General features: G+C 74.1%; 54 protein-coding genes and 1 rRNA gene (1 of these 55 only partly in view). 35 read left to right on the forward strand and 20 right to left on the reverse strand.

The window, feature by feature from the left end; translation table 11 throughout:
• Positions 1-70: ribosomal RNA gene (rrf, locus tag BLS67_RS25010) — 5S ribosomal RNA — on the forward strand; the annotation flags it as partial.
• Positions 71-137: 67 nt separating this feature from the next.
• Here rrf and BLS67_RS18760 read toward each other — a convergent pair.
• Positions 138-803: a DUF2461 domain-containing protein gene (locus tag BLS67_RS18760; protein WP_091248165.1), complete on the reverse strand. Its 666-nt coding sequence runs from the start codon at positions 801-803 to the stop codon at positions 138-140.
• On the reverse strand, positions 800-1,372 hold the full coding sequence (locus BLS67_RS18765; RefSeq protein ID WP_091248167.1) for a GNAT family N-acetyltransferase: 573 nt from the start codon (positions 1,370-1,372) through the stop codon (positions 800-802). Before BLS67_RS18765 ends, BLS67_RS18760 begins: the two co-directional genes overlap by 4 nt.
• Before the next feature lie 53 nt (positions 1,373-1,425).
• Between BLS67_RS18765 and BLS67_RS18770 the strand changes: the two genes are divergently transcribed.
• Positions 1,426-2,640: a winged helix-turn-helix domain-containing protein gene (locus BLS67_RS18770; protein ID WP_242654198.1), complete on the forward strand. Its 1,215-nt coding sequence runs from the start codon at positions 1,426-1,428 to the stop codon at positions 2,638-2,640.
• Here the strand turns inward: BLS67_RS18770 and BLS67_RS18775 are convergent, their stop codons facing one another.
• The 3 genes from BLS67_RS18775 to BLS67_RS23915 are packed head-to-tail and all read right to left on the reverse strand — an operon-like array spanning position 2,641 to position 4,100.
• Positions 2,641-3,435 carry a DUF4097 family beta strand repeat-containing protein gene (locus BLS67_RS18775; RefSeq protein ID WP_165617663.1) on the reverse strand — a complete coding sequence of 265 codons (795 nt, stop codon included), beginning with the start codon at positions 3,433-3,435 and terminating at the stop codon, positions 2,641-2,643. It lies immediately after the preceding gene.
• A 23-nt stretch (positions 3,436-3,458) separates the two neighbouring features.
• Positions 3,459-3,938 carry a toxin-antitoxin system HicB family antitoxin gene (locus tag BLS67_RS18780; RefSeq protein WP_091248179.1) on the reverse strand — a complete coding sequence of 160 codons (480 nt, stop codon included), beginning with the start codon at positions 3,936-3,938 and terminating at the stop codon, positions 3,459-3,461.
• Positions 3,939-3,959: 21 nt separating this feature from the next.
• Entirely contained in the window at positions 3,960-4,100 is a 141-nt protein-coding gene (locus tag BLS67_RS23915; protein ID WP_165617664.1) for a hypothetical protein, read from the reverse strand.
• A gap of 111 nt (positions 4,101-4,211) precedes the next feature.
• Between BLS67_RS23915 and thyX the strand changes: the two genes are divergently transcribed.
• A complete protein-coding gene (gene thyX / locus BLS67_RS18785) occupies positions 4,212-4,964 on the forward strand; it encodes an FAD-dependent thymidylate synthase (protein WP_207500735.1) in 753 nt (250 codons plus the stop codon).
• 1 nt (position 4,965) lies between these two features.
• Here thyX and BLS67_RS18790 read toward each other — a convergent pair whose 3' ends face one another.
• On the reverse strand, positions 4,966-5,493 hold the full coding sequence (locus tag BLS67_RS18790) for a hypothetical protein (protein ID WP_091248188.1): 528 nt from the start codon (positions 5,491-5,493) through the stop codon (positions 4,966-4,968).
• Positions 5,494-5,568: 75 nt separating this feature from the next.
• Here BLS67_RS18790 and dapA point away from each other — a divergent pair, with 75 nt between their 5' ends.
• Together dapA and BLS67_RS18800 are read left to right on the forward strand one after the other, a co-directional pair.
• A complete protein-coding gene (gene dapA / locus BLS67_RS18795; protein WP_091248565.1) occupies positions 5,569-6,465 on the forward strand; it encodes a 4-hydroxy-tetrahydrodipicolinate synthase in 897 nt (298 codons plus the stop codon).
• The gene (locus tag BLS67_RS18800; protein ID WP_091248191.1) at positions 6,462-8,141 is read left to right on the forward strand and encodes a ribonuclease J; all 1,680 of its coding nucleotides are present in this window, start codon (positions 6,462-6,464) and stop codon (positions 8,139-8,141) included. The genes dapA and BLS67_RS18800 overlap by 4 nt, the downstream gene beginning before the upstream one ends.
• A gap of 117 nt (positions 8,142-8,258) precedes the next feature.
• Here BLS67_RS18800 and BLS67_RS18805 read toward each other — a convergent pair whose 3' ends face one another.
• Entirely contained in the window at positions 8,259-10,199 is a 1,941-nt protein-coding gene (locus BLS67_RS18805) for an alpha/beta hydrolase family protein (RefSeq protein ID WP_091248194.1), read from the reverse strand.
• Positions 10,200-10,281: 82 nt separating this feature from the next.
• On the opposite strand from BLS67_RS18805, the gene BLS67_RS18810 reads away from it, so the two are divergent.
• The 4 genes from BLS67_RS18810 to BLS67_RS18825 all read left to right on the forward strand — a co-directional run bounded on the left by BLS67_RS18810 (position 10,282) and on the right by BLS67_RS18825 (position 15,488).
• Positions 10,282-12,861: a DNA translocase FtsK gene (locus tag BLS67_RS18810; protein ID WP_091248196.1), complete on the forward strand. Its 2,580-nt coding sequence runs from the start codon at positions 10,282-10,284 to the stop codon at positions 12,859-12,861.
• 23 nt (positions 12,862-12,884) lie between these two features.
• A complete protein-coding gene (gene rimO, locus BLS67_RS18815) occupies positions 12,885-14,324 on the forward strand; it encodes a 30S ribosomal protein S12 methylthiotransferase RimO (RefSeq protein ID WP_242654199.1) in 1,440 nt (479 codons plus the stop codon).
• A complete protein-coding gene (gene pgsA / locus BLS67_RS18820; RefSeq protein WP_091248203.1) occupies positions 14,321-14,998 on the forward strand; it encodes a CDP-diacylglycerol--glycerol-3-phosphate 3-phosphatidyltransferase in 678 nt (225 codons plus the stop codon). The genes rimO and pgsA overlap by 4 nt, the downstream gene beginning before the upstream one ends.
• A gap of 136 nt (positions 14,999-15,134) precedes the next feature.
• On the forward strand, positions 15,135-15,488 hold the full coding sequence (locus tag BLS67_RS18825; RefSeq protein ID WP_091248207.1) for a helix-turn-helix domain-containing protein: 354 nt from the start codon (positions 15,135-15,137) through the stop codon (positions 15,486-15,488).
• Here BLS67_RS18825 and BLS67_RS18830 read toward each other — a convergent pair.
• Positions 15,485-16,480 (reverse strand): glycoside hydrolase family 6 protein, encoded by a 996-nt coding sequence (locus tag BLS67_RS18830; RefSeq protein WP_165617665.1) that lies wholly within the window; start codon positions 16,478-16,480, stop codon positions 15,485-15,487. The two genes, BLS67_RS18825 and BLS67_RS18830, sit on opposite strands and share 4 nt — an antisense overlap.
• 175 nt (positions 16,481-16,655) lie before the next feature.
• Between BLS67_RS18830 and BLS67_RS18835 the strand changes: the two genes are divergently transcribed.
• The 7 genes from BLS67_RS18835 (at position 16,656) to BLS67_RS18865 (ending at position 24,740) form a co-directional block, all read left to right on the forward strand.
• A complete protein-coding gene (locus BLS67_RS18835) occupies positions 16,656-17,321 on the forward strand; it encodes a TetR family transcriptional regulator (RefSeq protein WP_242654200.1) in 666 nt (221 codons plus the stop codon).
• Between the two features lie 22 nt (positions 17,322-17,343).
• Positions 17,344-18,585 carry a DUF4032 domain-containing protein gene (locus BLS67_RS18840; RefSeq protein ID WP_091248213.1) on the forward strand — a complete coding sequence of 414 codons (1,242 nt, stop codon included), beginning with the start codon at positions 17,344-17,346 and terminating at the stop codon, positions 18,583-18,585.
• 149 nt (positions 18,586-18,734) lie between these two features.
• Positions 18,735-20,066, forward strand: coding sequence for an extracellular solute-binding protein (locus BLS67_RS18845; RefSeq protein ID WP_207500737.1), 1,332 nt, complete (start codon positions 18,735-18,737; stop codon positions 20,064-20,066).
• Positions 20,063-21,025, forward strand: coding sequence for a carbohydrate ABC transporter permease (locus BLS67_RS18850; protein WP_091248217.1), 963 nt, complete (start codon positions 20,063-20,065; stop codon positions 21,023-21,025). The genes BLS67_RS18845 and BLS67_RS18850 overlap by 4 nt, the downstream gene beginning before the upstream one ends.
• The gene (locus BLS67_RS18855) at positions 21,025-21,858 is read left to right on the forward strand and encodes a carbohydrate ABC transporter permease (RefSeq protein ID WP_091248220.1); all 834 of its coding nucleotides are present in this window, start codon (positions 21,025-21,027) and stop codon (positions 21,856-21,858) included. The genes BLS67_RS18850 and BLS67_RS18855 overlap by 1 nt, the downstream gene beginning before the upstream one ends.
• Positions 21,859-21,891: 33 nt before the next feature.
• Positions 21,892-23,157, forward strand: coding sequence for an ABC transporter ATP-binding protein (locus BLS67_RS18860; protein ID WP_091248223.1), 1,266 nt, complete (start codon positions 21,892-21,894; stop codon positions 23,155-23,157).
• Entirely contained in the window at positions 23,154-24,740 is a 1,587-nt protein-coding gene (locus BLS67_RS18865) for an alpha-amylase family glycosyl hydrolase (RefSeq protein WP_091248231.1), read from the forward strand. The genes BLS67_RS18860 and BLS67_RS18865 overlap by 4 nt, the downstream gene beginning before the upstream one ends.
• Positions 24,741-24,755: 15 nt before the next feature.
• Here BLS67_RS18865 and BLS67_RS18870 read toward each other — a convergent pair whose 3' ends face one another.
• Positions 24,756-25,736: a PfkB family carbohydrate kinase gene (locus BLS67_RS18870; RefSeq protein WP_091248234.1), complete on the reverse strand. Its 981-nt coding sequence runs from the start codon at positions 25,734-25,736 to the stop codon at positions 24,756-24,758.
• Between the two features lie 141 nt (positions 25,737-25,877).
• Between BLS67_RS18870 and BLS67_RS18875 the strand changes: the two genes are divergently transcribed.
• The gene (locus tag BLS67_RS18875) at positions 25,878-26,723 is read left to right on the forward strand and encodes a PspA/IM30 family protein (RefSeq protein WP_091248238.1); all 846 of its coding nucleotides are present in this window, start codon (positions 25,878-25,880) and stop codon (positions 26,721-26,723) included.
• Between the two features lie 50 nt (positions 26,724-26,773).
• On the opposite strand, the gene BLS67_RS18880 is transcribed toward BLS67_RS18875, so the two are convergent.
• Positions 26,774-27,625, reverse strand: coding sequence for a DNA-formamidopyrimidine glycosylase family protein (locus tag BLS67_RS18880; RefSeq protein WP_091248241.1), 852 nt, complete (start codon positions 27,623-27,625; stop codon positions 26,774-26,776).
• A gap of 96 nt (positions 27,626-27,721) precedes the next feature.
• On the opposite strand from BLS67_RS18880, the gene BLS67_RS18885 reads away from it, so the two are divergent.
• The 3 genes from BLS67_RS18885 to BLS67_RS18895 are packed head-to-tail and all read left to right on the forward strand — an operon-like array spanning position 27,722 to position 29,819.
• Positions 27,722-28,285 (forward strand): antibiotic biosynthesis monooxygenase, encoded by a 564-nt coding sequence (locus tag BLS67_RS18885; RefSeq protein ID WP_091248244.1) that lies wholly within the window; start codon positions 27,722-27,724, stop codon positions 28,283-28,285.
• Between the two features lie 15 nt (positions 28,286-28,300).
• Positions 28,301-28,894: an antibiotic biosynthesis monooxygenase gene (locus BLS67_RS18890; protein ID WP_242654201.1), complete on the forward strand. Its 594-nt coding sequence runs from the start codon at positions 28,301-28,303 to the stop codon at positions 28,892-28,894.
• A 34-nt stretch (positions 28,895-28,928) separates the two neighbouring features.
• Positions 28,929-29,819 carry a DNA-3-methyladenine glycosylase family protein gene (locus tag BLS67_RS18895; RefSeq protein ID WP_091248246.1) on the forward strand — a complete coding sequence of 297 codons (891 nt, stop codon included), beginning with the start codon at positions 28,929-28,931 and terminating at the stop codon, positions 29,817-29,819.
• Positions 29,820-29,871: 52 nt separating this feature from the next.
• Here BLS67_RS18895 and BLS67_RS18900 read toward each other — a convergent pair whose 3' ends face one another.
• Entirely contained in the window at positions 29,872-34,521 is a 4,650-nt protein-coding gene (locus BLS67_RS18900; protein WP_091248249.1) for an ATP-dependent helicase, read from the reverse strand.
• Between the two features lie 77 nt (positions 34,522-34,598).
• Here BLS67_RS18900 and BLS67_RS18905 point away from each other — a divergent pair, with 77 nt between their 5' ends.
• Together BLS67_RS18905 and BLS67_RS18910 are read left to right on the forward strand one after the other, a co-directional pair.
• A complete protein-coding gene (locus BLS67_RS18905; RefSeq protein ID WP_091248255.1) occupies positions 34,599-35,744 on the forward strand; it encodes an acyl-CoA dehydrogenase family protein in 1,146 nt (381 codons plus the stop codon).
• A gap of 27 nt (positions 35,745-35,771) precedes the next feature.
• Positions 35,772-36,467 (forward strand): maleylpyruvate isomerase family mycothiol-dependent enzyme, encoded by a 696-nt coding sequence (locus BLS67_RS18910; protein ID WP_091248258.1) that lies wholly within the window; start codon positions 35,772-35,774, stop codon positions 36,465-36,467.
• Here the strand turns inward: BLS67_RS18910 and BLS67_RS23525 are convergent.
• Entirely contained in the window at positions 36,436-36,537 is a 102-nt protein-coding gene (locus BLS67_RS23525; protein ID WP_131801789.1) for an LPXTG cell wall anchor domain-containing protein, read from the reverse strand. The two genes, BLS67_RS18910 and BLS67_RS23525, sit on opposite strands and share 32 nt — an antisense overlap.
• Before the next feature lie 33 nt (positions 36,538-36,570).
• Between BLS67_RS23525 and BLS67_RS18915 the strand changes: the two genes are divergently transcribed.
• The gene (locus BLS67_RS18915) at positions 36,571-36,765 is read left to right on the forward strand and encodes a DUF3046 domain-containing protein (RefSeq protein ID WP_091248261.1); all 195 of its coding nucleotides are present in this window, start codon (positions 36,571-36,573) and stop codon (positions 36,763-36,765) included.
• Between the two features lie 22 nt (positions 36,766-36,787).
• On the opposite strand, the gene BLS67_RS18920 is transcribed toward BLS67_RS18915, so the two are convergent.
• Positions 36,788-37,645, reverse strand: a complete 858-nt coding sequence (locus BLS67_RS18920; RefSeq protein ID WP_091248264.1) for an NAD(P)H-binding protein — start codon at positions 37,643-37,645, stop codon at positions 36,788-36,790.
• Between the two features lie 91 nt (positions 37,646-37,736).
• Here BLS67_RS18920 and BLS67_RS18925 point away from each other — a divergent pair, with 91 nt between their 5' ends.
• The 3 genes from BLS67_RS18925 (at position 37,737) to BLS67_RS23300 (ending at position 41,107) form a co-directional block, all read left to right on the forward strand.
• Positions 37,737-38,135 carry a winged helix-turn-helix transcriptional regulator gene (locus tag BLS67_RS18925; protein WP_091248267.1) on the forward strand — a complete coding sequence of 133 codons (399 nt, stop codon included), beginning with the start codon at positions 37,737-37,739 and terminating at the stop codon, positions 38,133-38,135.
• Positions 38,136-38,329: 194 nt separating this feature from the next.
• Positions 38,330-39,364 (forward strand): recombinase RecA, encoded by a 1,035-nt coding sequence (gene recA / locus BLS67_RS18930; protein WP_091248578.1) that lies wholly within the window; start codon positions 38,330-38,332, stop codon positions 39,362-39,364.
• A gap of 33 nt (positions 39,365-39,397) precedes the next feature.
• Positions 39,398-41,107 (forward strand): regulatory protein RecX, encoded by a 1,710-nt coding sequence (locus BLS67_RS23300; RefSeq protein WP_109504766.1) that lies wholly within the window; start codon positions 39,398-39,400, stop codon positions 41,105-41,107.
• Between the two features lie 72 nt (positions 41,108-41,179).
• On the opposite strand, the gene BLS67_RS18940 is transcribed toward BLS67_RS23300, so the two are convergent.
• From BLS67_RS18940 to BLS67_RS18960, 5 genes are all read right to left on the reverse strand, one after another.
• Positions 41,180-41,620, reverse strand: coding sequence for a hypothetical protein (locus tag BLS67_RS18940; RefSeq protein WP_091248270.1), 441 nt, complete (start codon positions 41,618-41,620; stop codon positions 41,180-41,182).
• A gap of 54 nt (positions 41,621-41,674) precedes the next feature.
• The gene (locus tag BLS67_RS18945; RefSeq protein ID WP_091248273.1) at positions 41,675-42,580 is read right to left on the reverse strand and encodes an amino acid ABC transporter permease; all 906 of its coding nucleotides are present in this window, start codon (positions 42,578-42,580) and stop codon (positions 41,675-41,677) included.
• Complete coding sequence (locus BLS67_RS18950) at positions 42,577-43,224, reverse strand: amino acid ABC transporter permease (protein ID WP_091248276.1); 648 nt, start codon at positions 43,222-43,224, stop codon at positions 42,577-42,579. The genes BLS67_RS18945 and BLS67_RS18950 overlap by 4 nt, the downstream gene beginning before the upstream one ends.
• A gap of 87 nt (positions 43,225-43,311) precedes the next feature.
• A complete protein-coding gene (locus tag BLS67_RS18955; RefSeq protein WP_091248279.1) occupies positions 43,312-44,214 on the reverse strand; it encodes a glutamate ABC transporter substrate-binding protein in 903 nt (300 codons plus the stop codon).
• A gap of 29 nt (positions 44,215-44,243) precedes the next feature.
• Positions 44,244-44,999 carry an amino acid ABC transporter ATP-binding protein gene (locus BLS67_RS18960; protein WP_091248283.1) on the reverse strand — a complete coding sequence of 252 codons (756 nt, stop codon included), beginning with the start codon at positions 44,997-44,999 and terminating at the stop codon, positions 44,244-44,246.
• A gap of 141 nt (positions 45,000-45,140) precedes the next feature.
• On the opposite strand from BLS67_RS18960, the gene miaB reads away from it, so the two are divergent.
• Positions 45,141-46,610, forward strand: a complete 1,470-nt coding sequence (gene miaB / locus BLS67_RS18965; RefSeq protein WP_091248286.1) for a tRNA (N6-isopentenyl adenosine(37)-C2)-methylthiotransferase MiaB — start codon at positions 45,141-45,143, stop codon at positions 46,608-46,610.
• A gap of 82 nt (positions 46,611-46,692) precedes the next feature.
• Positions 46,693-47,850 carry a DUF4192 domain-containing protein gene (locus BLS67_RS18970; protein ID WP_091248290.1) on the forward strand — a complete coding sequence of 386 codons (1,158 nt, stop codon included), beginning with the start codon at positions 46,693-46,695 and terminating at the stop codon, positions 47,848-47,850.
• 1 nt (position 47,851) lies between these two features.
• Here the strand turns inward: BLS67_RS18970 and BLS67_RS18975 are convergent, their stop codons facing one another.
• Entirely contained in the window at positions 47,852-49,519 is a 1,668-nt protein-coding gene (locus BLS67_RS18975) for a DUF349 domain-containing protein (RefSeq protein ID WP_091248293.1), read from the reverse strand.
• Positions 49,520-49,560: 41 nt separating this feature from the next.
• Between BLS67_RS18975 and BLS67_RS18980 the strand changes: the two genes are divergently transcribed.
• The 3 genes from BLS67_RS18980 to dapF are packed head-to-tail and all read left to right on the forward strand — an operon-like array spanning position 49,561 to position 52,090.
• The gene (locus tag BLS67_RS18980) at positions 49,561-50,298 is read left to right on the forward strand and encodes a class III extradiol ring-cleavage dioxygenase family protein (protein WP_109504767.1); all 738 of its coding nucleotides are present in this window, start codon (positions 49,561-49,563) and stop codon (positions 50,296-50,298) included.
• On the forward strand, positions 50,295-51,200 hold the full coding sequence (gene miaA / locus BLS67_RS18985) for a tRNA (adenosine(37)-N6)-dimethylallyltransferase MiaA (protein ID WP_091248300.1): 906 nt from the start codon (positions 50,295-50,297) through the stop codon (positions 51,198-51,200). The genes BLS67_RS18980 and miaA overlap by 4 nt, the downstream gene beginning before the upstream one ends.
• The gene (gene dapF / locus BLS67_RS18990) at positions 51,197-52,090 is read left to right on the forward strand and encodes a diaminopimelate epimerase (protein WP_091248304.1); all 894 of its coding nucleotides are present in this window, start codon (positions 51,197-51,199) and stop codon (positions 52,088-52,090) included. Before miaA ends, dapF begins: the two co-directional genes overlap by 4 nt.
• On the opposite strand, the gene BLS67_RS18995 is transcribed toward dapF, so the two are convergent.
• Positions 52,068-53,330 (reverse strand): MFS transporter, encoded by a 1,263-nt coding sequence (locus BLS67_RS18995; protein WP_091248307.1) that lies wholly within the window; start codon positions 53,328-53,330, stop codon positions 52,068-52,070. The genes dapF and BLS67_RS18995 overlap by 23 nt on opposite strands.
• A 57-nt stretch (positions 53,331-53,387) precedes the next feature.
• Between BLS67_RS18995 and BLS67_RS19000 the strand changes: the two genes are divergently transcribed.
• The 4 genes from BLS67_RS19000 to BLS67_RS19015 all read left to right on the forward strand — a co-directional run.
• The gene (locus tag BLS67_RS19000; protein WP_091248310.1) at positions 53,388-53,903 is read left to right on the forward strand and encodes an ArsR/SmtB family transcription factor; all 516 of its coding nucleotides are present in this window, start codon (positions 53,388-53,390) and stop codon (positions 53,901-53,903) included.
• 76 nt (positions 53,904-53,979) lie between these two features.
• Positions 53,980-55,476 (forward strand): GTPase HflX, encoded by a 1,497-nt coding sequence (gene hflX / locus BLS67_RS19005; protein WP_091248313.1) that lies wholly within the window; start codon positions 53,980-53,982, stop codon positions 55,474-55,476.
• Between the two features lie 52 nt (positions 55,477-55,528).
• On the forward strand, positions 55,529-56,248 hold the full coding sequence (locus BLS67_RS19010) for a phosphatase PAP2 family protein (RefSeq protein WP_091248317.1): 720 nt from the start codon (positions 55,529-55,531) through the stop codon (positions 56,246-56,248).
• On the forward strand, positions 56,220-56,262 hold the beginning of the coding sequence (locus tag BLS67_RS19015; protein WP_242654202.1) for an SMP-30/gluconolactonase/LRE family protein. It continues 1,082 nt past the right edge of the window; only the first 43 of its 1,125 coding nucleotides appear in the window; the start codon lies at positions 56,220-56,222; its stop codon lies beyond the right edge, outside the window. Before BLS67_RS19010 ends, BLS67_RS19015 begins: the two co-directional genes overlap by 29 nt.

Raw genomic sequence — 56,262 nt, forward strand, 5'->3', positions numbered from 1 at the left:
GGAAGCTAAGCCTCTCAGCGCCGATGGTACTGCCCGGGGGACCGGGTGGGAGAGTAGGACGCCGCCGGACACCATTCCCGAAACGGGCCACAGCATCTGCTGTGGCCCGTTTCGTGCATCCCGGGTCATTATCCGCGTCAGCGGCGGCGATCGGGTGGGGCAGTGGTGGCGCCGACGTTGTCGGCGAGCCAGTCGTTCAGGGGCTTCAGGGCCCGCCAGGTCTTCCGCACGCGGTCGACGACCTCACGGCTGTCCAACCAGTCCTCCGGCGTCCAGTGCCGGCCGCCGTGGATGCTCTTGTGACGCAGCAGCTCGATCCTCGGGTGATCCGGGTCGTAGCCCCGCGGGGCGCGCTTGAGCTGCTCGCCGTCGACCGAGAGTCCGGCGCGGCGGATCTTCGCGACGAGCTGCTCCAGCTGTCCGCCGGGCAGGTCGCCGTCGACGGCGCGGCGGTAGCGCTCGACCTGGTCGGGCTGCATGCGCCAGCTGCCGCCCCGCGCGGCCAGACCGTCCGCGGAGACCTCGACGTACCAGGCGCCCGGGCCCGCGCCCTCGGGGTGCAGCACGGCACCCTGGTGGGTCTTGTAGGGGGTCTTGTCCTTGCTGAAGCGGACGTCCCGGTAGGGGCGGAACAGCTTGTGCGCGCCGAACTCGGCCGTCAGCTCCTCGACCAGGGCCAGCATCGGCGCCCGGACGTGCTCGTCGTAGGCCGCCTTGTGCTGGGTCCAGTAGGACTTGCTGTTGTCGGCCTCGAGGCCCTCGTAGAAGACCAGACCCTCGTCGGGGAACCCGGTGAAGCTCATGCCAGCCCTTCGTCGTCGACCAGCAGGGCGTGCCACCGCTGCTCGTGGATGGTGGTGGCACCGGCGTCCAGCGACCGGGTCCACCCGTCAGCTGCCCATCCGGCCGACTCGAGGAAACCCGCGGTGACGTGGTCGGCGTCGGGCACCCACGTCTGCAGCCGGCGCACCCCGGTGGGGACCAGGACGTCGACGGCGGCGGCCAGCAGCCGGCTGCCGTGCCCGCGCCGGCCCCACCGCGGTTCGACGAGCAGTGCGTGGACCTCGCTGGTCGGGCCGTCGGCCGAGGGGGTCTCGCCGGGCGGCAGCTCCGCCGGGCCGTGCACCAGGTAGCCGACGACCACCCCGTTCTCGGTGGCGACCAGCACCCCGTGGCTCGGGGTCGGCGGGTTCTGGACCGAGTCGGCCCACCGGGCGGTCACGGCGGCGTCGTCCCACTCGTCGAGGACGACGGCCGGCAGCAGGTCGCGGTAGGCGGTGCGCCAGGTGACCCGCTGCACCCGAGCGATCTCCGGTGCGTCCGGCGGCGTGGCCGGTCGGACGGAGTAGTCGGCGCGTCCGGTGAGCTGCACCCCCGCACCCTAGGCGGCGCGGCATGTCGTACCGGCGGGGCAGGATCGGGCCCGTGCACCAGCTGCCCCCCGTCGAACGGCTCCCCGCCCCGCTGGCCCGGCGCATCGCGCTGGCCGCCCAGGGGCTGGTCGACGAGCGCCCGACGACCCAGCCGGGCACCCGTCAGCTCGGCGCGCTGGTCGACCGGCTGGCCGTCGTCCAGATCGACTCGGTGAACGTGCTGTCCCGGTCGCACTACCTCCCCGCCTTCAGCCGGCTGGGCGGTTACCGGCGCGAGCTGTTGGACCGGCTGCACCACCCGCGGCACGACGTGTTCGAGTACTGGGCGCACGAGGCGTCCTACCTCCCGGTGCGGCTGCAGCCCTACGTCCGCTGGCGCATGGCGGCCGCCGAGCAGCACGCGTGGGGTTCGATGCTCCGGGTGCAGCGGGAACGTCCCGAGTACGTCGCCGAGCTGCTCGCGCGGGTCACCGAGGGTGGGCCGCTCCGGGCCGGCGAACTGGGGGAGCAGCGACCGAGCACCCCCGGGCAGATGTGGAACTGGCACCCCGGCAAGGCGGCGCTGGAGTACCTGTTCTACGTGGGGGCGCTGACCGCGCGGTCCCGCACGGCGGGCTTCGAGCGGGTCTACGACCTGACCGAGCGGGTGCTGCCGGCCGACGTCCTCGCCGTCCCCACGCCGCCGCGGGCCGACGCCGTCCGCGAACTCGTGCGCACCGCGTCCCGGGCGCTCGGCGTGGCCACCGAGACCGACCTGCGCGACTACTTCCGGCTGCCCGTGGCCGACGCCCGCACCGCGGTGGCCGAGCTCGCCGAGGCCGGTGAGCTGCTCCCCGTCGAGGTGCACGGGTGGGGGCGACCGGCCTGGTTGGACCCCGCTGCACGCCGGTCGCGGTGGGCGCGGGCCCGGGCGCTGCTGTCGCCCTTCGACTCGCTGGTCTGGGAGCGGCCCCGCATCGAGCGGCTGTTCGGCTTCCGCTACCGGCTGGAGATCTACACCCCGGCGGCCCAGCGGGTGCACGGCTACTACGTGCTGCCCTTCCTGCTCGGCGACCAGCTCGTGGCCCGGGTGGACCTCAAGGCCGACCGGGCCGTCGGCGTCCTGCGGGTGCAGGCCGCCCACGTCGAGGCGCACCACCCCGACCCGGTCCCGGTCGCCGCCGAGCTCGCCGCCGAGCTGCGGCTCATGGCCGACTGGCTCGAGCTGGAGCGGGTCGAGGTGCAGCCCCGCGGTGACCTCGCCGGTCAGCTGGCGCGGGCGGTGTGATCAGCCCGCGCGGCGCAGGCGGAGGTCGCCGGACACCGAGCGCATCCGCACCACGAGGGCCGCGGCGTCGCCGGTGTCGTCGTCCCCGCTGAGCTGCGAGTCCAGCCGCCCGCTGATGCTCTGCAGGTCCAACCACAGCCGCAGCCCGGGCGCGACGGCGACGGTGGCGTCGCCCGAGACCGTGCGCAGGGCGACCTCGCCGCTGGTCGCCCGACCGACCGTCACGTCGGCGGAGGCGGTGGAGGCGTCGACGTCCCCGCCGACGGTGCCCAGGCGGACCTCGCCGGAGGCGGTCGACACCGTGACCGAGCCCGCGACGTCGTCCAGGCGCACGTCGCCCGAGGCCGAGCGGACGACGACGTCTCCGCGCACGACCGCGGCGTGGACGTCGCCGCTGGCCGCACGCACCTGCAGGCCGGTGCAGGACTCCACCCGCACATCGGCGCTGGCGCCGGTGACCTCCACCGCGGCCAGCGGTCCACGCAGCGTGCAGTCCGCCGACGCCACCGTCGCGGTGACCGGGCAGCCGGCCGGCACCCGGACCGCGACGGCGAACCGTGGGCTGGACAGCAGCCGTGCCGTCGGGACGGCGACCACCAGGCGGGCGGGCGCCGGCAGGAGCTCGACCGCCACCTGGTCGAGCAGCCGCTCGGCGGAGCCGTTGAGCGGGTCGACGTCGACGGTGATGTCGGTCAGCCCGTCGACGGCGGTCACGGTGATCGTGCCGGCGGGGTTGCGGACCTCGACGGCGGGGACGGCGCCGTCGGCGCGGAAGGACTCTCGACGGATCGGCACGGGGGGCTCCTGGTGAGGGGGGCTCAGCTGCGGGCGAAGCCGGTGAACCGGCGGCCCGGGCCCGAGCGCTGGGTGGTGGAGGTGGGGGACTGCAGGCCGCCCGCGACGGCGCGCACCAGCCAGGTGTTCAGGGAGACGCCGGCCTCGGCGGCGGCGGCCTCGGCGCGGCCCTTGAGCGACTCCGGCAGCCGCAGGCTGATCCGGGCGACCGAGCCGTCGTCGTCCCCCGCGGGGGCCTCCGGTGCCGCTGCGGCGGCGGGGGCCTCCTGGGTGACGACGACCTCGGGGTCGCGGCCGCGGATCAGCACGTCGACGGAGGCGCCGTCCAGGGCCGCGGTGACCTCGGCGGCCATCGCGGCCAGGGCATCGGTGACCGCGAGGCGGACGGCGGGTTCCAGGGTGTCGGCGAGCAGCCGGGCGGTCGCCTGGGTCTGCTCGGTGCCGGCCGCGGCCGTGGTGCGCAGGTGGGCGCCGAGCGCGTCGACGTACTGGCTGAGGTCCATGGGGCGATCCTCGCGGACCCGTCAGCGGACCCGGAGGACGCCGAGCCCGCGGTTGCGGCGCCAGGGGGAGAGGAGCCGCGCGACGTCGCGGTCGTGGGAGCGGTCGGGACGGCGTCGGCCGAGCTGGCTGCGCAGCTCCTCGACGTAGGGGTCGTGGGTCATGGCGTCAGCATGGCACCGCCATGACGTCATTGCAATGCCATGACGACGTCGTGGGTCGCTGCAGCCACTGCACCGGGGCGATCGGCGTCCTCCGCCGTAGGGTCGGCTGCCGTGCCCGACATCGCGCCGCCGACGGTCCAGGTCGTCGCCCAGACCCAGTTCACCCCGCCGCCCGACGTGCCGTGGGAGACCGACGCCGACGGCGGTCAGGCGCTGGCCGAGTTCGCCGGGCGGGCCTGCTACCAGTCCTGGGGCAAGCCCAACCCGCAGACGGCCACCAACGCCGGCTACCTGCGGCACATCCTCGAGGTGGGGCACCTGTCGGTCCTCGAGCACGGCAGCGTGTCGATGTACCTCACCGGCGTCTCCCGGTCGCTGACCCACGAGCTGGTCCGCCACCGGCACTTCTCGTTCAGCCAGCTGTCCCAGCGCTACGTCCCCGAGGGCGACGCCGCGTTCGTCGAGCCCGCCGCGATCGCCGAGGACCCGCAGCTGCACCAGCTGTTCGCCGACGCCGTCGAGCGCTCGCGGCAGGCCTACGAGGAGCTGCTGGCCGGTCTGGAGACCCGCTTCGCCGACGTCCCCAACGCCACCCTGCGCCGCAAGCAGGCCCGGCAAGCCGCCCGGGCGGTGCTGCCCAACGCCACCGAGACCCGCATCGTGGTCACCGGCAACTACCGGACGTGGCGGCACTTCGTGGCCATGCGGGCCAGCGAGCACGCCGACGTCGAGATCCGCGACCTCGCCGTGCGCTGCCTGCGCGAGCTGCAGCGGGTGGCCGGCAACGTGTTCGACGACTTCCGGATCAGCACGCTGGCCGACGGGTCGGAGGTGGCGGCCAGCCCCCTGGTGGGGGAGGGATGAGTCAGGCGGTCGGGGTCGCCGTGCCGGCCGCTGCCCACAGCCGCTCGACCGCGGCCACCACGGCCGGCAGCGCCGCGGTCGCGTCGACCTCGGCGTCCACCTCGCGGACCGCCGCGTTCTCGGCGTGCAGCGCCTCGAGCTCCGGTCCGGTCAGGGGGCTGGCGGCCGCCCGGGCGCGGACGACCTCCAGCGGCGCCCGCAGTGCCACCACGAAGGGCGCCGCGGTCGACGTCCGGTAGACCTCGCCGACCTGGCCGCGCACCACGTCGCAGAGCACCACCTCGACCCCGGCCGCGGTGAAGGAGGCGGCCAGCAACCCGGCCTGCACGGCGGCCAACCGGTGGAGGTCCTCCCCGGCGCCGGGCCGCCACGGCTGCACCGCGCCCGACCGCACCAGCCCGCGCACGTCGGCGACGTCCACCGCGGCGCACAGCTCCCGGGCGGCGACCAGCGCGCCGGCGACCGAGGTCAGGCCGACCGACGGGGGGCCCGAGAGCAGCAGGGGACGGCGGAGGGGGAGCGGCGGCATGGTCGCCCATCCTGCCGGGAGGGACGGCGCCCTGCTCGACAGCGCCGCCCGACCGCGCTGGGTAGCGTGACGGGCATGCCAGACCCCGCGCGCCCCTTCGGCCGTGTGCTCACGGCCATGGTCACCCCGTTCACCGAGGACGGGTCGGTCGACCTCGCCGGGGCGCAGGAGCTCGCCGCCCACCTCGTCGACCGGGGGGCGCACGACGGCCTCGTCGTCAACGGCACGACGGGGGAGTCGCCGACGGTCTCCGACGCCGAGCAGACCACCCTGCTGGAGGCCGTGCTCGACGCCGTGGGCGACCGTGCGGTCGTCGTGGCGGGGGCCGGCACCAACGACACCGGGCACTCCATCGACAAGGCGCGGGCCGCCGAGCGGGTCGGGGCGCACGGCCTGCTGGTCGTGACGCCGTACTACAACCGGCCGACCCAGCGCGGCCTGCTGGCGCACTTCGGGGCCGTGGCCGACGCCACCGACCTGCCGGTGATGCTCTACGACATCCCGCCGCGGTCGCAGGTGCCGATCGCCGTCGACACGCTCGTCCGGCTGGCCGAGCACCCGCGGATCGTGGCGGTCAAGGACGCCAAGGGGAACCTCAACGACGTCTCCTGGACCCTCGCCCGCACCGACCTGGCCTACTACAGCGGCGACGACGTCCTGAACCTCGCGCTGCTGGCCGTGGGCGCCGTCGGCGTGGTGAGCGTGGTCGGCCACGTGGTGGGTCCGCGGCTGGCCGAGTTGGTGGCCGCGGTCGAGGCCGGCGACCTGGTGCGTGCCCGTGCGGTGAACGACTCGTTGCTGCCGGTGTACGCCGGGATCATGGGCGGGGGCCAGGGCGCGATGATGGTCAAGGCCGCGCTGCACGCGCTGGGGCTGCCGGCCGGCCCGACCCGGCCCCCGCTGGTCGACGCCACGCCCGAGGAGGTCACCCAGCTGCGGCGGGACCTCGTCGCCGGGGGGATCCCGCTGTGACCGCGCCGCGGGTCGCCCCGCCGCCGCTGGCCGAGGGAGGTCTGCGGGTGCTCGCGCTGGGCGGGCTGGGCGAGATCGGCCGCAACATGGCCGTGCTGGAGTTCGCCGGGCGGTTGCTGGTGATCGACTGCGGCGTGCTGTTCCCCGAGGCCGAGCAGCCCGGCGTGGACCTGATCCTGCCCGACTTCTCCGTCGTCGAGGACCGGCTGGACGACGTCGAGGCCGTCGTCCTCACGCACGGGCACGAGGACCACATCGGCGCCGTGCCCTACCTGCTGCGGCTGCGACCGGACATCCCCCTCGTGGGCTCGCGGTTCACCCTGGCGCTCGTGGCGGCCAAGCTGCGCGAGCACCGGATCGTGCCGCAGCTGGTCGAGGTCGCGGCCGGTGACCACCACCGGGCCGGGCCCTTCGACACCGAGTACGTCTGCGTCAACCACTCGATCCCCGACGCGCTCGCCGTCGCCGTGCACACCCCGGCCGGCACGCTGGTGCACACCGGGGACTTCAAGATGGACCAGCTGCCGCTGGACGGGAAGCTCACCGACCTGGGCGCCTTCGCCCGGCTCGGCGCGGCCGGCATCGACCTGCTGCTCAGCGACTCCACGAACGCCGAGGTGCCCGGGTTCGTCACCAGCGAGCGCTCGATCGGGCCGGTGCTGGACACCGTGTTCGCCGGTGCGCGGCAGCGGCTGGTGGTGTCGAGCTTCGCCAGCCACGTGCACCGCATCCAGCAGGTGCTCGACTGCGCTGCCCGGCACGGCCGCCGGGTGGCGCTGGTCGGGCGCTCGATGGTCCGCAACATGGGGGTCGCCCAGGAGCTGGGTCTGCTGCACGTGCCCGCGGGGCTGCTGGTGCCCGTCGACGAGGCCACCGCGCTGCCGCCGCACCAGGTCGTGCTGGTCAGCACCGGCTCGCAGGGTGAACCGCTCAGCGCCCTGGGGCGCATGGCGGCCGGCACCCACGCCCAGGTCACCATCCAGCCCGGCGACACCGTGGTGCTGGCCAGCTCGCTGGTGCCGGGCAACGAGACCGCCGTCTACAAGGTGATCAACGGGCTGGCCCGGCTGGGCGCGACCGTGGTGCACAAGGAGACCGCCCGCGTGCACGTCTCCGGGCACGCCCCGGCCGGGGAGCTGCGCCTGCTGCTGCAGGTCGCGAAGCCGGCGCACCTGCTGCCGGTGCACGGCGAGTGGCGGCACCTGCGTGCCCACGCGGCGATCGCCGCCGAGGTCGGCCTGCGGCCCGAGCAGGTGCTGCTCGCCGAGGACGGCGTCGTGGTCGACCTGGTCGACGGCGTCGCGTCGGTCGTGGGCGCGGTGCCGGTCGGCAACGTCTACGTGGACGGGCTGGCCGTCGGCGACGTGGGGGAGGAGTCGCTGCAGGCCCGCCGGATCCTCGGCGACGAGGGGTTCGTGGCGCTGACCGTCGTCGTCGAGCCGGGCACCGGGACCGTGGTGGCCCCGGTGCACCTGTCCTCGCGCGGCTTCTCCGACGACCCCGCCGTGTTCGCCCCGGTGCTCGAGCTGGTCGAGGAGGCGCTGCGGCGGACCCTGGCCGACGGCCCGGTCGACAGCCACCGGCTGGCCCAGGTGGTGCGCCGCACGGTGGGCACCTGGGTGTCCCAGACCCACCGCCGCCGCCCCATGATCATCCCGACGGTCCTGGAGGTCTGAGCACACTGTCGCGCTCCGCGCTCCAACCGCGGCCACGTAGTCGCTCGCTCTGCGACGAGCGCGTCCGTGCATCCGCGGCGGGAGGACTCCGTCCCCCGCGCCGCAGATGCACCGTGCCTACGGGCGGACCACCTCGATGGGCGTGATGCCTTCGGCATCGGGCAACCCGAACCCCAGCATCTGGGCGTAGAAGGACAGCTCGCCGTCCAGCGCGGCGCGGATGTTCTCGGCGCGCCGGAAGCCGTGCTGCTCGCCGGGGAACAGCAGGTAGGCGTGCGGCACGCCCTTCTCGCGCAGGGCGGCGACCATCATCTCGGCCTGCTCGGGCGGCACCACCCGGTCCTCCGAGCCCTGGAAGACCGCCAACGGGGTGGCCAGGGCGTCGACGTGGTGGATGGGGGAGCGCTCGGCGTAGACCGCCTCGCCCGCCGGCCACGGCGCGATGAGCTCGTCGAGGTAGCGGGACTCGAAGGAGTGCGTGTCGGCGGCGAGCGCGGCGAGGTCGGCGACGCCGTAGTGGCTGGCCCCGGCGGCGAACACCCCGGGCCGGAAGGTGAGCGCGGCCAGCGTCGTGTACCCACCGGCCGACCCGCCGCGGATCACCGCCCGCGCCGGGTCCACCCGCAGGTGCGCCGGTGCGTCGTCGGAGGACAGGTACCGGACGACGGCCACGACGTCGTCCAGGTCGGCGATGCCCCAGCGGCCCTGCAGCGCGTCGCGGTAGGCCCGGCCGTAGCCGGTCGAGCCGCGGTAGTCGACGTCGGCGACGGCGAACCCGCGGGAGGTCCAGTACTGCACGGCCAGGGTCAGGACCGGGGACGCCGCGGCGGTGGGCCCGCCGTGCACGACGACCACCAGCGGGGGCAGCTCGCCGTCCGGGGCGGTGACGTCGGGGTTGGTGGGCGGGTAGACCAGCGCGTGCGCCTCGGTGATGTCGTCGAGGTCGGTCGTCGGGAAGGCGACGTGCTCGGGCCGCGAGAACCAGGCCTCGTCGACGTCCTGCGGCGCCGGCCGCAGCACCTCGACCTCCCCGCCGGCGACGTCGACCCGGACCACCTCGGCCTTCGAGGTGGGTCCGCCGGCCACGCACACGACCGCGGTGCCGGCGGCGCGCAGCTGGGCGAAGGACCCGTACCGGGTGTCGAGCTCCCGGGGGCCGCCGGGCTCGAGGACGGCGAGCCGGTCGGCGCCGTCGCGGCCGTGGGCCACCACGAGCCGACCGTCGGGCAGCTCGGCGTACCGGCTCGCCCCGAAGACCCACTGCGGGCCGGCCATGTCCGACCCCGGGTCCAGCAGCAGCTCGGGGGAACCGCCGGGGCGCCAGCGGTACAGCGCCCAGACCCCGGTGCGGTCGGCGAAGAACAGCAGGGAGCCGTCCGCCGACCACGAGGGCTGGACGACGGACTCGCCGCCACCGCCGGCCACCACGGTCTCGGCGCCTTCGGCACCCCGCACCACCAGCTGGGCGGCGTCCCAGGGCATGTCCGGGTGCTGCCACTGCAACCAGCACAGCGACCCGTCGGGGCCCAGGCGCGGGTCGGAGACGAAGTCCGGTCCGCCCACCAGCACCTCGACCGCGCCGTCGGGGGCCACGGCGACCACCTCGTGCACCACCTCGGCGGCGTCGCCGGAGACCGTGTGGGTCTCCCGCACGCACAGCACCTGACCACCCGGGGTCACCGACAGGTCGGCGTAGCGCACACCCGCCGTGATCTCCGGGGCCGTGGTCAGCGGCTCCGGGTCGGCGCCGGGGACCACCCGGTACAGGCGCTGGTCGGCGAAGTCGGTGAAGAACACCGCGCCGCCGCCCACCGTCCACGCGCCGCCGCCGTACTCGTGCACCCGGGTGCGGGCGTTCCACGGCGCGGGGAGCAGGTCGGTGGTCGTGCCGTCGGGCGCCCGGCGCACCAGCACGGTCCGGCCGCCCTCGGACGCCCGGGACTCGGCCCACCAGACGACGTCGCCGTCGACGACGACCTCGCCCAGCCGGGCCGCCGCCGCGACGACGAGCTCGGAGGTGATCGGGGTGGGCCAGGAACCGAACGGCAGCGTCTCCATGCCCTGTGACGCTAGTGCGGTGGTGCAGACACGCACTCCCGCCTGCCACACGGGCACCACGCACGCGATTACCGTCGGCGACATGCCTGCGCGCTCGTCCACCTCGAACCGACGGCCGGCGGCCGGCGGGTCGTCGCGCAGCCGGCCGGCCACCACGTCGGCCCGCACCCCCGCCAAGAAGAAGGCGCCCGCCAAGCGGGCGCCGGCCAAGCGCGGCACCACCACCGCGGCCCGCCGTCCGGCGGCGAAGCGGCGCTCGGTCGGGGCCGGGCTGTGGTCGGCGGCCAGCGGCACCTGGTCGCTGCTGGCCCGCGGCGCGGGTGGGCTGGCCCGCTCGGTCGCCCGCCCCGACGAGACCGAGCCCCTGGCCCCCGAGCACCGCCGCGACGGCGTCGGCCTCGCCGTCCTCGGGCTGGCGATCGTCCTGGGGGTCACCGCCTACGTCGGCGACGTCGGGCCGGTCGGCTCGGGCATCGTCGGCGCCTTCCGCTGGGCCTTCGGTGCGCTGACCTACCTGCTGCCCGTCGTCCTGCTGCTGGCCGCGCTGCGCCTGCTGCGGCACGGGCCGCGCCCCGAGGCCCGCGGTCGGCTGATCATCGGCTGGATCTGCATCGTGCTCCCGGTGCTGGGGATCGCCCACCTGGTCACCGGCTCGCCCACCGGCACCGACCGGGACGCCGGCGGCGGGACCGTCGGCTGGGCGATCGGCAACCCGGTCGGCGCCGGCGTGGGCACCGCCGTCGGCGTGGCGCTGTTCCTGCTCGTGGTGTTCTTCGGCGTCCTGGTCGTCACCGCGACCCCCGTGCACCAGGTGCCCGAGCGGCTGCGCGGGTTCCTCGACCGCATCACCGGCCGCGGCGACGACGAGTACGACGACGAGGAGTACGACGACGCCGAGGACGACGAGTTCGTCCCCGACCTCGGCCACGACGCCGACCCGCCGCAGCCGCGCAGCACCCGCCGCAGCCGCGCCCAGGCGGCCATGGAGGCGCTCCAGTCCGCCGCCGACACCACCGGCACCGGGGTCATCGACCTCGGGGACGTCGAGGGCGCCGGCGACGCGGTGGCGGTGGAACCCACCGCGTCGAGCGCGCTGCGCCGCCCGGTCGAGGACCGCACCCGGCGCGTCGAGCCGGAACTGCCGCCGATCACCGAGCCCGAGCAGATGGTCATCCAGCCCGTCGAGGGCGACTACGTCCTGCCGTCGCTGAACTCGCTGCGCCCCGGTGACCCGCCCAAGGCCCGCTCGAAGTCCAACGACATCGCCATCGAGGCGATCACCGGCGTGCTCGAGCAGTTCAACGTCGACGCCGCCGTCACCGGGTTCACCCGCGGCCCGACGGTGACCCGCTACGAGGTCGAGCTGGGCCCGGCGGTCAAGGTCGAGAAGATCACCGCGCTGACCCGCAACCTGGCCTACGCCGTCGCCAACGACAACATCCGCATCCTGGCGCCGATCCCCGGCAAGTCCGCCGTCGGCATCGAGGTGCCCAACCTCGACCGCGAGAAGGTCAGCCTCGGCGACGTCCTCCGGTCGGGTGCGGCCAAGCAGGACCCCCACCCGATGCTCGTCGGCCTGGGCAAGGACATCGAGGGCGGCTTCGTCTGCGCCAACCTGGCGAAGATGCCGCACCTGCTGGTCGCCGGTGCCACCGGTGCGGGCAAGTCCTCGTGCGTGAACTCGCTGCTCACGTCGCTGCTGCTGCGGGCCACCCCGGACCAGCTGCGCATGATCCTCATCGACCCCAAGATGGTGGAGCTCACGCCCTACGACGGCATCCCGCACCTGATCACGCCGATCATCACCGACCCCAAGAAGGCCGCCACCGCGCTGGCCTGGCTGGTCGAGGAGATGGAGCAGCGCTACCAGGACATGCGCGCCACCGGGGTGCGGCACGTCGACGACTTCAACCGCAAGGTCGAGCGCGGCGAGGTCGTGGCCCCGCCCGGCAGCGAGCGCGTCTACCGCCACTACCCCTACATCCTGGCGATCGTCGACGAGCTGGCCGACCTGATGATGGTCGCCGCCCGCGACGTCGAGGAGTCGATCGTCCGCATCACGCAGAAGGCGCGTGCGGCCGGGATCCACCTGGTGCTGGCCACCCAGCGGCCCTCGGTCGACGTGGTCACCGGGCTGATCAAGGCCAACGTGCCCTCCCGGCTGGCCTTCTCGACCTCCAGCCTCACCGACAGCCGGGTCATCCTCGACCAGCCCGGCGCGGAGAAGCTGATCGGCATGGGCGACGCCCTCTTCCTGCCGATCGGCGCGGGCAAGCCGCTGCGCGTGCAGGGCGCCTACGTCTCGGACGCCGAAATCGAGGCGGTCGTCGAGTTCACCAAGCGGCAGGCCGAGCCCGAGTACCGGGAAGAGGTCTTCACCGCCGCGGCCGGTGAGAAGAAGGAGATCGACGAGGACATCGGCGGTGACCTGGACCTGCTCGTCCAGGCCGTCGAGCTGGTCGTGACCAGCCAGTTCGGGTCGACGTCGATGCTGCAGCGCAAGCTGCGGGTCGGGTTCGCCAAGGCCGGCCGGCTCATGGACCTCATGGAGAGCCGCGGGATCGTGGGTCCCTCCGAGGGCTCGAAGGCCCGCGACGTCCTGCTCAAGCCCGACGAGCTCGACGCCACCCTCTTCCTCCTCCGCGGCGGCGGCGAGGCCTGACAGCGGGCGCCTAAGCTGGCGTGGTGACCGCTGTACCCGCACTTCCCCTCACCGACCTCCCCTCCGGCGCCACCAAGGTGGCGATGGTGACGCTGGGCTGCGCCCGGAACGAGGTCGACTCCGAGGAGCTCGCGGGTCGGCTGGCCGCCGACGGCTACGAGCTGGTGGCCGACGCCGCCGACGCCGACGCCGTGCTGGTCAACACCTGCGGGTTCATCGAGACGGCGAAGAAGGACTCCGTCGACGCCATCCTCGAGGCCGGCGACGGCGGCGCGCAGGTCATCGCCGTGGGCTGCATGGCCGAGCGGTACGGCAGCGAACTGGCCACCGCGCTGCCCGAGGCCACCGTGCTGGGGTTCGACGACTACGGCGCGATCGGCGACCGCCTCGACGACGTCCTCGCCGGGCGTCCCCTGGTCCCGCACACCCCGCGCGACCGGCGCACCCTGCTGCCGATCAGCCCGGCCGACCGCACCCGTGCCGCCGTCGCGCCGAGCGCGCCGGCCATCCCCGGGCACGGCTGGCTCAAGCGCACCCGGCTCACCACCGGGCCGGTCGCCTCGCTCAAGCTCGCCTCGGGCTGCGACCGGCGGTGCGCGTTCTGCGCCATCCCCTCCTTCCGCGGGGCGTTCGTCTCCCGCCCGGTCGAGGAGGTGCTCGGCGAGGCGGTCTGGCTGGCCGGCCAGGGCGTGACCGAGCTGGTGCTGGTCAGCGAGAACTCCACCTCCTACGGCAAGGACCTCGGCGACCTCCGCACGCTGGAGAAGCTGCTGCCGCAGCTGGCCGGCATCGCGGGCCTGGCCCGCATCCGGGTCGCCTACCTGCAGCCGGCCGAGCTGCGGCCCGGGCTGCTCGAGGTGATCGCCTCGACCCCGGGCGTCGCGCCGTACTTCGACCTCTCCTTCCAGCACAGCTCGCCGACCCTGCTGCGCCGCATGCGCCGGTTCGGCGGCACCGAGGACTTCCTCGGCCTCGTCGAGCGGGCCCGCGCGCTGGCCCCGGAGGCCGGGTTCCGCACCAACGTGATCCTCGGTTTCCCCGGCGAGACCGAGGCCGACGTCGCCGAGCTCGAGCGCTTCCTCACCGCCGCCCGGCTCGATGCGGTCGGCGTGTTCGGCTACTCCGACGAGGACGGCACCGAGGCCGCCCGCCTCGACGGCCACCTGCCCCAGCACGAGGTCGACGCCCGCGTCGCCCGCGTCACCGACCTGGTCGAGGAGCTCACCGCCCAGCGGGCCGAGGAACGCGTCGGGTCCACCGTCCAGGTGCTGCTGACCGAGCTGCAGGCCGACGGCACCTGGGCCGGGCACGCCGAGCACCAGGACCCCGACGCCGACGGCACGACCGCGGTGGCCGACGTCCCCGCCGGCGCCGTCCCCGGCCAGGTGGTGGCCGCCCGGGTGACCGGCACCGAGGGCATCGACCTGGTCGCGTCCTGCCTGGTCGGTGCCGGGGTCGTATGAGCAGCACCCTGCCCGACCCGGCTGCCACCCCGCCCCAGTCGGTGCGGTTGGTGAACCTCCCCAACGCGCTCACCGTGCTCCGGCTGGCGGTGGTGCCGCTGTTCGCGTGGCTGCTGCTGGCCGACGGCGGCATGGACGACGGCCGGCGCTGGTGGGCCACGCTGTTCTTCGCCGGGGCGATCATCACCGACCGGTACGACGGCATGATCGCCCGGCGCACCAACCAGGTCACCGAGTTCGGCAAGATGGCCGACCCGATCGCCGACAAGGCGCTCACCGGGTCCGCGCTGATCGGGCTCTCCGCCCTGGGGCTCCTGGCTTGGTGGGTGACCCTCGCGATCCTGGTCCGCGAGCTGGGGGTCACGCTGCTGCGGTTCTGGGTGATCCGGCACGGGGTCATCGCCGCCAGCCGCGGGGGCAAGGCCAAGACCGTCGTCCAGGCCCTGGCGATCGGGCTCTACCTCATGCCCCTCACCGGGGTGCTGGCGTCGGTCCGCTGGTGGTTCATGGGCGTGGCGCTGCTGCTGACCCTCGTCACCGGCATGGACTACGTGGTGCGGGCACTGCGGTTGCGGCGCACCAGCGCGCGGGCCATGCGCAACGCAGCCGCGCGGCGGGCCGCGGCCGACCACGGCACGGACGGCACCGGTCACCGCACCGACACCGCGGCATGAGGGGGAGCGGCACGGGGGGAACGAGCCGGGGTCCGGCAGCGTTCTGCCCAGAGCGGACGCGGCCCGTCCGGCCGGTCGGGAGCGGCCACCGGGCGTACCGTGACGGCACGACCACCGATCGGGACAGGAGACGGCGATGACGCTGCTGCGCACCCAGCTCGGCACCACCCTGCGCGGCCACCGGCTGCAGCAGCGACGGACGCTGCGCGACGTCTCCGGCGCTGCCCGGGTCAGCCTGGGCTACCTCTCCGAGGTCGAGCGGGGCCAGAAGGAGGCCTCCTCGGAGCTGCTGGCCTCGATCTGCGACGCCCTCGACGTCGAGCTGGCCGACCTCCTGGCCCAGGTGAGCGACGAGCTCCGGTCCGGCTCCACGGCCGCCCCGGTCACCCCGCTGGTCCCCACGCCCGTCGAGCAGCCCTCCATCGAGCCCGCCCTCGCCCTCGTCGGCGCGCCCACCCGTCGGCGCGACCCCGTCTCGCTGGCCGCCTAGCCCACCAGGGCGGCGGCCAGCCCGGGGTCGAACTGGCCGGCGACCGTGCCCGGGCCGGTGCCGCAGTCGCCGTCGGACTCACCCGGCGGCTTGATCCACAGCAGGGCGTCCACGTCGGGCCCCAGGCCCGGGTCGGTGGTCGGTGCCTGCCCGAGGCGCTGGTCGGCCGGGTTGCACCAGTCGGTGGTGCCGACGCCGTTGCGGCTGGTGTCCACCACGAGGCCCAGCTGCTGGCCGGTGCGGCCGGCCAGGTCCGCCGCGGCGGCCCGGCCGAACTCCACCGCGGTCGCGGTCGGGGTGTAGCTCGAGACGCCCAGGGCCAGGCCGCGGACGTGCTCCACGCCCACTGCGAGCAACCGGTCCACCAGCGCGGCCGGGTCGATCGACCAGTTGGCGGCCGAGCCGTCGAGGTACACCTCGGCCTGCGGCGCGAGGGCGGCGAGGGTCGCGATGGCCCCGGCGAGCAGCTCCTCGCGGTCGCGGAGGCCGGCGTCGTCCAGGCAACCGGTGTGCACCAGGGCATCGGGTTCGAGGACGACGACGGCCTTGCGCGGGCCGATGCTGCGGGCGAAGGCGTCGATCCAGGCCCGGTAGGTCGCCGCATCGGCGGCGCCGCCGGCGGAGAACTGGCCGCAGTCCCGGTCGGGGATGGCGTAGGCCACCAGCACCGGGGTGGCCCCGGCGGCCGCCGCGGCGTCCACCACGTCGGCCACGTCGTCCCGGACCTCGTCCACCGGGCCGGTGAACCACCGGGCGACGGGCTGCTCCGTGAGCGGGGCCAGGGTGGCTGCGCGCGGGTCGTCGGGGTGCTGCTGCACCCAGCGGGCCGCCTGGGCGTCGGGGTTGCCGAACAGCGGCCGCTGCGGGGTGAGTGCGGGGTCGTCGGCGTCGGCGGGTGCCGTCGTCCCCGGCTGGGCGGCGGTCGGCAGCCCCACCCATCCGGCGGCGGCGAGACCGACGAGCAGCACGACGCAGAGGACGGCGCGGCGCACCCGACCTCCCCGCGGTGGTCGGCGGGCGGTCCGCCGAGCCTGCCCACGGTAGAGGCCCGGACGGGGTGGTGGGTGGTTGCGGCGGGCGGGACGACCCGGACGGGTGGGACGACACGAGCACCGCTCTGCGGCCGACGTCCTTGACCCTCGGTGACGGGGATGGGACACAGTGTGTGTGAACCCGCTCCCGCTGCCCGACCGGTACTCGCCGCGCACGATCGAGGACACCGGCACCGTGCTCACCGCTGCGCCCCCGGCCGACGAGACCGGGCGGCACGCCACGGTGGTCCTCGGCGAGCTCCCGCTGCTCCGGCCCCCCGCCGGGACGTCGGCGGTGCACGCCCGGGCCGGGGCCACGCTGGCCCGCACCCGCCGCGGCCTGCTGGCCGGTGCGGCCGTCGCGTTCGCCGAGCACGGGCTCAAGCGGGCCACCATGCAGCACGTCGCCGCGGCGGCCGGGGTCGCCAAGGCCACGCTGTACAACCACTTCCGCACCAAGGACGACGTCGCCGCCGCCCTGGTCGAGGCCGAGCTCGCCCGGTTGGCCGGGCTGGCCGCCGGGCTGCCGCGCGAGCGCGCCCTGCTGGCCCTGGCCGAGGAGGTCGGCGGCCACCCGGTGCTCCGCCGGCTGGCGCAGACCGAGCCCGAGGTGCTGTCCCGCCTGCTGCAGGGCGCCGACGACGGCCGCTGCGCCGCCCGGGTGGCCTCCGCCCTGTTCGTCGACGACGACACCGCGGCCGTGGTGCTGTCCTGGCTGGTCGGCCTCGTGCTGCGCCCGGGCACCGCCGAGCAGCGGGGCCGCCAGGCCGCGACCATGGCCCGGGTGGCCACCGCGGGCTGAGCGGCGCGGTAGCTTCCCGCGCGTGCGCTACCTGTTCCGGCCCCCGGCCGTCGAGGCCGCCGCCCTGCTGCCCCTGCCGTGGGAGCAGCCGCTGGCCGAGTGGGACGAGTCGTTGCTCCTGCACGTGCCCCAGCGGGGCATCTCCCGGCACGTGGTCCGGTTCGTCGCGGCCGAGGGCAGCGTGTTCGCGCTGAAGGAGATCGCCGAGCCGCTCGCGCGGAAGGAGTACGCGCTCCTCGGGGAGTTCGTCGAGGAGGGGCTGCCCTCGGTCTCGGCGCTGGGCATCTGCGTCGACCGGCCCGACGGCCAGGAGGCGATCCTGGTGACCCGCTACCTCGAGTACTCGATGTCCTACCGGCACCTGTTCTCCAGCCCGCGCACCCAGTACTCGACCTCGCAGCTGCTGGACACCATGGTGGTGCTGCTGGTCCGGCTGCACCTGGCGGGCATCTTCTGGGGCGACTGCTCGCTGTCCAACACGCTGTTCCGGCCCGACGCCGACGGCCTGACCGCCTACCTGGTCGACGCCGAGACCGTCGAGCGGCGGCCGGCGCTGAGCGCGGGCATGCGGCGCTACGACGTCGACCTGGCCCGGGAGCGGGTCGGCGCCGAGCTCATGGACCTGCAGTTCGGCGAGCTGCTGTCGGTGGACATCGACCCGATCGCGGTCGCCGAGTCGCTGCCCGGGCGGTACGAGGCGCTGTGGGACGCCGTGACCCGCACCGAGGTCTTCCGGCGCGACGAGCAGCGGTACCGGGTGGCCGAGCGGCTGCAGTGGATCAACGACCTGGGGTTCGACGCCGGCGAGGTCGAGCTGGTGCACACCCCCGAGGGCGTGCGGCTGCACGTGCAGACCCGGGTGTCCGAGCCGGGCCAGCACCGCCGGGAGCTCTTCCGGCTGACTGGGCTGGAGGCGCAGGAGAACCAGGCCCGGCGGATGCTCAACGACCTGCGCAGCTACCGCGCGTGGCTCGAGCAGGAGAGCGGTCGCCCGGTGCCCGAGACCGTCGCCGGGCATCGCTGGATGGCGGAGATCTACGTGCCGGTCACCGAGGCGGTGCCCCGGCACCTGGCCGGGCGGCTGGCGCCGGCGCAGATGTTCCACGAGGTGCTCGAGCACCGCTGGTTCCTCTCCGAGCAGGCCGGCCGGGACGTCGGGACGACGGCCGCGCTGGTCTCCTACCTGGACTCCGAGCTGCCCCGCACACCGGTCGAGATGACCACCCCCGCGGTGCTCGCCGCGGGGGAGGAGACGCGCTCCTGAGCGGCTCGAGATAACGGCCCGGCAACGGTCCCCATCTCGGTTTGACACCCCCCGTGGGCTGGACCACAGTCGGCTCACAGCTGGTGATCATCAATCGCCGGACCGTGTGCGGCCGCCGTGCCGCCCGACCCACCGGAGGCGGCTGACACGTGCCGAGGACGACGAACCACAGGGTCAGGTCGAGGGCCGGCCGCACGGCGCGGCTGCTGGGTGCGGGGGCGGCGGCCGTGGTCGCGGCCTCCGGTCTGGCCGCCTGCGGCAGCGGGGACGACGGGGTGCCGGTGCTGAACTGGTACATCAACCCCGACTCCGGCGGGCAGGCCGAGATCGCGTCGCGGTGCACCGACGACGCCGGCGGGCGGTACACCATCGAGGTCAGCCAGCTGCCCCGCGACTCCCCGTCCCAGCGCGAGCAGCTGGTCCGCCGGCTGGCGGCCAACGACTCCTCCATCGACATCATGAGCCTGGACCCGCCCTACATCCCGGAGTTCGCCCAGGCCGGCTTCTTCGCCCCGGTGCCCGAGGACGTCGCGCAGCGGGTGACCACCGACGTCGTCCAGTCGGCGGTCGACGGCTCGACCTGGGACGGCGAGCTGGTCACGGTGCCGTTCTGGGCCAACACCCAGCTGCTCTGGTACCGCACCTCGGTGGCCGAGGCGGCCGGGCTGGACATGACGCAGCCGGTGACCTGGGACCAGCTGGTCGAGGCGGCGCAGGGCCAGGACGTGCGGCTGGGCGTCCAGGGCATCCGGTCGGAGTCGCTGACGGTGTGGCTGAACGCGCTGATCGAGAGCGCCGGGGGCTCGATCATCGCCGAGAACTCGACCGACCCCGAGGACATCGAGCTCGGGCTGACGTCCGAGGCCGGCGTCCGGGCGGCCGAGGTGCTGCGCGACGTGTCGGCCAGCGGCACCGGCGGCCCGGCGCTGTCCACGGCCAACGAGGACACCACCGCCACCGACTTCGAGGGCGACCAGGGCGGGTTCCAGGTCAACTACCCGTTCGTCTACCCGCGCGCGCAGGCCGCGGTCGAGGGCGGCACGCTCGACCAGGCGGTGCTCGACGACTACGGCTGGGCGCTGTACCCCAGGGTCGACGCCGACACCGAGACGGCGCCCCCCTACGGCGGGATCAACCTGGGCGTGGGTGCCTTCAGCGAGCACCCGGACTTCGCCTACGAGGCCACCGAGTGCATCACCTCGACGGAGAACCAGGCCTACTACTTCGTCAGCAACGGCAACCCGGCGTCGGACACCACGGTGTACGAGGACCCCGACGTGCTGAGCGAGTTCCCGATGGCCCCGACCATCCTCGAGTCCCTGCAGCTGGCCAAGCCGCGGCCGCAGACCCCGTACTACAGCGAGGTCTCCGGCGGCATCCAGCGCGAGTACCACCCGACGGCATCCGTCGACCCGGAGCAGACGCCGCAGGACGCGACCGAGCTCATCGAGGCAGTCCTGCGGAAGGAGCAGCTCCTGTGAGCACGACGACGTCGCCGCCGACGCCGCGGACGAAGGCCGAACCTGCGCCCGAGCGGCACACCAGCGACCGGGCGAAGGCCGAGCGCAAGCTCGGCTGGCTGCTCGCCGGCCCGGCGCTGGCGGTGATGCTGCTGGTCACCGCCTACCCGATCGCCCAGGCGTTCTACGACTCGCTGTTCGACTACCGCCTCACCGACCCGGAGAACCGCTCGTTCACCGGGCTGAACAACTACCTGGTGGTCCTCACCGACCAGCTGTGGTGGCGCTCGATCGGCGTCACCGCGCTCATCACGGTGGTCACCGTGGCCGTCGAGCTGGTGCTGGGCTTCGGGCTCGCCCTGGTGATGAACAAGGCCCTGAAGGCGATCCGCCCGGTGCTGCGCGCGGCGATCCTCATCCCGTACGCGGTCATCACGGTGGTGTCGGCCTTCGCCTGGCAGTTCGCCTTCGACATCAACACCGGGTTCATCAACAGCTGGTTCGTCTGGCTGCCCGGGGTCGACTCCACGACCGACTGGTTCGGCGACTTCGGCACCTCGATCTTCGTGGTCTGCCTGGCCGAGATCTGGAAGACCACCCCGTTCATCTCGCTGCTGCTGCTGGCCGGTCTGGCCCAGGTGCCCGAGGTGCTGCAGGAGGCCGCCCAGGTCGACGGCGCCACCTGGTGGCAGCGGATGCGCAAGGTGACCATCCCGAACATGAAGGCCGCGATCATGGTCGCGCTGCTGTTCCGCACGCTGGACGCCTTCCGCGTCTTCGACTCGATCTTCGTGATGACGGCGGGGGCCAACGGCACCGAGACGGTGTCCTTCCTGGCCTACCGGCAGACCATCTCGCGGCTGGAGATCGGGCTGGGGTCGGCGGTCTCGGTGCTGCTGTTCCTGACCGTGGTGGGCATCGCGTTCACCTTCATCAAGGGGTTCAAGGTCGACCTGTCCCAGGCGAGGGGTGACAGCTGATGTCCACCAAGGAGAAGACCGGCTGGATCGTCGGCGGCGTCCTGATCGTCCTGTACTGCCTGGCGCCCATCGCCTGGATCGTGTCGCTGTCGTTCAAGGCTCCGGCCGACCTGTCCAACGCGTCGTTCCTGCCGACGACGCCCTCGACCGAGAACTACGCGACGATCCTCACGGGCAACGCCAGCGAGCTGTTCCTCCCGGCCCTGGTGAACTCGTTCGGCATCTGCCTGATCGCCACGTTCATCAGCTGCGTGCTGTCGATGTTCGCGGCCTACGCGATCGCCCGGCTTGACTTCCCGGGCAAGAAGTTCATCCTCGGCACGGCGCTGGCCGTGGCGATCTTCCCGGTCATCTCGATCGTCACGCCGTTGTTCAACCTGTGGCGGCAGATCGGGCTCTACGACACCTGGCCGGGGTTGATCATCCCGTACCTGTCGCTGACCCTGCCGCTGTCGATCTGGACGATGTCGGCGTTCTTCCGCGAGATCCCCTGGGAGATGGAGCAGGCCGCGCAGGTCGACGGCGCCACCACCTGGCAGGCCTTCCGCAAGGTGATCGTCCCGCTGGCCGCGCCGGGGGTGTTCACCACCGCGATCATCGCCTTCTTCATCGCCTGGAACGACTTCGTCTACGGCATCTCGCTGACCTCGACGTCGGCGTCGCGCCCGGTGCCCGCCGCACTGGGCCTGTTCTCCGGCGCCTCCCAGTTCGAGGACCCGACCGGCGCCATCGCCGCGGCCGCCGTCATCGTCACCATCCCCGTCGTCGTCCTGGTGCTGGTCTTCCAGCGCCGCATCGTCGCCGGGCTCACCAACGGCGCCGTCAAGGGCTGACCGCCCGCCCTCACCCACGACTGGAGACCCCCGATGGCATCGATCGAGATGAAGAACATCGTCAAGAAGTACGGCGACGGGTTCCCCGCCGTGAACGACATCAGCCTGGACATCGCCGACGGCGAGTTCATGATCCTGGTGGGCCCCTCGGGCTGCGGGAAGTCGACCCTGCTGCGGATGATCGTCGGCCTGGAGGACATCACCTCCGGCGACATGGTCATCGGCGGTGACCGGGTGAACGACAAGGCCCCGCGCGACCGCAACCTGTCGATGGTCTTCCAGAACTACGCGCTCTACCCGCACATGAGCGTGTACGAGAACATCGCCTTCCCGCTCCGGCTGGCCAAGACCCCCGACGACAAGGTGGACCGCCTGGTCAAGGAGGCCGCCGACGTCCTCGAGCTGCACGAGCACCTCGAGCGCAAGCCCGCCAACCTCTCCGGTGGCCAGCGGCAGCGCGTCGCGATGGGCCGGGCGATCGTCCGGCAGGCCGAGGCGTTCCTGTTCGACGAGCCGCTGTCCAACCTCGACGCCAAGCTGCGCGGGCAGATGCGCACCGAGATCGCCCGGCTGCAGCGCCGGCTGGGCATCACCACCGTCTACGTCACCCACGACCAGACCGAGGCCATGACCCTGGGCGACCGGGTCTGCGTGCTGCGCAAGGGCTCGATCCAGCAGGTCGCGTCCCCGCGCGAGCTCTACGAGCAGCCGGTCAACCTGTTCGTCGCCGGGTTCATCGGCTCGCCGCCGATGAACTTCCTGCCCGCCACGGTCAAGGGCTCGACGCTCGAGACGCCCTTCGGGAACATCGACCTGGACGAGGAGCGCGCCGCCGCGGTCGCCGGCCACGAGCTGCTGCTGGTCGGCATCCGGCCGGAGTACTTCGAGGACGCCTCGCTGGTCGACGACGCCAAGAAGCACGTCGGGACGACGTTCACCGCGAAGGTCGACGTCACCGAGTGGCTGGGCGACCAGCAGTACGCCTACATCCCCTACGAGGCCCCCGACGCGATCCGCACCCAGCTGCGCGACCTCTCGCGCGAGCTGGACAGCGAGGAGCTGCGCACCCAGGCGATCGTCTCCATCGACGCGAGCAGCCGCATCCGCGAGGGCCGCGACGCCGAGTTCTGGCTGGACCTGCGCAAGGTGCACGTCTTCGACCCCGAGACGGGCGAGAACCTGACCCGCGACGCCGAGGCCGGCGCCGAGCTGACCCGCATGGCCACCGAGGACCGCGAGGAGCAGGTCGCCGAGGCCGCCGGCGGCCTGACCGGGGAGCGCTCGAGCGGCGCCGCGTGAGCGACCCGTCGCCGTGGTGGCGGCACGCGGTGGTGCACGAGGTCTACGTGCGCAGCTTCGCCGCGGCCGGCGCCGGGCGCGCCCACGGGATCGGTGACGTCGAGGGCATCCGCTCGCGGCTGCCCTACCTGGCGCAGCTCGGCGTGGACGCCCTGTGGATCACCCCCTGGTACCCGTCGCCGATGGCCGACGGCGGCTACGACGTGGCCGACCACTGCGCCGTCGACCCCCGGCTGGGCACCCTGGCCGACGTCGAGGCGCTGCTGGCCGACGCGCACGCGCACGGGCTGCGGGTGCTCGTCGACCTGGTGCCCAACCACACCTCGGTCCAGCACCCGTGGTTCACCGAGCGGCCCGACCTGTACGTGCTCCGGCCGGGGCGGGGCGAGGCCTCGCCCAACGACTGGATCTCGGCGTTCGGCGGGCCGGCCTGGACCCGGCTGCCGGACTCCGACCTCTGGTACCTGCACACCTTCGCCCCCGAGCAGCCCGACCTGGACTGGTCGGTCGACGAGGTGCGCGACCGGTTCGACGAGATCCTGCGGTTCTGGCTGGACCTCGGGGTCGACGGGCTGCGGGTGGACGCCGTCCCGGCCATCGGCAAGGACCTCGCCCTCCCGGACGCCGGTCACGCCCCCGGCGCACTGTTCGAGTCCGGCCGCTGGGTCGACAGCCCGCAGTGGGACGGCGACTGGGTGCACGAGGTCGTCGCCCGGTGGCGGTCGGTGGTCGACGCCTACCCCGGTGACCGGGTGCTGGTCAGCGAGTCGGTGGTCGCCGGACCCGAGCGGGCGGCCCGGTACGTGCGGCCCGGGGAGATGCACACGACCTTCAACTTCGACCACCTGCGCTGCCCCTGGGACCCCGCGGCGCTCCGTTCGGTCGTCGACGCCACCCTCGCCGCACTCGCCCCGACCGGGGCGCCGGCGACCTGGGTGCTGTCCAACCACGACGAGACCCGGCACGTCACGCGCTTCGGCCGGGCGCACACCGGCGCCGGGGTGATGGGCTTCGACGCCGGTGCCCCGGCCGACCTCGAGCTGGGTCTGCGCCGGGCCCGGGCGGCCGCGCTGCTCATGCTGGCGCTGCCCGGCAGCGCGTACCTGTACCAGGGCGAGGAGCTGGGGCTCCCCGAGGTCACCGACCTGCCCGACGAGGTGCTCCAGGACCCCACCTTCGTGCGGTCCGGCGGCGCCGTCCGCGGTCGGGACGGCTGCCGGGTACCGCTGCCCTGGTCGGGGTCGGCGCCCCCCTTCGGCTTCGGGGCCGACCACCCCTGGTTGCCGCAGCCGGCGTCGTGGGCCGAGCTCACCGCTGCCGCGCAGGAGGGCGACCCCGCCTCGACCCTGCAGCTGTACCGGGCCGCGCTGGCGCTGCGCCGGGCGAGGCTGACCGACGAGCAGTTCGGCTGGGACGACGGGACGCCGGCCGACGTCCTCTCCTTCGGGCGCGGGGCGGGCTTCCGGTGCGTGGTCAACCTGGGCCCCGATCCCGCCCCGCTGGCCGGGGAGGTCCTGCTGGCCAGCGGGCCGCTGGTCGACGGCCGGCTGCCCACCGACACCGCCGCCTGGCTGGCGTCCTGACCCTGCCCGCGGCCGTCAGGCCCGGGCGGCGTCGAGCTCGGCGCGGGTGGGCGGGTCGGCGCCGACCTTCGTGCAGCACAGGGCGGCGACCAGGGAGGCATCGGTGCAGATGCGGGTCAGCACGTCGTCGGCCACCGCGTCCAGGGCGGGCCGGCGGGTGATGCCGGCCTCCAGCAGCCCGGTGAGGAACCCGGCGGCCAGCGAGTCACCGGCACCCACCGTGTCGGCGACGGTCACCGTCGGCGGCTGCAGGCGCAGCAGCGGCTTGCCCGGGCGGGCGACCCGCAGCGGGGCACCGCCGTCGGTGAGGAGCAGGACGCCGGGGCCGCGGTCGGCCCAGCGCTGGGCGGCGTCGTCGAGGTCGGTGGTGTCGGGCTCCAGCCAGGCGAGGTCCTCGGCGCTGACCTTGACCACGTCGGCGACGGCCAGCAGGCGCTGCAGCCGGTCCCGCACCTCGGCGGCGGTGTTGCCGAACCCCTCGGCCAGGGCCACCCGGATGTTCGGGTCGACGCTGACCAGGGCCGACCCCTCGGTGTGCAGCCGCTCGGCCAGGGCGGCGATGGCCTCGCACCCCGGTGCGGTCCACGACGAGATGGACCCGATGTGCAGGGCGTCGCTCCCGGTGGGCCAGGCGGCGGTGACCTCGTCGTCGGTCCACTGCCAGTCCGCCGCCCCCAGCACGTGGAAGCCGTAGTCCGCCGAGCCGTCGGCGGCCAGGCCGACCACCGCGAGGCTGACCGGGTCGTGGGAGGCGACCGAGCGGGACAGGTCGACCCCGGACAGCTCGGCGTGCCGGCGCAGGTTGCCGGCCAGCGGGCCGGTGCCGAACCGGGCGAGCAGGTGCACCGGGTGCCCCAGGCGACCGGCGGCGACGGCCACGTTCAACGCGTTGCCGCCCGGTCGGGCGACGAACCGGGGAGCGGTGCCCTCGGCGCCGGCGTCGGCGGTGGGGTCGGGGATCAGGTCGACGACGAGCTCGCCGAGCACGGTCAGCATGGGTGGCACAGTAGTGGCGCAGGTCTCCCGGAGGACCGTGGTGGCCCCGCGCGACCTGGTACTGGGACGATGGGGGTCGACGACGTCGCCCGTGGAGCCCGCGGCCCCTCCGGGGGTGTCGGCACCCGACCAGGAGGAACCATGCCCAACCCGTTCGTGAAGCTCTGGAAGTACCTGACGGCGTCGGCCAACGCGCAGATCGACGAGCGCGCCGACCCGAAGATCCAGATCCAGCAGGCGATCGAGGGCGAGCAGCAGCGGCACCAGTCGCTGGCCAACCAGGCCGCGGCGGTGCTGGGCAACCAGCGCCAGCTCGAGATGCGGCTCAACCGGCAGCTGGGCGAGGTCGAGCAGCTGCAGTCCTCGGCGCAGCAGGCCCTGGCCCTGGCCGACCAGACCCGGGCGTCGGACCCCGTCAAGGCGGCCGAGTACGAGCAGGCCGCGCAGGCCTTCGCCACGCAGCTGGTGAGCGCCGAGCAGTCGATGGAGGACCTCAAGCGCAGCCACGACGAGGCGCTGCAGGCCGCCGAGCAGGCCAAGGGGGCCGTCGAGCAGAGCCGCATGCGGTTGCAGACCATCCTGGCCGAGCGCACGAAGCTGCTCTCGCAGCTGGAGCAGGCCAAGATGCAGGAGCAGGTCTCCGCCTCGCTCAAGCAGGTCAACGAGCTGTCGGCGCCGGGCAACACGCCCAGCCTGGGCGAGGTGCGCGACAAGATCGAGCGCCGCTACGCGAACGCCCTGGGCCAGGCCGAGCTGGCGCAGAACTCGGTCGAGGGCCGGATGATGGAGGTCCAGAAGGCGACCCTGGACGTCGCGGGTGCCTCCCGGCTGGCCCAGATCCGCGCCGGCATGGGCGGGGGAGCCGCGGCCGGCCAGCAGGCCGTCACCGGTTCCCAGGCCGCCGGTGCGATCGAGCAGGGTGCGCCCCAGGCGGCGCCGCAGGTGCAGCAGCCGGTCGAGCAGCACGACCAGCGCCCCCAGTCCTGACCGCAGGACGACGAACGCCCTCCCGGCTGTCGCCGGGAGGGCGTTCGTCGTCAGTAGCGGGCCCGCCGGGGTTCGGTGCCGGGTTGGCCGGTGCGGGCCCGCGGGTCCACCGGCCTCGGGTCGGCCTGGCAGCGGGGGCACCACCAGGTCACCCGCTCCTGCAGGTCGGGTCCCTGGTCGCCGAGCAGGATCGTCGTGCGGCACCGCCGGCACGGGCGGCCCTTGCGGCCGGCCACCCAGTGGTCCTGCCCCCGGCGGGTGTCGCCGGTCGTGCTCTGCTCGGGCCGGTCGCGGTTGGCCAGCATGAGGGTGCGGCCGCGCTCGACGAGGCCGGGCAGGTCCGGGACGTCGGCCACCCGTGCCCACGGGTTGACCCCCGACAGGAACAGGCTCTCGACCTTGTACAGGTTGCCGATGCCGGCCAGGTTGCGCTGGTCGAGGATCGCGACGCCGATCTGCTCGTCGGGCTGCGCGAGCAGGCGCCGCAGCACCTCGTCGAGGTCCCAGTCCGGCCCGAGGACGTCGGGCCCGAGGTGGCCGACCAGGGTGTCCTCCTGGCTGGTGGGCACCATGGCCATGTCGTGCAGCCGGTATCCGACGCACTCCCACTCGGGCGTGGCCAGGACCGCGCGGATGCTGAACGCCGGTCCGCCCCGCCACCGGGCACCGGGCCGGTAGAGGTGCCAGCTGCCGTCCATGCGGTAGTGGGTGCGCAGCGTTCGTCCGTCGGCGAACCGGAGGAGCATGTGCTTCCCGCGCGGGACGACCTCGGTGACCGTGGCCCCGGTCAGGTCGACGGCGGCGAGCTGGGGCACCCGGAGCTCGCCCCGGGTCAGGGTGGCCCCGTGCAGCGCGGTGTCCATGCGCTTCGCCGCCAGCCAGACGGTGTCTCCCTCAGGCACGGCCCCATCCTCCCTGGTGGGGAGGGGTGTCGCCGGGCGGTGTGAGGCCGCCGACATCCGGAAGACATCTGGTTGTCTCAGTGCTGAGATACTTCTGTGAGCACCTGGGCACCCCTGCACGCCGGCTCCCCGCAGCCGGTGACGGTCACGGCCGCCCGGGTGGTGCGGCCCGAACGCCGGGAGGCCTTCGAGCAGTGGGCCCGCGAGGTGCAGGCGCTGGCCGCCACCTTCCCCGGCCACCTGGGCTCGTCCACGCTGCGCCCGGGGGCCGGCAGCGACGAGTTCCACCTGGTCTACCGGTTCGCCGACGCCGACTCGATGGCGGCGTGGGAACGCTCGCCGGAGCGCGCCCGGTTGGTGGCCCAGCTGGCCGACCTCGTCGAGGACGAGCGGTTCGCCCGGGTCGAGGGGCTCGAGGGCTTCTTCGGCCGCACCGCCTCGGCTGCCCCGGCGTGGCGCGTCGTCCTGCTCACCGTGCTCGGGGTCTTCCTGCTGACCTCGACCTTCCACCTCCTCGTGCAGCCGCTGGTGGCGGACTGGCCGTGGCCGCTCCGGCTGCTGGTCTCGGCCGTGGTCGTGGTCAACGGGCTGCGGTTCGTCGTCATGCCGGCGCTGACCCGGCTGTGCGGCCGGTGGCTGCGTCCGGGCTCACGTCGCTGAGGTCTCGCCCCGGACGTGGCCGCCGGGCAGGCTGACCCGGTGCCGCCCCGCCGCCGTCCGCCGTCCCCGGACACCCAGCCGGTGACGGTGACCGCGGCCCGGCAGGTGCGGCCGGACCAGGTCCCGGCCTTCGAGGCGTGGGCCGAGGAGATCATGGCCCTGGCGGCCACGTTCCCCGGCCATCTGGGGTCCACCCTGCTGCGCCCCGGCTCGGGCAGCTCGGAGTACCACCTGGTCTACCGGTTCCACGACCGCGAGGCGCTGGCCGCCTGGGAGCGGTCCCCGCAGCGGCACGAGGCCCTCGGCCGCGCCGGGTCGATGGTGGACAGCTCCCGGTACAGCCGGGTCAGCGGGCTGGAGAGCTTCTTCACCGCGCCCGACCGGGCCGACGGCCCCTCCCGCACCCGGTTGACGGCGCTGACCATCGCGGTGGTGTTCGCCCTGCAGCTGGTCGTCCAGGCGGTCGTGGCGCCGTGGGTCGGCCACTGGCCGCTGGTGCTGCGGGCGCTGTTCTACGCGGTGGTGCTGGTGCTGGCCCTTGGCTACGTCTTCATGCCCTTCCTGACCCGGCGGCTGGCCCGCTGGCTGAGGCCCCGGTTGCGGGGCTGACGAACCGTCGGACCCGTCGGGTAGACCTCCGGTCGTGCCGACCATCGCTCCCCGGGGCCCGTTCTCGCTCGCGGCCAGCAGCCGCTTCCTGGAGGGCTTCGCCCCGGCGGGGCGGGCCGCCGACGACGGCCCCCTCCGGCTGGTGTTCGCCCCCGACGGCCGTGGACCGGTGACCGGTGCCGCCGTCACCCAGTCCGCCGACGGCACGGTCCGGGCCGACGTCGTGGGGAGCGAGCCCGCGGGGTTCGGCGACCACCTGGCCCGGATCCTGTCCCTGGACGTCGACGGCGCCGGCTTCCCCGCGATCGCCGACCGGGACCCGGTCGTCGGGCGGCTGGCTGCGGCCTACCCCGGACTCCGGCCGGTCGGCTTCCACTTGCCGTACGAGGCGGCCTGCTGGGCCGTCGTCGGCCAGCGCCTGCGGATCACCCAGGCCGCCGGGGTGGTCGCCGGCATCCGCGCCCGGTGGGGGGAGACCGTGGAGGTCGCCGGCCGCCCGGTGGCGGCGTTCCCCGCGGCCCCGGTCCTGCTCGACGTGGCCGGGGAGCTGCCGCTGCCCGAGGTCAAGCAGGAACGGCTGCGCGGGCTCGCCGCGGCCGCGGTCGACGGGCGGCTCGACGGCGCCCGGTTGCGCGACCTGTCGGCGGAGGAGGCGATCGCCGAGGTCAGCCGGCTGGCCGGGATCGGGCCCTTCTCGGCGGAGCTGGTCGTGGTGCGCGGGGCCGGTCACCCGGACCGGTTCCCGACCAGCGAGGGTCGGCTGCACGACTCGATGCGCCAGCTCTACGGACTGCCCGACGCAGGGGTGGCCGAGCTGACGACCGTGGCGGAGGCCTGGGCCCCCTACCGCACCTGGGTCTCGGTGCTGCTCCGCGTCGACCGGGAGGCCGCCACCGGCGAGATCGCCCGCGGGCGCCGCCGCTGAGCCGGTGCCCACCGGTGTCGACAGCGCGACACGTCGACCTGTCGACACCGCCTCAGCCGCGCAGCCGCAGTCCTCGCGGTGTGGCGCTGAACCCGGCGGCCTGCAGCGCCGCCGACAGCGGGGTGGCCTCGTGCACCGACGCGCCGTCGGCCTTCTGGACGACGATGCGGCCCAGCGCGCCGGCGGCCACCGCGTTCGACAACGCCGTCGCCGCCTCCTTCAGGGCGACCTCCTCCTCGGTCCAGGACAGCAGCGTCTTCCCCCCGCGCTCGACGTACAGCACCAGCTCGCCGTCGACGAGCACGACCAGTGCACCGGCCTTGCGGCCGGCGCGGTGCCCGGTGCTGCCGCGCTTCTTCGCGACGCCCGGGGCGGTGCCCTCGCCGAGGTCGACCGCCTCGTCGGCCCCGTCACCGGTCGGCGCCTCACCCGGCGCGCCGATGGTCCGCTCGGGCCAGGGGAGAGCCGCGCCGTAGACGTTGGCCGGGTCGGTGGCGGCCAGCACGACCGCCGGGGTGGGGGTGCGGTCGGGGCTGGCGAAGCTGCGGAGCCGGTCGACCGAGCCCGGGGTGCCGAACTGGGCCGCGCCGAGGGTCTCCACGAAGTACCCGCGCCGGGCGCGGCCGTTCTCCTCGTAGGCCCGCAGGATCGGGTAGACGGCGGAGAACCCGCCGAGCACCTGCTCGGCCATGACGGCGCCGCGGGTCAGCACGCCGTGCCGCTCGAGCAGCGACTCGGTGCGGGCGTTGTTGCGCTTGGTCGCGTTGGTCTCGAGCTCGGGCAGCCGGGACCACCGGCCGGCGACCATCGGGGGGCCGGTGCGGCTGGGCATGGCCGGTCGGCCCACCCGGGTGCGGCCGTAGCGGGTGCGGTCGAGCCGGGCGCGGGGTGCCGCGGGGGCCTTCTTGTGCGCCCCGCCGCCGGCCAGCCGGGCCCGCAACGGGGCGAGGGTGTCGTTGGTGAGGGCTCCGGACCACACGAGGTCCCACACCACCTCGGCGAAGGCCTGGTCGTCGGTGGCCCCGACCCGGTCGGACAGCCCGCGGAAGAACAGCGCCTGCCCGCCGGACAGCTCCTCGAGCACCTGCCCGCCGACCCCGCCCTCGTCCTGGGCACCCAGCGGCGGTTCGGGCAGCAGCAGGGAGGCGAGGTCGGCCGGGACCAGGGTGATCCAGCCGTCGCCCCCGGACAACCCGCCGGCGCCGGCCCACAGCACCTCGCCGGCGCTGGTCAGCTCGTCGAGCATGCCGGGCTGGTAGCCCTGCACGCGCGAGGGCAGCACCAGGGTCTCGAGGGCGGAGGCGGGCACGAGGGCCCCGGCCAGCTGCTCGACGACCGCGAGCACGCCGTCGACCCCGCGCATGCGGCTGCCGACGGACTGCCACGACGGCGTGTAGCGGGCCAGCGTGGTCGTCGGGACCGGCTCGACCTCCTGGCGCAGCTTGGCCAGGCTGCGCCGCCGGATGGAGCGCAGCACCTCGGCGTCGCACCACTCCTGGTCGACCCCGCCGGGCCGGAACTCGCCGGTGACGATGCGACCGGTGCCCACCAGCCGCTGGATGGTGGTGGTCACCACCGCGACGCCCAGGCCGAGCCGGTCGGCCACCTCGCTCGGCACGAACGGGCCGTGCGTGCGGGCGTAGCGGCCGACGAGGTCGCCCAGCGGGTCGGCGACCGGCTCGGTGAACACCTCGGGCACGCCCACCGGGAGGGCGGTGCCCAGCGCGTCGCGGAACCGGCCGGCGTCCTCGATGGCGACGTACCGGTCCTGCCCCGCGATGCGCACCCGGAGCACCCGGCGACCGGCCACCAGCTCGTCCAGCCACTCCTGGGACACCCCCCGGGCGGCAGCCTCGGTGGCGCTGAGATCACCGACCACGCGCAGCAGGTCGGCGCCGGCGTCGACGTCCCGGGGGTGCCGGTCGGCCGGCTGCCGCTGCAGCTCGGCCTCGATCTCGGTGAGCGCGTCGCCGTCGAGCAGCTCGCGCAGCTCGGAGCGGCCCAGCAGCTCGGCCAGCAACCCGGTGTCCAGTGCCAGCGCCTGGGCGCGCCGCTCGGCCAGCGGGGCATCGCCCTCGTAGATGAACTGGCCGACGTAGCCGAACAGCAACGACTGGGCGAAGGGGGAGGCGCTCTGGGTCTGCACGTCGGCCACCCGCACCCGCCGCGAGCGGATGTCGCTCATCAGCTCGACCAGGCCCGGCACGTCGTAGACGTCCTGCAGCACCTCCCGCACCGCCTCGAGGGTGATCGGGAAGCTGGAGAACTCGCTGGCCACGCTGAGCAGCTGCGCGGCGCGCTGCCGCTGCTGCCACAGCGGGGTGCGCCGGCGGGGATCGCGGCGGGGGAGCAGCAGGGCACGGGCGGCGCACTCGCGGAACCGGCTGGCGAACAGCGCGGAGTTGCCGACCTCGGCGGTGACCTCCCGCTCGACGTCGTCGGGGTCGAGGATCGCGAGGTCGGCCTCGGGCGGCTCGCCGGTGGTGTCGGGCAACCGCAGCACGATGCCGTCGTCGGCGTGCATCGAGGCGACGTCCACCCCGTACCGCTCGCGCAGCCGGGCCGCGAGCACGAGCGCCCAGGGGGCGTTCACCTGCGCGCCGAACGGGGAGTGCACGACCAGCCGCCAGTCGCCGAGCTCGTCGCGGAAGCGCTCGACCAGCAGCGTGCGGTCGTCGGGCAGGTGCCCGGTCGCGGCCTTCTGCTCGACCAGGTAGGCCTGCAGGTTGGCCGCGCCCCACTCGTCGAGCCCGGCCGCCCGGGCCCGCTCGAGTCCGGCGGCCGGCGTGGCGCTCCCGACCTCGCGGAGGAAGGCGCCGAGCGCCCGGCCCAGCTCCAGCGGGCGGCCCAGGGTGTCGCCGTGCCAGAACGGCATCTTGCCGGGCTGCCCGGGTGCGGGGGTGACCAGCACGCGGTCGTGGGTGATCTCCTCGATCCGCCAGGAGGAGGAGCCGAGCAGGAAGACGTCGCCGACCCGCGACTCGTAGACCATCTCCTCGTCGAGCTCACCGACCCGGCGGCCTCCGGTCTCGCCGCCGCCGGAGACGATGAAGACGCCGAAGAGGCCGCGGTCGGGGATCGTGCCGCCGCTGGTGACCGCCAGCCGCTGCGCGCCCTGGCGCGCGGTGAGGGTGTCGGTCACCCGGTCCCAGGTCAGCCGGGGCCGCAGCTCGGCGAAGGCGTCGGAGGGGTAGCGGCCGGCCAGCATGTCGAGCACCGCGTGCAGCGCGGAGTCCGGCAACGAGGCGAACGCCGCAGACCGGCGCAGCACCCCGGCCACCTCGTCGACGGTCTTGGGCTCCTCGGCGACGATCGCCACGATCTGCTGGGCCAGCACGTCCAGCGGGTTGCGCAGGTAGCGGATGGACTCGATCTGGCCGGCCTTCATCCGCTCGGCCACCACCGCGGACTGCACCAGGTCACCCCGGAACTTGGGGAACAGCACGCCGCGGCTGACCGCGCCGACCTGGTGCCCGGCCCGGCCGACCCGCTGCAGCCCGGCGGCCACGTTGGGCGGTGACTCGACCTGGATGACGAGGTCGACCGCACCCATGTCGATGCCCAGCTCCAGCGAGGAGGTGGCCACCACGGCGGGCAGCTGCCCGGACTTCAGCGCCTCCTCGACGACGGCCCGCTGCTCCCGGGAGACCGACCCGTGGTGGGCCGAGGCCACCGGCTTGGCGTCCGGCGGCAGGCCACCCCCGCCGCCGGCCTGGGCCATGAGCTGGGCCGCGTCGGCACCTGCCGGGACGGTCTCGCCGGTGGCCCGCTCGTAGGCGAGCTCGTTGAGCCGGCTGGTCAGCCGTTCGGCCAGCCGGCGGGAGTTGGCGAACACGATGGTGGAGCGGTGCGCCTCGATGAGGTCCAGCACCCGTTCCTCGACCGCCGGCCAGATCGACGTCCTCGGCTGGGCGCCGGCCGCGGACCCCTCCATCTCCCCGGTGGGTTGGCCGAGCTGACTCATGTCCTCGACCGGCACGACCACCGACAGGTCCCACTGCTTGGTCGACGGCGGCGCCACGATCTGCACCGGCCGCCCCCCGGCGAGGAAGGTGGCGACCTCCTCGATCGGCCGCACCGTGGCCGACAGCCCGATCCGCTGCGCCGGCTTCTCGAGCAGCATGTCCATCCGGTCCAGCGAGACCGCCAGGTGGGCGCCGCGCTTGCTGCCGCAGACCGCGTGCACCTCGTCGAGGATCACCGTCTCGACCCCGCGCAGCGCCTCCCGCGCCTGGCTGGTGAGCAGCAGGAACAGCGACTCGGGGGTGGTGATGAGGATGTCGGTGGGCCGCCGGGCGAACGCCCGCCGCTCGTCGGCGGGGGTGTCACCGGACCGGATGCCCACACTGATCTCGGGGCGGGGGAGACCGAGCCGGGCAGCGGCCTGGCCGATGCCGGTCAGCGGCGCCCGCAGGTTGCGCTCGACGTCGACGGCCAGCGCCTTCAGCGGGGACACGTAGAGCACCCGGCAGCGGGCCTTCTCCTCCTCCGGCAGCGGGGTGGCGGCCAGCCGGTCGAGCGACCAGAGGAAGGCCGCCAGCGTCTTGCCCGAGCCGGTGGGGGCGACGACCAGGGCGTGCTCACCGCTGCTGATCGCCGTCCAGGCGCCCTCCTGGGCCGCCGTGGGCGCGTCGAAGGCGCCGGTGAACCACGCCTTGGTGGGCGCGGAGAACCGGTCGATCGCGGACGGGGCGGGAGGCACCCCACCAGTGTCCCCAGCGGGTACGACAATTGCGCGGGCTCTGGAAACAGTCAGCGTTGTCTGCCACAGTCGGAGGCATGCGCTCCCACCTGTACGAGGCCGACCACGACGACTTCCGCGCCAGCGTGCGCACGTTCGTGGAGAAGGAGATCGCCCCCTTCCACGACCAGTGGGAGCGCGACTCGATCGTGCCGCGCGAGGTCTGGACCGCCGGGGGCGCGCAGGGCTTCCTCGGCATCGACCAGGACGAGCGCTTCGGCGGCGGCGGCGTGCGCGACTTCCGCTACCAGGCCGTGCTGTCCGAGGAGATGACCCGGGTGGGCGCCAGCGGGGTCGGGTTCACCCTGCACAACGACGTCGTCAGCCCCTACCTGCGCGACCTCGCCACCGAAGAGCAGCAGGCGCGCTGGGTGCCCGGGTTCTGCAGCGGCGAGCTGATCACCGCGATCGCGATGACCGAGCCCGGCACCGGCAGCGACCTGCAGGGCATCACCACCACCGCCCGGCGGGACGGCGACGACTGGGTGCTCAACGGGTCGAAGACGTTCATCACCAACGGCATCAACGCCGACCTGGTCATCGTCGTCGCCCGCACGAACCCCGACGTCCCGGCGTCGAAGGGCACCAGCCTGCTGGTCGTCGAGCGGGGCATGCCCGGCTTCGAGCGGGGGCGGAACCTGGACAAGGTGGGTCTCAAGGCGCAGGACACCGCGGAGCTGTTCTTCACCGACGTCCGGGTGCCGGCCGCCAACCTGCTGGGCACGCCCGACCGCGGCTTCCTGCACCTGATGGAGAACCTGCCGCAGGAACGGCTGTCCATCGCCATCGGCGCGGTCGCGGCCATCGAGACCGTGCTCGCGCAGACGGTGGAGTACGTGACCAGCCGCACGGCGTTCGGCAAGCCGGTCGGCAGCTTCCAGAACAGCCGGTTCGTGCTCGCCGAGCTGCAGACCGAGGCCATCATCGCCCGCACCTTCGTCGACGAGTGCATCCGCCAGCTGGACGCCGGCACCCTCACCGCCGTCGATGCCGCGCAGGCCAAGTGGTGGTGCAGCGACCTGCAGAACCGCACCGCCGACAAGTGCCTGCAGCTGCACGGCGGCTACGGCTACATGAGCGAGTACCCGGTCTCCAAGGCCTGGCGCGACGCCCGCGTGCAGTCCATCTACGGCGGCACCAACGAGATCATGAAGGAGATCATCGGCCGCTCCATGGGGTTGTGACCTGCCCGGGCGGGGGATGAGCCGGGCATGGAGCTCAGCGACGCAGCAGCCATCGAGGAGTGGACGCAGGCCCAGGCGCGGGTCATCGCGCTGGTGGCGGACCTGCCCGCCGCGGACGTCGCCCGCCGGGTGCCCGCGTGCCCGGACTGGACCGTGCACGACCTGGTCGCCCACGTGGTCGGGGTCGACGCCGACGTCCTGTCCGGCGACGAGGCCGACGACCACAACAGCGGCTGGACGCAGGCCCAGGTCGACGCGCGGGCCGGGCGGGGGATCGGGGCGCTCATCGAGGAGTGGCACGGTCTCACCGAGCCGCTGCGGGCGTGGATGGCCGAGCACGGCACCCGGCCGATGGGCGACGTCGTCATGCACGAGCAGGACCTCCGCGGCGCGCTGGGCACCCCGGGGGCGCACGACACCCCGGCGATGGCGCAGCTCCGCGACCGCTTCGCCGCACGGGTCGCCGACGCGGTGGCCGAGGCCGGGCTGCCGCCGATCGCCCTGGTCGGCAGCACCTGGCGCACCGGGCCCGAGGACGCCGAGGTGGTCCTGACGGCGTCGGACTTCGACCTCGCCCGGGCCGTGCAGTCCCGGCGGTCGGCGGACCAGCTGCGCGCCTGGACCACCCGGGGCGACGTCGGCCGCTACCTGGCGTGCTTCGAGACCCTCGGTCCGCTGCCCGCACGACCGCTCAGCGACGGCGCCACATCATCACCAGGCTGACCAGCATCAGGCAGACGATCGCGATCTGGCCGACGGTGTCCCAGGTCGCGGAGCCGGTGCTCGGGATCATGGCTCGACGGTAGCCGCGGGTACCGTCGAGGTCGTGCGACTGCAGGAGTTCTGGGGCCAGATCAGGAGCCAGTTCGGCGACCTGCGCGGCGAGTCCATCGCCCGCGACCACGTGTTCTCCGCCTTCGGCGGGCGGACCGCGGTGGCCGCCATCGACAGCGGCGTGCCCGTGCGCACGGTCTGGTTGGCCATCTGCGAGGAGTTCGACGTCCCGGCGCAGGCTCGCTGACCTGCACCGGGACGTCGCCGCATCAGCGGCCCAGGACCAGGGCGACGTGCTCGGCCATGGTGCGGGTCGGGCGACCGGTCAGCCCGGAGATGCCCTTCCCGCCGGTGTCGAGCTCACCGGCGGCGATGCCGGCGTCGATGGCGGCGACGAAGCCCGCGGTGCCCTCGTCGAGGCCGACGCCCCGGAGCAGGGCGACGTGGTCGTCGGTCGGCAGGTCGTGGTGGACGACGTCGGTGCCGGTCTGCCGGCCGATCTCGGCGGCCAGGTCGGCCAGCGCCATGGGGGCGTCGCCGTCGAGCTCGATGGTCGCCGGGGTGACCTCGGCCGCGGTGAGGACGGCGACGGCGGCCGCCGCGAAGTCGGCCCGCGAGGCCGGCCAGACCACACCGCCGTGGGTGCTGCCGGCCAGCTGACCGGTGCTGGCGGCCTGGCCGATGGTGGCGTCGTAGTTCTCCCAGTACCAGTTGTTGCGCAGCACGACGACCGGCAGGCCGCTGTCCGCGAGCAGCTCCTCGGTGGCCTTGTGCTCGGGTGCGAGGACCAGCGTGCTGGTCAGCGCGCGGGGGGCGGAGGTGTAGACGAGCAGCTCGACGCCGGCGGCCTTCGCGGCCTCGACGACGTTGGTGTGCTGGGCGACCCGCTGGCCCACCTCGCTGCCCGAGACGAGCAGCAACCGGTCGGTGCCCTGCAGGGCGGCCTCGAGGGACGCCCGGTCGGTGTAGTCGGCCACGGTGACGACGACGCCGCGCTCGGCGAGGTCGGCGGCCTTCGCGGCGTCGCGGACGAGGGCGGTGACCTCGCCGGCCGGGACGCCGGCGTCGAGCAGGCCGGTGACGACGAGGCGGCCGAGCTGGCCGGTGGCTCCGGTGACGGTGATCATGACGCTTCCCTTCCGATGTGCACTAACTCCTGGTTAGTGCTTTCATCGAGAACGTACACTGGCCCGGACATCCGTCGAGAGGAGGGGCGCTGTGGGCGTCGACACACCTGGGCCCGCCCCGGCCGCGGACCCCGTCGAGGACTTCGCCGCCGACGTCTTCTCCCGCCGCTGCACCTCGCGCGAGGCGCTCGAGCACGTCACCGGCAAGTGGGCACTGCTGGCCGTGACCGCCCTGCTGGAGTCGCCGCACCGGTTCGGCGAGCTGCGCCGCCGGGTCGACGGCGTCAGCGAGAAGATGCTGTCCCAGAGCCTGCAGACCCTCGAGCGGGACGGCTGGGTGCACCGCGAGGTCCGCTCGACCATCCCGCCGCACGTGGAGTACCGGCTGACCGATGCCGGTCGCGAGCTGGCCCCCCGGTTGCTCGACCTGGTCCGGTTCGTGGAGGGGGCGATGCCCGCCGTGCACGCCGCGCGGGCCGCCCGGAGCTGATCCGGGACGACGCGACACGCCGGTCCTCGGGCGTGTCGCTGGCTTCGAACACGTGTTCGTCATACCGTTGCTGTCCACAGGCCGGGCGCGGATCCACAACTTCGCCCGACCCCCCGGTTTTGTCGGACCCCCGCCCTACCGTCGGACCCGACCCGCAGACAGCGACGCACGCGACGACACCGAAGGTGGACACCATGGCAACCCTGGACCGCGACAAGGCCCTCGACATGGCCCTGGCCCAGATCGACAAGCAGTTCGGCAAGGGCTCGGTCATGCGGCTGGGCGACTCGCCCGAGGTGGCCATGAAGGTCATCCCGACCGGCTCGATCGCCCTCGACATCGCCCTGGGCGTCGGTGGCCTGCCCCGCGGCCGGGTCGTCGAGGTCTACGGCCCCGAGGCCTCGGGCAAGACGACGGTCGCCCTGCACGCGGTGGCCAACGCCCAGGCCGCCGGCGGCATCGTGGCCTTCGTCGACGCCGAGCACGCGCTGGACCCCGACTACGCCCGCGCCATCGGCGTCGACACCGACGCCCTGCTGATCAGCCAGCCCGACACCGGCGAGCAGGCGCTGGAGATCGCGGACATGCTGATCCGCTCCGGTGCGCTGGACCTCATCGTCATCGACTCGGTGGCCGCCCTGGTGCCCCGCGCCGAGATCGAGGGCGAGATGGGCGACAGCCACGTCGGTCTGCAGGCCCGCCTCATGAGCCAGGCCCTCCGCAAGATCACCGGTGCGCTCAGCAACTCCGGCACGACCTGCATCTTCATCAACCAGCTGCGCGAGAAGGTCGGCGTGGTCTACGGCTCGCCCGAGGTCACCACCGGTGGTCGCGCGCTGAAGTTCTACTCGTCCGTGCGGCTCGACGTCCGCCGCATCGAGACCCTGAAGACCGGCACCGACGCCGTCGGCAGCCGCGTGCGGATCAAGGTCGTCAAGAACAAGGTCGCCGCTCCGTTCAAGCAGGCCGAGCTCGACCTCATCTGGGGCACCGGGTTCAGCCGTGAGGGTGGCCTGATCGACATCGGCGTGGAGCAGGGCTTCGTCCGCAAGTCCGGTGCTTGGTACACCTACGAGGGCGACCAGCTGGGGCAGGGCAAGGAGAACGCCCGCGGCTTCCTGCGCGACAACCCCGACCTGGCCGACGAGATCGAGAAGAAGATCAAGGAGAAGCTCGGCATCGGGCCGCGGCTGGACGCCCCGGTCGACGCCGTGCCCGCCGACTTCTGAGTCCGGTGATCCGCGCCGACGGTCACCCGCTCCATGAGTGAGGACGACGGCACCTCGACCGGCGGCGGCCCCGTCGCCGGTCGTGGCGCCGGTTCGACCGGCACGCCGTCGGTGGTCGACTTCGGCGTGCTGGACGACGCCCGCGAGTCGACCCGGGCCGCGGTCGAGGTGGTGGACCTCAGCTCGCTGGGCGAGGTGGTCGGCCCGTCGGCGGGCCCCGAGGTGGTCGACTTCGAGTCCGTGGCCGGCCCGGCCGACCGACGGTCGGCGGCGCAGTCGCGCACCCGCTCCGCGGGTCCTGCCGACGGTGCGCCACGCCGTCGCCGGTCGAGCCGTCCGGTCGATCCTGCCCCGGTCGACGCTGCACAGGTCGACCCTGCCCCGGTGAAGCCCCCCGCGGCGGACGAGCACGACGGGGTGGCGCGGTTGTGGCCGGCCGAGGACGCCGATCCGCTGGCCGCCGGCTCGCGCTCGGCCGAGAGTCCGGCGGGTACGCGCCGCTCCCGGCGGCCGGCGTCCTCCGACGACGACCGCCGGAGCCGATGGGTTGCCGCGGCGGATCGGGAGGGCCCTGGCCAGACCGAGGCCGCCACGACGGAGGTCGGTGACGACGGCTCCGGTGACGGCGGGGGAGACTCCGCCGGGCGCTCCGGACGGTCGGGCTCGGGGTCGTCCGGGAAGTCGCGCTCCGGCTCGTTCGGCAGATCGGGCTCGGGCTCGTTCGGGAAATCGCGCTCCGGATCGTTCGGGAAGTCGGGCTCCGGCTCCTTCGGCGCGTCCGGTTCCAGCTCGTTCGGCGATTCCGCGTCGCGGTTGGGCAGAGGGTCGCGGCGGAGCGGCTCCTCGGGGGGCAAGCGCCGGGAGTGGGGCATCCAGCTCGACGCCGAGGTCGAAGAGCCCGTGCCCGGCGTCGCCGCGGCCGAGGGCTCGGGTGCCACCGGCGCCGAGGACCAGGCTCCGGCCGGCGGTCGGCACGACCGCTCGACGCGCACCGCGAACAGGGGGCGGGCGGGGTCCTTCGGTCGTCCGCGCCGTGCGGAGGGCGAGCCTCCGCCGGAGTTCGACGACCCCGAGCAGACCGCCAAGCAGATCTGCCTGACCGCGCTCACCGGTGCCTCCCGCAGTCGCCAGCAGCTGGCCGAGCTGCTCGCTGCCCGCGAGATCCCCGACGAGGTCGCCGCCACCGTCCTCGACCGGTTCACCGAGGTCGGGCTGGTCGACGACGCCGCCTTCGCCGCGGCCTGGGTCAGCTCCCGCCAGTCGACGCGGGGGCTGAGCCGGCGGGCGCTGTCCCACGAGCTGCGGGCCAAGGGCATCGACCCCGAGGTCGCCTCGGTGGCGCTGGAGGCGGTCGACCCGCAGGACGAGTGGGACACCGCCCGGGCCCTGGTCGCCCGCAAGGTGCCCGGCATGCGCCGGCTCGACACCGCGACGGCCACCCGCCGGCTCACCGGCATGCTGGCACGCAAGGGCTACGGCATGGGCTTGGCGGCCTGGGTGGTCCGCGAGGCCTTGGAGGCCGACGGCACGGTCGAGGACGCCGCGGCCGAGGCCGACGACGCCGCACCCGACCTGGCCGGTGTCGAGCCGGCCGGCGACGGCCCCGCAGTGCGTCGTGGGCTGTGGTCGGGGCGCCCGCTCGGGGAGGACACGGACGGCGAGGTCGGCGAGGGCCTCACCGTCGACGGCGTCGCGCGCTCCCGTTCGGCGGCCCCACATCCCGGCGGCTTCGGCCGGCGCTAGGCCCCGCACAGCAGGACGGGCCCGTCGGCACGCCGGAGCGTGCCGCCGAGCCCGTCGTGGAGGCGGGGTGGGTCAGGTGGCCAGCCAGGCCGCGACGTCGACCGCGGTGCCGGCGGGGGAGTCCTCGTCGGGGACCAACCACAGCGGGGACTCCGGGCGGCCCTCGGTCAGCCACTGCTGGATGGCGGCGTCGAAGCCCGACGTCGTGACGGTCAGTGCCGCCGGCCCGCGCTCGGGGTCCACGGACCGCCGGGCCGGGCCCAGGAACGTCACGTCGGACTCGGCACCGTCGTCCCACTGCAGGACCACACGGCACCGGGAGCGGCGGTGCCGGGCCGGGGGAACGGCCTCCCGGACCACCGCCGACTGCGCGCCCGCCGCGGCCGCGAAGTGCGTCGCCGAGGACCGCAACCGGCTCACGAAGAGCTGTTCCGGATCGGTCCCGACCAGGTGCAGGACCGGCTGGTCCGGCTCGTCGGAGGGGGCGAGGGCGAGGGCGGCGGTGGTGTCCATGGTCCCACCAGTCTCACCCGCCACAACCCTGCGTGCGCGGAGCGCCACGCCGTGTCAGAACGACGGTTCGGCTCCCCGCTGGACCCCCGTGCCGATGGTCGACGTCGCGAGGCTCGGCGGAGCGGCCCCGGCGGCCTTGGCCGATGAGCGCGTCCGCTTCTCCACCAGCTTGGCCACCTGCGACAGCGCGATGTTGATGACGATGTAGATCACCGCGGCACCGACGTAGAGCTGGAACGTGTAGATGTCGCCGAAGCGGGAGTTGAAGAACTCCACCAGGCTGCGGGCCTGCCGCAGCAGCTCGAACACCCCGATGATGAAGCCCAGCGAGGTGTCCTTCAGCAGCACCACGAGCTGCGCGATGAGGACCGGCAGCATCCGGCGGATCGCCTGGGGGAGCAGCACCAGGGTCATGACCTGGGTCTTGCGCATGCCGAGGGCGTAGGCCGCCTCGCGCTGGCCCTTGTCCACCGAGAGGATCCCGGCCCGGAAGATCTCGGCGAGCACCGCCATGTTGTAGAGCGTCAGCCCGCCGACCAGGGCCGCGAAGGCCGACAGCGAGACGCCGAAGCCCGGCAGCACGAAGTACAGCGCGAAGATCACGACCAGCAGCGGGATCGCGCGGAAGAACTCGATCACCGTGGTGACCGGGATCCGCAGCCACCGGTGGTCGGACAACCGGCCGACGGCCAGCAGCAGCCCCAGGACGGTCGAGGTCACCATGGCCACCGCGGCGATCCGCAGGGTGAGCAGCAGAGCCGACCCGAAGGCCTGCGGCACCCCGGCGGCCGGGTCGAACAGGATCGCCCAGCGAGCAGGGTCCAGCTGCCCGTTGCCGTTCAGGCGCCAGAGGATGACTGCCAGCAGTGCCAGCACCAGGACACCGCCGACGACGGTGCCGATCAGCTGGCGCCGCTTGGCCTTCGGGCCGGGGACGTCGAAGAGGACGAGGGAGCTCATCGCAGGATCGCCACCCGGTGCTCGATGCGGTTCAGGGCGATCGCGGCCGGCACCGTGATGACCATGTAGGCCAGCACCACGCCCAGCAGGATGAACAGCAGGTCGTTGGGGTCGGCGTTGGTCAGCCGGGCCAGCAGCGAGCTGACCTCGCTGATCGAGAATCCCGCGGCGATCGAGGTGTTCTTGGCCATGGCGATCAGCACGCTGCCCAGCGGCGGCACCACGGTGCGGAACGCCTGGGGCAGCACCACGGTGGTCAGGGTCTGGCTGAAGGTGAGCCCCAGCGCGCGGGCGGCCTCGGCCTGACCCGGCGCCACGGAGTTGATGCCCGAGCGGATCGCCTCGGCCACGAAGGCCGCGGTGTAGGTGCCCACCGCGACCACCGCACCGGCGAAGAACGGCAGCACCGTGTCGATCTGCGGCAGGCCGAAGATGACGAAGAAGAAGACCACGGTCAGCGGGGTGTTGCGGAAGATCTCGACGTAGGTCGTGGCCAGACCGCGCAGCGGTGCGATCGGGCTGACCCGCATGCCGGCCAGCACGGTGCCCAGGACCAGGGCGAGCACCCCGGCGAAGAACGTCAGGCCCAGGGTGTTCAGGAACGCGTCCCGGAAGAGGTCGATGTTGTCCAGGAAGAACTGCACGGTGCCTCCTCTCGGGGTGGCTCAGCGGGGGTGGGCGCGCCGGTCCCCGGCCACCCGTGCGGGGTGACCGGGGACCGGTGCGGAGGATCAGTAGTCGTCGATCGTGGGCGGCTCGGGGGCGTCCTCACCGGTGATCGCACCGGCGGTGGAGTCCCAGGCCTGGGCCCACGAGCCGTCCTCGAAGGACGCCTCGAGGGTCTCGTTGATGAAGGTGCGGAACTGCGTGTCGCCGAGGGACAGGCCGATGCCGTAGGGCTCCTCGGTGAAGGGGTTGCCCACGAGCTCGAAGCCGTCGGGGTTGCTGGCCACCAGGCCGGTGAGGATGACGTTGTCGGTGGTGACCGCGTCGACCTGACCGTTGTTGAGGGCGTCGGCGCACTTGGAGTAGACGTCGAACAGCGTCAGCGTCGCCTCGGGGTAGTTGTCCCGGATGTTCTGCGCCGGGGTCGAGCCCTCGACCGAGCAGACGTTCTTGCCGGCGAGGTCGTCGGGACCCTCGATCCCCTCGGGGTTCCCCGCGGCGACCATGATGTCCTGGCCGGCCACGTAGTAGGGCCCGGCGAAGTCGACGATCTGCTTGCGGGCGTCGTTGATGGTGTAGGTGGCGACCACGATGTCGACGGTGCCGTTCTGGATGAACGGCTCACGGTTGGCCGAGACGGACTCGACGAACTCGATGTCCTCGGGGGCGATGCCCAGGTTCGCCGCGATGATCGTGGCGATCTGGACGTCGAAGCCCTCGGGGTCACCGCTGGGGTTCAGCAGCCCGAACCCGGGCTGGTCGAACTTGACGCCGACGGTCATGGTGCCGGCCTCGGCCAGCTCGGCCATGGTGGTGCCGGCCTCGAAGTCGACGTCGGTCTCGACGGCCACCGTGTTGTCGGCCTGCTCCTCGGCCTGCTGGCCGGCCTCGCTGGAGCAGCCGGCGAGCACGACGCCGAACGCCGCGACGGCTGCCGCGTACCTCGCAGGACGGGATGGGAGACGCATGGGTCCTCTTCTCGTGGGGGAGCGGTCGGTCAGTGGTTCAGGATCTTGGAGAGGAAGTCCTTGGCCCGGTCGCTCGTGGGCGAGGTGAAGAACGTCTCGGGGTCGCTGGACTCGACGATGCGGCCGCCGTCCATGAACACGACCCGGTTGGCCGCCCGGCGGGCGAAGCCCATCTCGTGGGTGACCACGACCATCGTCATGCCGTCCTTGGCCAGGCCGACCATGACCTCGAGGACCTCGTTGATCATCTCGGGGTCCAGCGCCGAGGTGGGCTCGTCGAAGAGCATCACCTTGGGATCCATGGCCAGCGCGCGGGCGATGGCCACGCGCTGCTGCTGGCCGCCGGAGAGCTGGGCGGGCACCTTGTCGGCCTGGTGCCCGACGCCGACCCGGTCCAGCAGCTCGCGGGCCCGCTTCTCCGCCTCGGCCTTGGACTTGCCGCGGACCTTCACCGGGCCCAGCACCACGTTCTCGAGGATGGTCTTGTGGGCGAAGAGGTTGAAGCTCTGGAACACCATGCCGACGTCGCTGCGCAGCGCGGCCAGCGCCTTGCCCTCGGCGGGCAGCGGGGTGCCGTCGATGGTGATCTCGCCGTGCTCGATCGACTCGAGACGGTTGATCGTGCGGCACAGCGTCGACTTGCCCGACCCCGACGGCCCGATCACGACGACGACCTCGCCGCGGTCGATGGTCAGGTCGACGTCCTGCAGGACGTGCAGATCGCCGAACCACTTGTTGACACCGGTGAGTCGGACGAGCGGATCTCCGGTCGCAGCGCTGGTCACGATGATCGACCCTAGGGGCGGTCCGGGACGCGTCGATCACGAACCTGTAACGAAGCTGAGCGCCAGCCATGAGTTCCCGGTGCGGGGCACGAATCGGTCACGATCCGGTCGTCGGGCGGGCGCCGTACCCTCGCTGACGTCATGACGAGCACTGAGAACCGCACGTACCGGGTGCGCACCTACGGCTGCCAGATGAACGTCCACGACTCGGAGCGGCTGGCCGGCCTGCTGGAGGACGCGGGCTACGCCGCGGCGCCCGAGGGCGAGGACGCCGACGTCGTCGTCCTCAACACCTGCGCCGTGCGCGAGAACGCCGACAACAAGCTCTACGGCAACCTCGGCCACCTCCGCCCGGTCAAGGACGCCCACCCCGGTATGCAGATCGCCGTCGGCGGCTGCCTGGCGCAGAAGGACCGCGCCACGATCGTCGACCGCGCCCCGTGGGTCGACGTCGTGTTCGGCACGCACAACGTCGGGTCGCTCCCGGCCCTGCTCGACCGCGCCCGGCACAACGCCGAGGCCCAGGTCGAGATCGTCGAGGCCCTCGAGGTCTTCCCGAGCTCCCTGCCGGCCAAGCGGGACAGCGCGTACTCCGGCTGGGTCTCGATCAGCGTGGGGTGCAACAACACCTGCACCTTCTGCATCGTCCCGGCGCTGCGCGGCAAGGAGAAGGACCGCCGCCCCGGCGACGTGCTCGCCGAGGTGCAGGCGCTGGTCGACCAGGGCGTGCTCGAGGTGACGCTGCTGGGCCAGAACGTCAACGCCTACGGGGTCGAGTTCCGCGAGCGCGGCGCCTTCGCCGACCTGCTCCGCTCGGCCGGCCGCATCGAGGGCCTGGAACGCATCCGGTTCACCAGCCCCCACCCGCGCGAGTTCACCGACGACGTGATCGAGGCGATGGCCGAGACGCCGGCGGTCTGCCACCAGCTGCACATGCCGCTGCAGAGCGGCTCCGACGACGTCCTGCGCCGCATGCGCCGCGGGTACCGGCAGGACCGCTACCTCGGCATCATCGACCGGGTGCGGGCCGCCATGCCCGACGCCGCGATCACCACCGACATCATCGTCGGCTTCCCGGGCGAGACCGATGCCGACTTCCAGCAGACCCTGGACGTCGTCGCCGCGGCCCGGTTCGCCAGCGCCTTCACCTTCCAGTACTCCAAGCGCCCCGGGACGTCGGCCGCCGACATGGACGGCCAGCTGCCCAAGGAGGTCGTGCAGGAGCGCTACCTGCGGCTCACCGCGCTGCAGGACGAGATCAGCTGGGCGGAGAACCGGGCCCTGGTCGGCCGCACCGTCGAGCTGCTGGTCGCCGCGGGCGAGGGCAGCAAGGACGCCGACCGCGGGCGGATGTCCGGCCGCTCCCGCGACGGTCGCCTGGTGCACTTCACCGGGGTCGAGGGTGTCCGTCCCGGGGACGTCGTCGAGACGGTGGTGACGGCGGGCAAGCCGCACTTCCTCATCGCCGACGGCGCTCTGCTGTCGCACCGCCGCACCCGGGCCGGCGACGCGGGCGAGGCCGGCATCCGGCCCAGCACGCGGGGGATCGGGTTGGGCATGCCGACCATCGGGGTGCCCGCGGCCCTACCACTGGCCCCCGCCTGCAGCTGATCGGTCGTCCACCGTCGGGGTGGTTGTCCACAGATCCGCTGCGGGCCTGGTCGACGAGGTCGGCACCGCAGAGGCTGCGGGCATGTCGAAGTCCCGCCGCACCCGCCGTCCCCCCGCCCGACCGCGTCGACGGGAACCCGAGTCCGTGCTGCGCGCCGGTCCGGCCGAGTTCGCGGCCGCGCTGCCCGAGCTGCTGGGCTTCCCGCCGGTCGAGTCCTTGGTGCTGCTGTTCCTCGGCGGGGACGGCCGGCCCGACCGGCGGATGAGCCTGACCCTCCGGCTGGACCTGCTGCCCGCCGAGCACGACCGGGAGGTCGCCCGCCAGGTGGTGAGCCGGGCGGCGGCCCTGCGCCCGTGGGGTGCGCTGGTCTTCGTGGTGTCGGAGGACCCGGACGACCAGGTGGCGCTCGTGCAGCCCGACCCGTGGCGCGACGTCCTCCCGCGCGCCGACGTGGTCGAGCGGCCCACCGTGCCCGACCTGCCGAGGCGGTCGCTGGTGCACGCGGTGATCGAGGAGCTGTCGGCGCTGGGTGCGCAGACGGTGGACGCCGTGCTGGTCCGCGACGGTCGGTGGTGGAGCTACCCGGACGTCGTGCCTGCCACCGGCGCCGGCGAGGGGACCTCGTTGGACCCCGCGACCTCGCGGCTCACGGGCATCGCGGCGCTGTCCGGGGAGGTGGTCGACCCCGACCGCGATGCGGTCGTGGCCCGCGCCTGGCCCGCCCGACCGACCTCGGCCGAACTGGCCCTGGCGTGCCGGCGGGCCGATGCCGAGCTCGACGTCGCGATCGCCCGCGGCGCCCAGCTCGACGACCTCGCCGACGACGGCTGGGCCCAAGTGCTGCGGGCGGTGGCGGCCTGCGCCCCGGGCAGCCGGACGGCGCTGGCCGACCAGGAGCTGGCCCGGGTGGCGGTCGCGCTGACCCTGGTACCGGTCCGCGACCGGGCGCTCGCGCTGACCGCCGGGGACGACGACGACCTGCTCGCGGCCGCCGAGGCGCTGTGGGCCGACCTCAACGCCCGGGTGCCGGACGAGCTGGCCGCCGTCCCCGCGCTCCTGCTGGGGCTCGCGGCCTGGTTGCGCGGAGCCGGGGTGCTCGCGGTCGCGGCGCTGGAGCGGTCGCTGTGGTGCGTGCCGACGTCGATGGCCGAGCTGGTGCTGCAGGCGGTGGTGGCGAACACCGAGCCCGCCGTCCTCCGGGCCGTGCTGGTCGACCCGGAGGAGGTCTGGGCTGCCTGAGTCAGCGGCGCGAACCGGCCTTCTCGGCCGCGGCCAGGAACTCCTGGCGGCTGGCCAGGTTGGCCTCGGCCTCGCTGATCCGCTTGGGGTCGCCGGCCGCCTGGGCCTTCGCCAGCTGGTCGGCGGCCTTCTCGGCGGCTGCGCGCAGCGACGTGAGCATCGGGTTCTCGGCGACCGCCCGGGGGCGGCCGGAGTCGGCCGCGCCGCGGACCTTCTCCTCGACGGCCTGCATGCGGTCCTCGAGGCTGCGCATGACCTCGCGCGGCACGTGGCCGATCGCGTCGTAGCGCTCCTGGATCTTGCGCAGGGCGCTCTGCGCGCCGCGCAGGTCGCGGGTCGGGTCGATCTTCTCGGCCTCGACGAGCAGGGCCTCCTTCTTCTCCTGGTTGCCCTTCTGCTCGGAGTTGCGGGCCTTGTCCGACTCCGTGCGGGCGGCGAAGAAGACGTCCTGGGCGGCCCGGAACTTCTTCCAGAGGTCGTCGTCGGTGTCCCGGCCCACGCGGGGCACGGCCTTCCACCGGTCCATCAGCCCGCGCATCGCGGCCGACGTCGGGCCCCACTCGGTCGAGGTGGCCAGCTTCTCGGCCTCGGCGATGAGCTCGCTCTTGGCCGCGCGGGACTCCGACCGCTGCACGTCGAGCGCGGCGAAGTGCGAGCCTCGCCGGCGACCGAAGGCGTCACGGGCCGCCGCGAAGCGGGTCCACAGAGCCTCGTCGGTCTTCCGGTCGATGCCCTTGATCGTCTTCCACTCCTCGACGATCGCCTTCAGCCGGTCGCCGGCGGCCTTCCACTGCGTGGAGTCGGCGGCGATGGTCTCGGCCTCGGCGGCGAGAGCCTCCTTGCGGGCGATCTGCTCGCCGCGGGCCTTGGCCTTCTCCGCCCGGGCGACCGCGGCTGCGGCCTCGGAGGCGTCGATGATCGTGCCCAGGCGGGAGGCCAGCGCCGGCAGGTCGCCCACGACGTCGGCGGTGGGCACCTGCTCGGCCAGCGCCTGGGCCTTGGCACGGATCTCGGCCGGGTTGCCGGTGTGCGCCCGCAGCCGGGCCTCGAGCAGGCCGACCTCGGTGGCCAGGTCGTCGTAGCGGCGGCCGTAGTGCGCCAGGCCCTCGGCCGGCTCGCCGGCCTGCCAGGAACCCACGGCCCGCTCGCCGCCGTCGGTGGTGCGCACGTAGACGGTGCCCTCGTCGTCGACCCGCCCCCACAGCGTGGGGTCGGAGGCGGGTGCGGCGGGCGGGGGAGTGGGCACGGGGGCGTGCGGCGCGGCCGGGGCCGCGACGTCGGCGGCCTCGGTCACCGCGGTGTCGGTGGGCACCTCGTCGGTGGAGGCCCCGTCGGTGGAGGCCCCGTCGGTGTCGGCGGCGCCGACCGCGTCGGTGGTCTCGACGGTCTCGGACACGTCGAGGGCGTCACCGGCCGCGGGCACGTCGGCGGCGGCCACCACCTCGGCGGTGCCGGGCACCTCCTCGACCTCGTCGGGCGCCGGCCCGGCGGGGGCGGCGTCCGCGGCGGGATCGGCCAGCTCCGCGTCCGCGGGCTCGGGGGCGGCCGGCGTACCGGCCTCGGGGGTGACGGCGTCCGACCCGGCGGCCTGCTCGGCGGCGCGGTCGGGGGCGACCACGGCCTCCTCGGGCTGCGGGGTCACGTCTGCGGTGTTCTCCGTGCTCGACACGCAGCAGAGTCTTCCACGGGGCGATCCGCGACACTCCCCCCGTGAGCTCGCATCCGTCCCCGACGCTCGTCGCGGTCGCCTTCTGCCCCCACCCGCCGCGGCTCGTCACGGGGCTCGAGGGCGCTGGGGCCACCCAGGACGACCGCCTGCGGATCGCGTGCGGCGAAGCGCTGCAGACCGTGCTGGGGCTGCGGCCCGACGTCGTCCTCGTGGTCGGCGACGGCCCCGCGGGCGTGCGCTACGGGGCCGGGGACGCCGGCGACCTGGAGCGGTGGGGAGGGTCCGGTCAGCAGCCGTTCGCCGGGCGGGTGCGACCGGGCGGGCGGAGCCTGCCGCTGGCGCACACGGTCGGGGCCTGGCTGCTGGACCGGGCCGGCCACGACGGCACGCGGCTCGGCGTGGCCCCGGGGGACCTGGCCGAGGCACTCGCGGACCTGCCGGGCCCGGTGGGCATCCTGGCCATGGGCGAGGGCTCCGCCCGGCGCACCCGCGAGGCGCCCGACGCGCCGGACACTGCCGCGACCGACGTCGACGTCCGGGTGGCGGCGGCCCTGGGCGACGGCGACCCGGCTGCGCTGGCCCGACTCGACCCGACCGGTGGCCAGGGTCCGCTCGCCGCCGGCACGACCACCTGGCTCGCGGTCGGGCGGGCGCTGTCGGGTCGGTCCGTCACCGCCCGGTTGCTGCTGGACGGGGGTCCGCGCGACGCCGGCCACCTGGTGGCCGACTGGTTGGTGGCCGAGGTGCCCGACGGTGTCCCCGGGTGGCTGCAGCGGTGAGCGCGCCCCCCGTGGTGGCCGTCGTGGGGCCCACGGCCACCGGCAAGACCGCCGTGGCCGTGGCCCTGGCGCACCGCCTGGGCGGCGAGGTGGTCAACGCCGACTCGATGCAGCTCTACCGCGGCATGGACATCGGGACGGCGAAGCCCACGGCGGCCGAGCGCGACGGCGTGCCGCACCACCTCATGGACCTGTGGCACGTGCGCGAACCGGCCAGCGTCGCCGACTACCGGGCCCGGGCCCGCGCGGAGGTGGACCGGCTGCGTGCCGCGGGCGTCGTCCCCCTGCTGGTCGGCGGCTCCGGGCTGTACGTCCGCGCCGTCCTCGACGAGCTGGAGTTCCCGGCGACCGACCCGCAGCTGCGTGCCCGGCTGCTCGGTGAGCTGGGCGAGCTCGGGCCGGGTGCGCTGCACGAGCGGCTCACCGAGGTCGACCCGGTCGCGGCCCGGGCCATCCTGCCCAGCGACGGTCGTCGGGTGGTCCGCGCGCTGGAGGTCGTGCAGCTCACCGGCCGTCCGTTCGCCGCGTCGCTGCCCGAGCCCCGGCCGCACTACCCGGCCGTCGTGCTGGGCCTGGACCGCGACCCCGCCGAGCTCGACGCCCGGATAGCCGTCCGGGTCGACCGGATGTGGGCCGACGGGTTCGTCGAGGAGGTGGCCGCGCTGGTCGGTGACGGCCTGCGCGAGGGGCCGACGGCCTCCCGCGCGCTGGGCTACGCGCAGGTGCTGCGCCAGCTCGACGGTGGTCTGGCGCCCGACGCCGCGCGCGAGGAGACGGTGCGCACCACCCGGCGCTTCGTCCGGCGGCAGCGGTCCTGGTTCCGCCGGGACGGTGCGGTGACCTGGCTGGACGCCGCCGATCCCGGCGTCGTGGAGCGCGCGCTCTCTACGATCGGGGCGTGATCGACGCGAGCGGACCCCGGGTCCTCAAGGGCCACGGCACCCAGAACGACTTCGTGGTGCTGCCCGACCCCGACGGCACCGTGTGGCCCGAGGACCGGCTGGACGCCGCCCTGGTGCGGCGGCTGTGCGACCGGCAGGGAGGCCTCGGTGCCGACGGCGTGCTCCGCGTCGTGCCCAGCGCGCACGTCCCCGACGCGGCCGGCGTCCTCGGTGACGCGCTGGCCGACTGCACCTGGTTCATGGACCACCGCAACGCCGACGGTTCCCACGCCGAGATGTGCGGCAACGGCATCCGGCTCTACCTGCACGTCCTGGTCGCCGAGGGCCTGCTGGACGAGGAGCAGGCGCGGGCCGGGGTGCTGGTGGGCACCCGCGGCGGTCCGCGGCGCGTCGGCGTGGGCACCGACGGCTACTGGGTCGACATGGGAGCAGCCCGGCCGCTGGGCCGGGGCGAGGCGGTGGTGGCCGGCCACACCTACCCGGGCACCGGGGTGTCGATGGGCAACCCGCACCTGGTCTGCCTCACCGACGTCGCCGTGGAGTCCTTCGACCTGACGCGCGCTCCCGGCGTCGACCCCGCGCTGTTCCCCGAGGGCGTCAACGTCGAGCTGGTGAACGTGCTGTCGGCAGCCGAGGGGCCCAGCGGCACGACCGCCCACGTGCGCCTGCGGGTGTCCGAGCGCGGTGTGGGCGAGACCCGCTCGTGCGGCACCGGCGCCTGCGCCGCCGCGTGGGCCGCGCTGGAGGCCGGGGGCCGCAGCGCCGGCACCGTGACCGTCGACGTCCCCGGCGGTCGACTGGCGGTCGAGGTCACGCCCACGACGACGGTCCTCTCCGGTCCCGCGGTGGTGGTCAGCACCGGGACCCTCACCCGCGAGTGGCTGGGCTGACCTCCGCGGTCGCGTCGAGCTCGACCGGCAGGTCGCGCATCCCGGTCAACGGGCTGGCCAGCACCGGCAGCGCAGCCAGCCCCTGCACGGCGACGGCCACCCACAGCGTGGGGACGACGCCCAGCGCCGTCCCCAGGACCCCGCCCAGCAGGCCGCCCAGCGGCAGGGTGCCGTAGACCAGGAACCGCACGGAGGCGTTCATCCGACCCAGCAGGCGGGGCGGGCACAGCCGCTGCCGGAAGCTGACCTGGGTCACGTTGTAGACGATCGTGGCGAAGCTGAGCGCGAACCAGGCGACCACCAGCGTCGGGGTGGCCGCGCCGAGGGAGGCCAGCGGGATCCCGGCGGCGGCCACGGCGAACGCGACGGCCGACAACGGGATGGTCCGGCCCTCGCCGACCCACCGGGCCACCCGCGCGGCCGAGACGGCGCCGACCAGGCCGCCCACGGCCCCCACGGAGAAGACCAGGCCGACCGTGGACTCGGCCAGCCCGAGCTCGCGGATGGCGTACAGCACCAGCAGCGCACCGGTCATCGCGCCGCCCAGGTTGGCCAGCGCCGTGCAGGCGACCATGCGGCGCAGGAGCCGGTGGCCCACCACGAAGGCCAGGCCTTCGGCGATCTCGGTGCGCAGCGGGCGGCGCGCGGCCCGCTCGGGGAGGGTGTCGGGGGTCCGGATCCGGGCCAGGAACAGCGCCGACACCAGGTACGTCAACGCGTTGACCACGATCAGCAGCGGTGCCGCCAGCACCCGGAGCAGGACACCGGTCAGCCCCGGGCCGACCACCTGGGCGACCGCGCGGCTGGCCTCGAGCTTGCCGTTGCCGTCGACGATCTGCGTGCGGTCCACCAGCACCGGCAGGTAGCTCTGGTAGCCCACGTCGAAGAACACCGTGGCGGTGCCCACCACGGTGGCGACGACGTAGAGCTGACCCAGGGTGAGGGCGTCGAGCAGGTAGGCCAGCGGCACGCTGGCCAGCGCCGCGCCGCGCACCACGTCGGCGGTCACCAGCACCAGCCGTCGCCGCCACCGGTCGACCCAGGCCCCGGCCGGCAGGGCGACGAGGAGGAAGGCGGCCGTCTCCAGGGCCGTCAGCACCCCCATCTGCAGGGGCGTGGCCCGCAGCAGGGTGACCGCCAGGATCGGCAGGGCGACGAGCGTGACCTGGGTGCCGACCTGGCTGACGGTCTCGGCGGCCCACAGCTGCCGGAAGTCGTGGTGCCGCCACAGGCTGCTCATGGACCCAGCCTGGCCGCAGTGATTGGGAGATGTCAATCAGTCGGTAGACTCCCCGGCGTGGTCCGCGAGGGGTGGGGGGAGCGGCGACCGGCCACCGACGCCGAGGCGCGGGCGGTGGCCTCCGAGGTCCGGCTGCGGATCCTGCGGCTGTGCCTGGACCGCCCGCTCACCAACCGGGAGATCGCCGTCCGGCTGGACCGCAACCCGGCCACGGTGCTGCACCACGTGCGCACCCTGGTCGGCACCGGTTTCCTGGTGGCCGAGCCCGAGCGCCGGGGCGCCCGCGGCGCCCGCGAGGTCCCCTACCGCGCCACCGGGCGGTCCTGGCAGCTGGACTGGTCCGGGGTCCCGGCGGCCGACCGCGACCCGATGCTGGCCGCGTTCCTCGCCGAGGTGGCCGTGGTGGGGGAGCAGCGGTTGCGCAGCACCCGGTTGGGTCTGCGGCTGTCCGTCGAGCGCCGGCGGGAGTTCGAGGCCGAGCTGCACGCGCTGCTCGACCGGTGGGCGCAGCAGCCCTCCGACGAGGACGGCGACCGCTGGTCGCTGTACCTCGGCCTCCACCCGGAGGAATGAGCCGGGGCCCCGAACCCGTTGGTGCCTGGGGAATCAAGGTGCTCCCCGGTGCGGGAGCGTGACACGCTGGGAGACGATGACCACAGCACAGAACCGGGCCGTACTCGAGGACGCCGCTGCACGCGCCGACAAGGCCGCCGTGTCGCCCGTCCCGACCGACACCCGCCCCGCTCCCCGGGGTCAGTGGGACGAGCCCGACGACACCACCGGCTCCTACGTCAAGGAGGAGCGCGGCGCGCTGCGCCGCGTCGCCGGGCTGTCCACCGAGCTCGCCGACGTCACCGAGGTCGAGTACCGGCAGCTGCGCCTCGAGCGCGTCGTGCTGGTCGGGGTCTGGACCGAGGGCACCGCCGCCGACGCCGACCGCTCGCTGGCCGAGCTGGCCGCGCTGGCCGAGACCGCCGGTTCCGAGGTGCTCGAGGCCGTGAGCCAGCGGCGGGACAAGCCCGATGCCGGCACCTACGTGGGCTCCGGCAAGGCCGCCGAGATCCGCGAGATCGTGGCGGCCACCGGCGCCGACACCGTCATCTGCGACGGTGAGCTGACGCCCGGCCAGCTCAACCAGCTGGAGAAGATCCTCAAGGTCAAGGTGGTCGACCGCACCGCGCTGATCCTGGACATCTTCGCCCAGCACGCCACCTCGCGTGAGGGCAAGGCGCAGGTCGAGCTGGCCCAGATGCAGTACATGCTGCCGCGCCTGCGCGGGTGGGGTGAGTCGCTGTCCCGGCAGGCCGGTGGTCGGGTCGCCGGCGGTGGCGGCATCGGTACCCGCGGTCCCGGTGAGACCAAGATCGAGACCGACCGACGGCGGATCCGGGCACGGGTGAGCAAGCTGCGCCGCGAGATCGCCGGCATGGCCACGGCCCGGGCCACGCAGCGCTCGAGCCGGGACCGCAACAAGGTGCCCTCGGTCGCCATCGCCGGGTACACCAACGCGGGCAAGTCCAGCCTGCTCAACCGGCTCACCGACGCCGGCGTGCTGGTCCAGGACGCGCTGTTCGCGACCCTCGACCCCACGGTCCGGCGCGCCGAGACCCCCGACGGCCGCGACTACACGCTCACCGACACGGTCGGCTTCGTGCGGCACCTGCCCCACCAGCTGGTCGACGCCTTCCGCTCCACGCTCGAGGAGGTCGCCGCGGCCGACCTGCTGGTGCACGTCGTCGACGGGTCCGACCCCGACCCCCTCGGGCAGATCGATGCGGTGCACGTCGTGCTCGCCGAGATCGACGCGTCCGCCGTGCCCGAGCTGGTCGTGGTGAACAAGGTCGACGCGATGCACCCCGACGACGTGCTGGCGCTGCGGCAGGCGCTGCCGGGCGCCCAGTGGGTGTCGGCGGCGACCGGTGAGGGTCTCGACGAGCTGCGCGCGGTCATCGCGGGGCGGCTGCCCCACCCGGACGTCGACGTCGACGTCCTGGTGCCCTTCGACCGCGGCGACCTGGTCTCCCGGGTGCACGCCGACGGCGAGGTGCTCAGCGAGGAGTTCTCCGGCGAGGGCACCCGGCTGCACGCCCGGGTCGACGGTGCCCTGGCGGCGGCGCTGGGCGAGTTCACGGCCCCCCGGGCCTGATCTGCCCCCGAGGTCACGGGGAGGTCACGGCGCGGGCGGTACCGTGCTCGCTGTGACCTCCCCGAGCGCCGCCGCGGCGCCCGCTCGCCGTGGGGCGGCGGTCATCGGGACCGGTCGACCCCCCTGGTGGGCGGTCCTGCTCGGCGTGGTCGTCACCGTGCTGGTCACGGTCGACCTGCTCGCCCGGGGTGCGCTCGAGCGGATGGACCTCGCGGTCTCGGAGATCGTGAGCGACTGGGGTCTGCGCGACTCGGTGGCGTACTGGCCGGTCTGGGTGCTCACCCAGGCCGGTGGCCGGGTGACGATCCTGGTCGTGCTGGCCGGGCTGGTCGGGTGGATCGCCTGGAAGCGGCGCAGCCCGCTCCCGGTCGTGCGGGTGCTCCTCGCCCTGGTGCTGCTCTCCGCCGTCGTCTACGCCTTCAAGTACGGCACCGGCCGGACGGCGCCGGCCTACCCGGGGTCCTTCTTCCACCGGGACGGTGCGTCCTACCCCTCGGGCCACGTCGCCAACGCCGTGCTGATGTGGGGTGTGGCGCGCTGGCAGGCGGTCGACTTCGGGTTGCCCGACCGGGCGCAGCGGGCCTTCTGGGTGCTGTCGGTGATCGGTCCGGTCGTGACGGGTGTGGCCATGGTGGCGCTGGACTTCCACTGGGTCACGGATGCACTGGTGGGAGCTGCCGTGGGGGTGGTCCTGCTGGGCGTGGTGCATGCACTCGACGCAGTCGTCCTGTCACGCTTCGTACGTGCTCGAGGACGGCGAACTGCTGCCTGAGGCCCGGACCCGAC

It is taken from the genome of Klenkia soli (assembly GCF_900103975.1).
GTDB lineage: Bacteria > Actinomycetota > Actinomycetes > Mycobacteriales > Geodermatophilaceae > Klenkia > Klenkia soli.

Bases quoted from the DNA above. Each gene is read 5' to 3' on its own strand.
- BLS67_RS18760 (WP_091248165.1), bottom strand. From the start codon at position 803: ATGAGCTTCACCGGGTTCCCCGACGAGGGTCTGGTCTTCTACGAGGGC.
- BLS67_RS18780 (WP_091248179.1), bottom strand. From the start codon at position 3,938: ATGGACCTCAGCCAGTACGTCGACGCGCTCGGCGCCCACCTGCGCACC.
- BLS67_RS23915 (WP_165617664.1), bottom strand. From the start codon at position 4,100: ATGACCCACGACCCCTACGTCGAGGAGCTGCGCAGCCAGCTCGGCCGA.
- BLS67_RS18790 (WP_091248188.1), bottom strand. From the start codon at position 5,493: ATGCCGCCGCTCCCCCTCCGCCGTCCCCTGCTGCTCTCGGGCCCCCCG.
- dapA (WP_091248565.1), top strand. From the start codon at position 5,569: ATGCCAGACCCCGCGCGCCCCTTCGGCCGTGTGCTCACGGCCATGGTC.
- BLS67_RS18805 (WP_091248194.1), bottom strand. From the start codon at position 10,199: ATGGAGACGCTGCCGTTCGGTTCCTGGCCCACCCCGATCACCTCCGAG.
- BLS67_RS18810 (WP_091248196.1), top strand. From the start codon at position 10,282: ATGCCTGCGCGCTCGTCCACCTCGAACCGACGGCCGGCGGCCGGCGGG.
- pgsA (WP_091248203.1), top strand. From the start codon at position 14,321: ATGAGCAGCACCCTGCCCGACCCGGCTGCCACCCCGCCCCAGTCGGTG.
- BLS67_RS18825 (WP_091248207.1), top strand. From the start codon at position 15,135: ATGACGCTGCTGCGCACCCAGCTCGGCACCACCCTGCGCGGCCACCGG.
- BLS67_RS18855 (WP_091248220.1), top strand. From the start codon at position 21,025: ATGTCCACCAAGGAGAAGACCGGCTGGATCGTCGGCGGCGTCCTGATC.
- BLS67_RS18860 (WP_091248223.1), top strand. From the start codon at position 21,892: ATGGCATCGATCGAGATGAAGAACATCGTCAAGAAGTACGGCGACGGG.
- BLS67_RS18870 (WP_091248234.1), bottom strand. From the start codon at position 25,736: ATGCTGACCGTGCTCGGCGAGCTCGTCGTCGACCTGATCCCCGACCCC.
- BLS67_RS18875 (WP_091248238.1), top strand. From the start codon at position 25,878: ATGCCCAACCCGTTCGTGAAGCTCTGGAAGTACCTGACGGCGTCGGCC.
- BLS67_RS18905 (WP_091248255.1), top strand. From the start codon at position 34,599: ATGCGCTCCCACCTGTACGAGGCCGACCACGACGACTTCCGCGCCAGC.
- BLS67_RS18910 (WP_091248258.1), top strand. From the start codon at position 35,772: ATGGAGCTCAGCGACGCAGCAGCCATCGAGGAGTGGACGCAGGCCCAG.
- BLS67_RS23525 (WP_131801789.1), bottom strand. From the start codon at position 36,537: ATGATCCCGAGCACCGGCTCCGCGACCTGGGACACCGTCGGCCAGATC.
- BLS67_RS18920 (WP_091248264.1), bottom strand. From the start codon at position 37,645: ATGATCACCGTCACCGGAGCCACCGGCCAGCTCGGCCGCCTCGTCGTC.
- recA (WP_091248578.1), top strand. From the start codon at position 38,330: ATGGCAACCCTGGACCGCGACAAGGCCCTCGACATGGCCCTGGCCCAG.
- BLS67_RS23300 (WP_109504766.1), top strand. From the start codon at position 39,398: ATGAGTGAGGACGACGGCACCTCGACCGGCGGCGGCCCCGTCGCCGGT.
- BLS67_RS18940 (WP_091248270.1), bottom strand. From the start codon at position 41,620: ATGGACACCACCGCCGCCCTCGCCCTCGCCCCCTCCGACGAGCCGGAC.
- BLS67_RS18945 (WP_091248273.1), bottom strand. From the start codon at position 42,580: ATGAGCTCCCTCGTCCTCTTCGACGTCCCCGGCCCGAAGGCCAAGCGG.
- BLS67_RS18955 (WP_091248279.1), bottom strand. From the start codon at position 44,214: ATGCGTCTCCCATCCCGTCCTGCGAGGTACGCGGCAGCCGTCGCGGCG.
- miaB (WP_091248286.1), top strand. From the start codon at position 45,141: ATGACGAGCACTGAGAACCGCACGTACCGGGTGCGCACCTACGGCTGC.
- BLS67_RS18970 (WP_091248290.1), top strand. From the start codon at position 46,693: ATGTCGAAGTCCCGCCGCACCCGCCGTCCCCCCGCCCGACCGCGTCGA.
- BLS67_RS18995 (WP_091248307.1), bottom strand. From the start codon at position 53,330: ATGAGCAGCCTGTGGCGGCACCACGACTTCCGGCAGCTGTGGGCCGCC.
- hflX (WP_091248313.1), top strand. From the start codon at position 53,980: ATGACCACAGCACAGAACCGGGCCGTACTCGAGGACGCCGCTGCACGC.